Annotated in this window: 49 protein-coding genes (1 of these 49 only partly in view); 12 read left to right on the top strand and 37 right to left on the bottom strand. The window is 72.2% G+C overall.

The annotated features are described in order from the left end of the window. On the bottom strand, positions 1–5,608 hold the 5' portion of the coding sequence (locus AB0E07_RS07060; RefSeq protein WP_362247301.1) for a glutamate synthase-related protein. It extends 119 nt beyond the left edge of the window; the window shows 5,608 of its 5,727 coding nt (coding positions 1–5,608); its start codon is at positions 5,606–5,608; its stop codon lies off the left edge, out of view. A gap of 305 nt (positions 5,609–5,913) precedes the next feature. Between AB0E07_RS07060 and AB0E07_RS07055 the strand changes: the two genes are divergently transcribed. Continuing rightward, positions 5,914–6,135, top strand: a complete 222-nt coding sequence (locus AB0E07_RS07055) for a DUF4287 domain-containing protein (protein WP_362247300.1) — start codon at positions 5,914–5,916, stop codon at positions 6,133–6,135. Here AB0E07_RS07055 and AB0E07_RS07050 read toward each other — a convergent pair whose 3' ends face one another. Together AB0E07_RS07050 and AB0E07_RS07045 are read right to left on the bottom strand one after the other, a co-directional pair. Beyond that, positions 6,136–6,909 carry a TIGR03943 family protein gene (locus AB0E07_RS07050; protein ID WP_362247299.1) on the bottom strand — a complete coding sequence of 258 codons (774 nt, stop codon included), beginning with the start codon at positions 6,907–6,909 and terminating at the stop codon, positions 6,136–6,138. Next, positions 6,906–7,919 carry a permease gene (locus tag AB0E07_RS07045; RefSeq protein WP_362247298.1) on the bottom strand — a complete coding sequence of 338 codons (1,014 nt, stop codon included), beginning with the start codon at positions 7,917–7,919 and terminating at the stop codon, positions 6,906–6,908. Before AB0E07_RS07045 ends, AB0E07_RS07050 begins: the two co-directional genes overlap by 4 nt. Positions 7,920–8,091: 172 nt before the next feature. On the opposite strand from AB0E07_RS07045, the gene AB0E07_RS07040 reads away from it, so the two are divergent. After that, positions 8,092–9,966, top strand: a complete 1,875-nt coding sequence (locus AB0E07_RS07040; protein WP_362247393.1) for an NAD-binding protein — start codon at positions 8,092–8,094, stop codon at positions 9,964–9,966. 316 nt (positions 9,967–10,282) lie between these two features. Here the strand turns inward: AB0E07_RS07040 and AB0E07_RS07035 are convergent, their stop codons facing one another. Next, positions 10,283–12,109: a prolyl oligopeptidase family serine peptidase gene (locus tag AB0E07_RS07035; RefSeq protein ID WP_362247297.1), complete on the bottom strand. Its 1,827-nt coding sequence runs from the start codon at positions 12,107–12,109 to the stop codon at positions 10,283–10,285. A gap of 149 nt (positions 12,110–12,258) precedes the next feature. Between AB0E07_RS07035 and AB0E07_RS07030 the strand changes: the two genes are divergently transcribed. After that, complete coding sequence (locus tag AB0E07_RS07030) at positions 12,259–13,104, top strand: SURF1 family protein (protein ID WP_362247296.1); 846 nt, start codon at positions 12,259–12,261, stop codon at positions 13,102–13,104. 84 nt (positions 13,105–13,188) lie between these two features. On the opposite strand, the gene AB0E07_RS07025 is transcribed toward AB0E07_RS07030, so the two are convergent. The 11 genes from AB0E07_RS07025 to AB0E07_RS06975 all read right to left on the bottom strand — a co-directional run bounded on the left by AB0E07_RS07025 (position 13,189) and on the right by AB0E07_RS06975 (position 23,086). Then, complete coding sequence (locus tag AB0E07_RS07025; protein WP_362247295.1) at positions 13,189–14,682, bottom strand: hypothetical protein; 1,494 nt, start codon at positions 14,680–14,682, stop codon at positions 13,189–13,191. An 86-nt stretch (positions 14,683–14,768) separates the two neighbouring features. After that, a complete protein-coding gene (locus tag AB0E07_RS07020) occupies positions 14,769–15,374 on the bottom strand; it encodes a SigE family RNA polymerase sigma factor (protein ID WP_362247294.1) in 606 nt (201 codons plus the stop codon). Positions 15,375–15,898: 524 nt separating this feature from the next. After that, on the bottom strand, positions 15,899–16,957 hold the full coding sequence (locus AB0E07_RS07015) for an aspartate-semialdehyde dehydrogenase (protein WP_362247293.1): 1,059 nt from the start codon (positions 16,955–16,957) through the stop codon (positions 15,899–15,901). Beyond that, positions 16,957–18,234 (bottom strand): aspartate kinase, encoded by a 1,278-nt coding sequence (locus tag AB0E07_RS07010; RefSeq protein WP_269660691.1) that lies wholly within the window; start codon positions 18,232–18,234, stop codon positions 16,957–16,959. Before AB0E07_RS07010 ends, AB0E07_RS07015 begins: the two co-directional genes overlap by 1 nt. A 150-nt stretch (positions 18,235–18,384) precedes the next feature. Then, positions 18,385–18,963 carry a Uma2 family endonuclease gene (locus AB0E07_RS07005; RefSeq protein WP_362247292.1) on the bottom strand — a complete coding sequence of 193 codons (579 nt, stop codon included), beginning with the start codon at positions 18,961–18,963 and terminating at the stop codon, positions 18,385–18,387. A 50-nt stretch (positions 18,964–19,013) separates the two neighbouring features. After that, the gene (locus AB0E07_RS07000; RefSeq protein ID WP_362247291.1) at positions 19,014–19,970 is read right to left on the bottom strand and encodes a hypothetical protein; all 957 of its coding nucleotides are present in this window, start codon (positions 19,968–19,970) and stop codon (positions 19,014–19,016) included. Between the two features lie 286 nt (positions 19,971–20,256). Beyond that, a complete protein-coding gene (locus tag AB0E07_RS06995) occupies positions 20,257–20,499 on the bottom strand; it encodes a DUF397 domain-containing protein (protein ID WP_362247290.1) in 243 nt (80 codons plus the stop codon). Beyond that, positions 20,492–21,304: a helix-turn-helix transcriptional regulator gene (locus tag AB0E07_RS06990; protein WP_362247289.1), complete on the bottom strand. Its 813-nt coding sequence runs from the start codon at positions 21,302–21,304 to the stop codon at positions 20,492–20,494. The genes AB0E07_RS06995 and AB0E07_RS06990 overlap by 8 nt, the downstream gene beginning before the upstream one ends. 129 nt (positions 21,305–21,433) lie before the next feature. After that, positions 21,434–22,096, bottom strand: coding sequence for a DUF5063 domain-containing protein (locus AB0E07_RS06985; protein ID WP_362247288.1), 663 nt, complete (start codon positions 22,094–22,096; stop codon positions 21,434–21,436). Beyond that, entirely contained in the window at positions 22,089–22,688 is a 600-nt protein-coding gene (gene recR, locus AB0E07_RS06980; RefSeq protein WP_362247287.1) for a recombination mediator RecR, read from the bottom strand. Before recR ends, AB0E07_RS06985 begins: the two co-directional genes overlap by 8 nt. A gap of 59 nt (positions 22,689–22,747) precedes the next feature. Next, a complete protein-coding gene (locus tag AB0E07_RS06975) occupies positions 22,748–23,086 on the bottom strand; it encodes a YbaB/EbfC family nucleoid-associated protein (RefSeq protein WP_362247286.1) in 339 nt (112 codons plus the stop codon). Positions 23,087–23,352: 266 nt separating this feature from the next. Here AB0E07_RS06975 and AB0E07_RS06970 point away from each other — a divergent pair, with 266 nt between their 5' ends. Then, positions 23,353–24,111 (top strand): SLATT domain-containing protein, encoded by a 759-nt coding sequence (locus AB0E07_RS06970; protein WP_362247285.1) that lies wholly within the window; start codon positions 23,353–23,355, stop codon positions 24,109–24,111. A 262-nt stretch (positions 24,112–24,373) separates the two neighbouring features. Here AB0E07_RS06970 and AB0E07_RS06965 read toward each other — a convergent pair whose 3' ends face one another. The 3 genes from AB0E07_RS06965 to AB0E07_RS06955 form a co-directional block, all read right to left on the bottom strand. Then, the gene (locus AB0E07_RS06965) at positions 24,374–25,927 is read right to left on the bottom strand and encodes a substrate-binding domain-containing protein (RefSeq protein WP_362247283.1); all 1,554 of its coding nucleotides are present in this window, start codon (positions 25,925–25,927) and stop codon (positions 24,374–24,376) included. A gap of 182 nt (positions 25,928–26,109) precedes the next feature. Continuing rightward, entirely contained in the window at positions 26,110–26,568 is a 459-nt protein-coding gene (locus tag AB0E07_RS06960; RefSeq protein ID WP_362247281.1) for a helix-turn-helix domain-containing protein, read from the bottom strand. Then, entirely contained in the window at positions 26,565–27,164 is a 600-nt protein-coding gene (locus tag AB0E07_RS06955) for a type 1 glutamine amidotransferase family protein (protein ID WP_362247279.1), read from the bottom strand. Before AB0E07_RS06955 ends, AB0E07_RS06960 begins: the two co-directional genes overlap by 4 nt. A gap of 197 nt (positions 27,165–27,361) precedes the next feature. Here AB0E07_RS06955 and AB0E07_RS06950 point away from each other — a divergent pair, with 197 nt between their 5' ends. From AB0E07_RS06950 to AB0E07_RS06940, 3 genes are all read left to right on the top strand, one after another. Next, positions 27,362–28,717, top strand: a complete 1,356-nt coding sequence (locus AB0E07_RS06950; protein WP_362247277.1) for an aspartate aminotransferase family protein — start codon at positions 27,362–27,364, stop codon at positions 28,715–28,717. Between the two features lie 125 nt (positions 28,718–28,842). Beyond that, positions 28,843–29,553: a GntR family transcriptional regulator gene (locus tag AB0E07_RS06945; protein WP_362247275.1), complete on the top strand. Its 711-nt coding sequence runs from the start codon at positions 28,843–28,845 to the stop codon at positions 29,551–29,553. 114 nt (positions 29,554–29,667) lie between these two features. Beyond that, positions 29,668–30,318 (top strand): hypothetical protein, encoded by a 651-nt coding sequence (locus AB0E07_RS06940; protein ID WP_362247273.1) that lies wholly within the window; start codon positions 29,668–29,670, stop codon positions 30,316–30,318. A gap of 20 nt (positions 30,319–30,338) precedes the next feature. Here the strand turns inward: AB0E07_RS06940 and AB0E07_RS06935 are convergent, their stop codons facing one another. Together AB0E07_RS06935 and AB0E07_RS06930 are read right to left on the bottom strand one after the other, a co-directional pair. Then, a complete protein-coding gene (locus AB0E07_RS06935) occupies positions 30,339–30,635 on the bottom strand; it encodes a DUF3303 family protein (RefSeq protein WP_362247271.1) in 297 nt (98 codons plus the stop codon). A gap of 186 nt (positions 30,636–30,821) precedes the next feature. Beyond that, positions 30,822–32,105 carry an adenylosuccinate synthase gene (locus tag AB0E07_RS06930; protein WP_362247269.1) on the bottom strand — a complete coding sequence of 428 codons (1,284 nt, stop codon included), beginning with the start codon at positions 32,103–32,105 and terminating at the stop codon, positions 30,822–30,824. 186 nt (positions 32,106–32,291) lie between these two features. On the opposite strand from AB0E07_RS06930, the gene AB0E07_RS06925 reads away from it, so the two are divergent. After that, positions 32,292–33,137 (top strand): diacylglycerol kinase, encoded by an 846-nt coding sequence (locus tag AB0E07_RS06925; RefSeq protein WP_362247267.1) that lies wholly within the window; start codon positions 32,292–32,294, stop codon positions 33,135–33,137. 169 nt (positions 33,138–33,306) lie between these two features. Here AB0E07_RS06925 and AB0E07_RS06920 read toward each other — a convergent pair whose 3' ends face one another. Next, positions 33,307–33,801: a helix-turn-helix domain-containing protein gene (locus AB0E07_RS06920; protein WP_362247265.1), complete on the bottom strand. Its 495-nt coding sequence runs from the start codon at positions 33,799–33,801 to the stop codon at positions 33,307–33,309. A 73-nt stretch (positions 33,802–33,874) separates the two neighbouring features. On the opposite strand from AB0E07_RS06920, the gene AB0E07_RS06915 reads away from it, so the two are divergent. Together AB0E07_RS06915 and AB0E07_RS06910 are read left to right on the top strand one after the other, a co-directional pair. Continuing rightward, positions 33,875–34,771, top strand: a complete 897-nt coding sequence (locus tag AB0E07_RS06915) for an ABC transporter ATP-binding protein (RefSeq protein WP_362247263.1) — start codon at positions 33,875–33,877, stop codon at positions 34,769–34,771. Beyond that, positions 34,768–36,348, top strand: coding sequence for an ABC transporter permease (locus AB0E07_RS06910; protein ID WP_362247261.1), 1,581 nt, complete (start codon positions 34,768–34,770; stop codon positions 36,346–36,348). The genes AB0E07_RS06915 and AB0E07_RS06910 overlap by 4 nt, the downstream gene beginning before the upstream one ends. Positions 36,349–36,516: 168 nt before the next feature. Here the strand turns inward: AB0E07_RS06910 and AB0E07_RS06905 are convergent, their stop codons facing one another. From AB0E07_RS06905 to AB0E07_RS06840, 14 genes are all read right to left on the bottom strand, one after another. Next, a complete protein-coding gene (locus AB0E07_RS06905) occupies positions 36,517–37,719 on the bottom strand; it encodes a cytochrome P450 (protein WP_362247259.1) in 1,203 nt (400 codons plus the stop codon). Positions 37,720–37,783: 64 nt separating this feature from the next. Beyond that, positions 37,784–38,449: a response regulator transcription factor gene (locus AB0E07_RS06900; protein ID WP_362247257.1), complete on the bottom strand. Its 666-nt coding sequence runs from the start codon at positions 38,447–38,449 to the stop codon at positions 37,784–37,786. Further along, entirely contained in the window at positions 38,446–39,762 is a 1,317-nt protein-coding gene (locus AB0E07_RS06895; protein WP_362247255.1) for a histidine kinase, read from the bottom strand. The genes AB0E07_RS06900 and AB0E07_RS06895 overlap by 4 nt, the downstream gene beginning before the upstream one ends. Positions 39,763–39,848: 86 nt before the next feature. Then, a complete protein-coding gene (locus tag AB0E07_RS06890) occupies positions 39,849–40,718 on the bottom strand; it encodes an alpha/beta hydrolase (protein WP_362247253.1) in 870 nt (289 codons plus the stop codon). A gap of 257 nt (positions 40,719–40,975) precedes the next feature. Continuing rightward, a complete protein-coding gene (gene kynU, locus AB0E07_RS06885; RefSeq protein ID WP_362247251.1) occupies positions 40,976–42,172 on the bottom strand; it encodes a kynureninase in 1,197 nt (398 codons plus the stop codon). Then, positions 42,165–43,004, bottom strand: a complete 840-nt coding sequence (locus AB0E07_RS06880) for a tryptophan 2,3-dioxygenase family protein (protein ID WP_362247249.1) — start codon at positions 43,002–43,004, stop codon at positions 42,165–42,167. The genes kynU and AB0E07_RS06880 overlap by 8 nt, the downstream gene beginning before the upstream one ends. 150 nt (positions 43,005–43,154) lie before the next feature. Then, positions 43,155–43,568 (bottom strand): DUF3151 domain-containing protein, encoded by a 414-nt coding sequence (locus AB0E07_RS06875; protein WP_362247247.1) that lies wholly within the window; start codon positions 43,566–43,568, stop codon positions 43,155–43,157. Between the two features lie 21 nt (positions 43,569–43,589). Then, on the bottom strand, positions 43,590–45,038 hold the full coding sequence (locus AB0E07_RS06870; RefSeq protein WP_362247245.1) for an MFS transporter: 1,449 nt from the start codon (positions 45,036–45,038) through the stop codon (positions 43,590–43,592). Positions 45,039–45,102: 64 nt separating this feature from the next. After that, positions 45,103–46,125, bottom strand: coding sequence for a class II fructose-bisphosphate aldolase (gene fbaA / locus AB0E07_RS06865; protein WP_351925746.1), 1,023 nt, complete (start codon positions 46,123–46,125; stop codon positions 45,103–45,105). A 151-nt stretch (positions 46,126–46,276) separates the two neighbouring features. After that, entirely contained in the window at positions 46,277–46,825 is a 549-nt protein-coding gene (gene pyrE, locus AB0E07_RS06860) for an orotate phosphoribosyltransferase (RefSeq protein WP_362247242.1), read from the bottom strand. Positions 46,826–46,835: 10 nt separating this feature from the next. Continuing rightward, on the bottom strand, positions 46,836–47,624 hold the full coding sequence (locus AB0E07_RS06855) for an aldose 1-epimerase (protein ID WP_362247240.1): 789 nt from the start codon (positions 47,622–47,624) through the stop codon (positions 46,836–46,838). Positions 47,625–47,662: 38 nt separating this feature from the next. Further along, positions 47,663–48,541 (bottom strand): SRPBCC domain-containing protein, encoded by an 879-nt coding sequence (locus AB0E07_RS06850; RefSeq protein ID WP_362247238.1) that lies wholly within the window; start codon positions 48,539–48,541, stop codon positions 47,663–47,665. A gap of 90 nt (positions 48,542–48,631) precedes the next feature. After that, the gene (locus AB0E07_RS06845) at positions 48,632–50,269 is read right to left on the bottom strand and encodes a polyamine aminopropyltransferase (RefSeq protein ID WP_362247236.1); all 1,638 of its coding nucleotides are present in this window, start codon (positions 50,267–50,269) and stop codon (positions 48,632–48,634) included. 25 nt (positions 50,270–50,294) lie between these two features. Beyond that, complete coding sequence (locus tag AB0E07_RS06840; protein ID WP_362247234.1) at positions 50,295–50,888, bottom strand: DUF2617 family protein; 594 nt, start codon at positions 50,886–50,888, stop codon at positions 50,295–50,297. Between the two features lie 818 nt (positions 50,889–51,706). Here AB0E07_RS06840 and AB0E07_RS06835 point away from each other — a divergent pair. Beyond that, positions 51,707–52,897 (top strand): pyridoxal phosphate-dependent aminotransferase, encoded by a 1,191-nt coding sequence (locus tag AB0E07_RS06835; RefSeq protein ID WP_362247232.1) that lies wholly within the window; start codon positions 51,707–51,709, stop codon positions 52,895–52,897. 123 nt (positions 52,898–53,020) lie between these two features. Here AB0E07_RS06835 and AB0E07_RS06830 read toward each other — a convergent pair whose 3' ends face one another. Next, positions 53,021–53,551 (bottom strand): YbjN domain-containing protein, encoded by a 531-nt coding sequence (locus tag AB0E07_RS06830; RefSeq protein ID WP_362247230.1) that lies wholly within the window; start codon positions 53,549–53,551, stop codon positions 53,021–53,023. Between the two features lie 184 nt (positions 53,552–53,735). Continuing rightward, positions 53,736–56,333, bottom strand: a complete 2,598-nt coding sequence (gene clpB, locus AB0E07_RS06825) for an ATP-dependent chaperone ClpB (RefSeq protein WP_362247228.1) — start codon at positions 56,331–56,333, stop codon at positions 53,736–53,738. A 120-nt stretch (positions 56,334–56,453) separates the two neighbouring features. Between clpB and AB0E07_RS06820 the strand changes: the two genes are divergently transcribed. Next, a complete protein-coding gene (locus AB0E07_RS06820) occupies positions 56,454–56,864 on the top strand; it encodes a TIGR03618 family F420-dependent PPOX class oxidoreductase (protein WP_362247226.1) in 411 nt (136 codons plus the stop codon). Positions 56,865–56,995 lie beyond the last annotated feature (131 nt).

Below are 56,995 nucleotides of genomic sequence, written 5' to 3'. Positions count from 1 at the left end.
CGTTCTTGGTGGTCTGGTGGACGATCCAGCCGTAGGTGCCGGGGGCGTCCACGCTCAGGTTGTTGCGCTGCTTCAGGGCGCGCTTGTAGTCGTCGAGGCGCTTGATCGCGATGAGGGTGGCGAGTTCGCCGTCCTCGAAGCGCTCCAGCGTGCCGCGCAGGTACTTCACGACGCGCTGCTTGACGAAGAAGTCCTCGGTGAGGATCAGGTTGCGGACGGCCGCGGCGACCTTCGGGTCGTCCGGGCCGCTCGCACCGGGCACCCGCTGGAGGGCGAGGTCCTGCGCGACGCCGAGGACGGTGTACGAGGACAGCAGCGAGAACATGTCGTCGCTGCCCTGGTCGCCGAAGGCGGGGGCGCGGCCGTCGAGGACGGTGCGGTGGTCGCGGTAGTCGACCTTGAAGGCGCGCAGCTTGTCGGTGGCGATGGAGGTCGCCAGCTCGTCGAGGAGCGTGCCCCGGGTCGCCGCGGCGAGGATCTCCGTCGAGTCCTGGTAGAGCAGGAGCGCGCGGGGCATCCCGCAGTACATGTGGTGGCGGGCGGTGTCCCAGTCGTGGAGGAGCCGGGCCGCCAGTTCGGAGCCGGTGGCCTCGACGTGCCAGGCCAGCAGCAGCCGTACGGCCTCCTCGTGGAAGGCGCCGCGCGCGGTGTCGGTCACCGGGAAGACCAGCAGCGAGTCCGCGCTGACCCGGCCGGCCAGCTCGCCCGACGGGTCGTACTGGTAGAGGAAGCCGCCGCTCATGCCGTTGCCGAGGCCCTTGCCGAAGCCGCCGAGGTTGAGGACGGTGCCGCCGGTCATGTACTCGCAGCCGAAGTCGCCGACGCCCTCGACGACGGCGGTGGCGCCGGAGTTGCGCACCGCGAACCGGTCGCCGGCCTCGCCCTGCACGAAGGTCCGCCCGCCGGTCGCGCCGAACAGCGCGAAGTTGCCGATGAGGACGTTGCCGCCGCGTTCGGCGCTGCCGCCGCCCGGGGCGCGGACGACGATCCGGCCGCCGCTCTGGCTCTTGCCGACGCCGTCGTTGGCGGTGCCGGTGTGTTCGAGGGTGATGCCGTCGTTGCAGAAGACGCCGTAGGACTGGCCGGCGGAGCCGGTGGTGCGGATACGGACGGCTCCGTCGACGAGGCGGCGGCGGCCGCGGTCGTCGGTGGTGAGGGCGGGGACGTCCGGGACCTCGCCGGGCAGGTGGTTGAGGAGCCGCTCGATGTCGATGCTCAGCTGGCCGCCCACCGACTTGTCACTGTTGCCGAGGCGGACGCCGTCGACGAGCAGGGTCGGCTCGCGCCGGTCGAACAGGGCCGCGCGGACCCGCTCGATGAGGGCGTCGTCGGTGGTGAAGTCCTTCTCCAGGTACTCCGGGTTCTCGACCGTCTTCTCCGGCAGGCGGGCGAGCAGGCGGCGGACGTCCAGGCGTCCGACGCTCGCCGGGTGGTCGAGCAGCTGGAGCAGGTCGGTGCGGCCGCGGGCCTCGCGCAGGGAGCGCAGGCCGAGGCGGGCGAGGATGCCGCGGACGTCGTGCGCGATGTTGAGGAGGTACTGGGCCAGTGCGCGCGGGTCGCCCTCGAAGACCTCGGGGTTGGTGGTGAGCCCGGCGGGACACTTGACGTTGCAGTTCTTCGCCATGACGCAGCCGAGCATCATCAGCGCGGTGGTGCCGAACTCGAAGCTGTCGGCGCCGAGCAGCGCGGAGGTGACGACGTCGCCGCCGGTCTGGTGGGCGCCGGAGCAGCGCAGCACGACCTTCTGGCGCAGCCCGTTGGCGACGAGCGCCTGGTGGACCTCGGCGACGCCCAGTTCCGCCGAGCGTCCGGCGTACTTGAGGCTGGTGACGGCGGCGGCGCCGGTGCCGCCGGTGTTCCCGGCGACGTTGATGACGTCGGCGCCGGCCTTGGCGACGCCGACCGCGATGGTGCCGATGCCCTCGGAGGACACCAGCTTCACGATGACGCGGACACGGGCCGCCTTGCAGTCGTGGATGAGCTGCGCGAGGTCCTCGATGGAGTACGTGTCGTGGTGCGGGGGCGGGGAGATCAGCTCGATGCCGGGGGTGCCGCCGCGGGCGGCGGCGATGTCGACGGTCACCTTCGGGGCGGGCAGCTGGCCGCCCTCGCCGGGCTTGGCGCCCTGCCCGATCTTGATCTCCAGCTCCTCCAGCATCGGGTCGGCGAGGTAGCCCGCCCAGATGCCGAACCGGCCGGACGCGAACTGCTTGATCCGGGAGCCGCGGATGGTGCCGTAGCGGGTGTGGTGCTCGCCGCCCTCCCCGCTGTTGGACATCGCGCCGACCATGTTGGTGCCGTGCGCGACGGCCTCGTGCGCGGTGGCCACGAGCGCGCCGTGGCTCATCGCGCCGGAGGCGAGCGAGCGGGTGATCTCGTGCGCGGGCTGCACCTCGTCCAACGGGACGCTGTCGGGGGCCTGTTCGAGCAGGGCGAGCAGGCGGGCGGCCGCGCCGGTGGCGGTGACGCGCACGCCGTCGGCGTCCACGGCGAGGGTCTCGACCTCGGCCGGGCGGGTACGTCCCTCGGCTTGGGCACCGGTCCCACCGAGGGCGCCGGTCCCGCCAAGGGCGCCGGTCCCGCCGAGACGCGCGAGCCCTTCGGCGAGGGCCGCGTGACGCTCGGCGGCCTCGTCGCCGGGGGCGGTCAGGCGCAGGTGGTACGTGCCGGCCTCGCCCACCGCCGATGCCGCGTCCACCGCCGATGCCACGTCCACCGCCGATGCCGCGCCCTGCGTCGATGCCGCGCCCTGCGTCGATGCCGCATCCACCGCCGATGCCGCGCCCTCCGCCGGCTCGGCCACGGTGCGGGAGACGGTGACTCCGCGGACCGTGACGCTCGCGTTGCCGTCCGTCGAGAAGCGGCCCAGTTCGCGGGCGAAGTCCTCGGCGGTCCGCAGTCCGGTGACGTCGGCGGGCAGCGCGAGCACGTCCCGCAGGGCGGCGGGGCGGCGGGACCGCTCCTCGTGCGTGGTGCGCAGGAAGGAGCGGTAACCCGGGGTGATCCGGAAGGCGTCGATCTCGGCGTCGCTGAGCGCGTCGTAGCCGGTGTTGCGGTACGCGGAGTCGGTGATGCCGAAGGCGTCGTCGAGCTGGCCGAGGGTGAGCAGGCGCAGCGCGTCGGAGTCCTCGGGGCGGCCGAACTCCGGCCGCTCCTCGACCATTTCGCCGAAGCCGCGCACGGCGGTGACGCCGAAGGAGTGCCCGGCGCCGTCCGAGCGCTCCTTGAACAGGCCGAGCAGCGGGATCTGCTGCTCGGTGTCGACCGTACGGGCCCGCTCGTGCCAGTCGGTCGCGGCCTGCGCGATCCGGGCGAAGCCGACGCCGCCGACCGGGGCGTCCATGTGCGGGAAGGCGCGGGCGAAGACGTCGTCGCGGGTGTCGAGGTAGTTGGGTTCGAAGAACTCGCCGCCGATGTAGCTCTCGGCGGTGCAGAGTCCGACCCGGCCCATGGTCTTGGCGAGGGACTTCTCGGCGGCCTTGCGGAACTTCGCGAGCGCCCGGTCGGTGCCGGTGATCTCCCCGGCGGGGGCGGCGGCGCTCGGGTACTTCTCCTCGGCGCGCAGCCGTGCGCTGAGGCTGTACACGGCGGAGGCGCCGAAGCCCAGGGCGGTGGCGACGTGGTGCGAGGAGGCGAGCTGGCCGCTCTCCACGACGAGCGAGACGCGCAGGCGCCGCCCGGTCTCGATGAGCCGCTGGTTGACGGCGGCGACGGCGAGGATCACCGGCAGGGGCGCGCGGGTGGAGGAGACGGCGCGGTCGGTGAGGAGCGCGATGCCGCCCTGGTCCCCGGCGAAGCGTTCGACGTCGTCGCAGAGCCGGGTGAGTGCGGAGCGCAGCGCGTCGGCGTTGGCGCTCTCGTCGCCCGTCACCGGGTCGTAGAGCATCGCGAACCGTTCCAGCGGCACGATCCGCTGGTCCCGCAGCCGCACCATGTCGAGGTGCCCGAGGACGGGCGAGGAGACGACGAGCTGGCGGCCGTTGGTGTCGTGGGTGCCGTCGGGCTTCGGGCCGAGCGCGACCCGCATGCTCATGCCGTCGGCCTCGCGGATGCTGTCCAGCGGCGGGTTGGTGACCTGCGCGAACCGCTGCGAGAAGTACTTCGCCATGCCGCCCTCGGTGTCGCTGAGCGCGTTGATGGCGTTGCCGTAGCCCATCGCGGAGATCCGCTCCGACCCGTCGGCGAGCATCGGGTCGAGCATGAACCGGAAGCTCTCCTGGTTCAGCGAGTACGCGACGTAGCGGCCGGCCAGGCTCAGGTCGCCGTCGTAGCCGAGGGTCGTGGTGCCGCGGTAGTAGTCGGGGGCGGGGATGTCGTCGAGGTTGATCCGCGCCGAGGCGAGCAGCTCGGAGTACGGGCGGCGCGCGGCGAGCGCGTCGAGCACCTCGCGGGTGCGCATCCGGCGTCCGGTGCGGTGGTCGACGACGAGCATGCCGCCGGCCTCGATCCGGCCCCGGTGCACGACCTCGTCGTCCGGGAAGGCGACCTGGCCGGCCTCCGAGGCCACCATCAGGTACTCGGCGGTCTCGACGGTACGCAGCGGGCGCAGACCGAGCCGGTCGAGGCGGGCGCCGACGACGTCGCCGTCGCTGAAGACGAGGGCGGCCGGGCCGTCGTTCTTCTCCTCGTACAGGGAGAAGTACTCCAGCATGTCCCGCACGTCGTCGGGGAGGGTGCGGTCGTTCTCCCAGGCGGGCGGCATGAGGGAGACGACGGCCTCGACGAGGTCCAGGCCGTCGTCGAAGACGCGGCTCTGGAGGGTCTGGTCGAGCCGGCTGGAGTCGGACTGGCCGGGCGGGCGGACGATGGACCGGGTCCGGGCGCGGGCCAGGGCCTCGTCGCTGAGCCGGTTCTTGCGGTCGGTGTTCAGCTCGCCGTTGTGCGCCATGAGGCGGAACGGCTGGGCCATCGTGGGGTGCGGTTCGGTGTTGGTGGAGAACCGGGTGTGGAAGTACAGGGTGCGCACGGAGTGCCGGGGGTCGACCAGGTCGCGGAAGTACCCGATGACCTCGGCGGAGTTGAGGCGTCCCTTGAGCACCTGGGTCCGCGCGCTCAGCGAGAGCGGGTACAGACCGCCGTAGGTGTCGGTGTCGGCGTAGGCGACGGCCTCGACGGCGAGCAGGGCGCGGTTGGCGGCGGCGTCGACGTCGGCGCGCTCCCAGTCCTCGGGTGCGCGGAAGACCCACTGCACGATGGGCAGTTGGTACTGCTCGGCGGCGGGGCAGGCGACCTGGTGGTCGACGGGGACGTCCCGGACGACGAGGATCTCGAAGCCCTGCTCGGCGATGCTCCGGCCGACGAGGTCGGCGGCAGCGGTACGGCGGACCGGGTCGGTCGGCACGAAGCAGTTCGCGACGCCGAAGCGGCCGGGGGTCAGCTCCTCGCCGGTGAGCGCGGTGAAGAACTCCTGGGAGAGGTCGACGCTGACGCCGGCGCCGTCCCCGACACCCTCGGCGGACTTGCCGCCGCGGTGCGGGATGGCGCGGAGCGCTTCGTCGCCCTTGCGGATGACGTCGTGGCCGGGCGTCCCGTCGAGACGGGTGAGGAAGCCGACACCGCAGTCACTGTGGTCGAGGGCAGGGTCGTAGAGACCTGGAGAGGCATTCACGTGGCGGGTCCTGAGCAGCGAGTTCCGGCTGGGTTACCGCCCAGGCCCGTGGGGCGCTGGGGGAGGACGGCCAGGCTGCGTCGATGGAGCGCTCGCCGTGGGCGGTCCGGCGCGACGTCCGGGGCCCTGTGTGGTGCGACCTCTAAAGCTAAGGGTTACCTAACTTTAACCGCAAGGGTGCACTCAGCATGTATACGCTCCCGCGGCGCCGATGGACATGGCTGTCCGCGTACCGGACACCGATGAGTTTCGCGGCGCCCGTCGGTCTTCTTCGGCAAGAGCGTTCCCACCGACAGGAGCAGCACATGGCCACCGCCGCCGCCAAGGGTCCCGCCAGCTACTTCCCCTCCATCGAGAAGAAGTACGGCCGTCCGATCGCCGAGTGGAAGGAGATCATCCGCTCCTCCCCGCTGAGCAGGCACATGGAGCTGGTGAACTGGCTCAAGGCCGAGCACGGCCTCGGCCACGGCCACGCCAACGCGCTCGTCGCCCACACCCTGGCCGAGGCGGCCGAGGCGGGAAGCTAGTCAATTGTTCCAGGTCTCGTCGTACGGATCGCGCGGCGCCTGCACCGGGACGGCCTCCGTCACCTGAAGGTACGGGACGGGGGCGCCGTTCACCGGGTCCTTCACGGTGCGCGGGGTGTAGGTGCCCGTCACCCGCAGCCAGGTGTCCGGACGCAGCACCGGAGGCACCTCCCCGGTCAGGGCGATCTTCACCGGCTGGGCGTCCGCCGCGCAGCAGTTGAGGGTCATCCGGACCAGGTAGGGCGTGCCGGAGGGGCCCGGCGCGACGAAGCCCGTGATCCGGACCCGGCGCCCGTCCAGGGAGCGGCCGTGCCCGTACACCGCGCGGGCCGCGTAGTCGGAGAGGGCCAGCGGAACCGGGTCGGCCCGGGGCAGCTCGGCGTATCCGTACGGCTCCTGGAGGGCCGTGCCGGCGCGGACCGCGCTGTAGGAACCCAGGGCGGGCGGGGCCACCAGGATGAGGGCCAGCAGGGGAAGGGCGAGCAGCCAGCTGACGCGGGGCTCGCGGTGGTGGTCGGAGGCGGTTACGGGGGCCGGTGAGGAGGCGGGGGCCGGGGCGGAGGCGGAGCCGGGGGCCGGGGCGGAGCCGGAGGCGGGGGGCCTGCGCTCGTACCAGGCCGTGGCCAGGGCCGTCGCGATCAGGACGACCGCCGACAGCAGGAGCAGGGGGCGCAGGCCGGGCTTCACATAGCGGAGGTAGAGATCCGTGGTGCCCGCGTGCAGCAGGGACGCGCCCAGCAGGAACAGGACCGCCGCCTGCGCCTGGCGCCTCACAGCAGCACCGCCCCGGTCGCGGCCGAGACCAGCACCGCCACCACGAAGGTCGCCGGGGCGAAGCGCAGCGCGAAGGCGCGGCCGAAGGTGCCCGCCTGCATCGCGAACAGCTTCAGGTCGACCATCGGGCCCACGACGAGGAAGGTGAGCCGGGCCGTCAGGGAGAAGTGGGTCAGCGAGGCCGCCACGAACGCGTCCGCCTCCGAGCAGATCGACAGCACCACGGCCAGCAGCGCCAGGGCGAGGACCGCGGCCACCGGGCTCGCCGCCAGCTGGCTCAGCCAGCTCTCCGGGACCACCGCCTTCAGCGTCGCCGCCACCATCGCGCCCACCACCAGGAAGCCGCCCGCGTGCATCACGTCGTGCCGGACCGAACCCCAGAACGCGGCCCCCCGGCCCTGTCCCTCGTAGGACGGGCGGGACGGCTGACGCAGCCAGTCGGTACGGCCCACCCGCAGCCACAGCCAGCCCATCGCGCAGGCCACCAGCAGGCTCGCCACCAGCCTGGCCAGGACCATCTCCGGGTTGCCGGGGAAGGCCACCGCCGTCGAGGTCAGCACGATCGGGTTGATCGCCGGGGCGGACAGCAGGAAGGCCAGCGCCGCCGCCGGGGTCACCCCGCGGCGGACCAGCGCGCCCGCCACCGGCACCGAGGCGCACTCGCAGCCGGGCAGGACCGCGCCGGCCGCGCCCGCCACCGGCACCGCGAGGGCGGGACGGGCGGGCAGGGCACGGGCGAAGAACGACGGCGGGACGAACACCGCGATGGCCGCCGAGAGCAGCACGCCCAGCACCAGGAACGGCAGCGCCTGGATCACCACCGCCACGAACACCGTCGTCCAGCTCTGCATCACCGGCGCCGAGAGCGCGCCGCGCAGCGGGTTCTGGAGCAGCACGGCCAGCAGGAGCAGGGTGATGAAACCGAGGGGGGCGCCGGTCCGGGCCTCTTCCCGCGCGGGTTCCTTCTCGGGTTCTTTCTCGGGGGGCCGGGTTCTGGTGGTGGTCGCCACGGCGGTCGCGTCCCTCCGGTGGGCTCTCGCTGGTCTTCCTCCCCTTGCATACGGGGAGTTGGCACCCATTGTTCAGACGCGTGCTGGAACCACCCGTCCCGGTGAGGCAGTCTTTCCCCTCGTGGTGAGCGTTCCGAGTCAGGGTCAGCCGGGTGGTGCGCCCCCCGCGCACATGGTGGTCTGCGGCGACGACGGACTCGCGCACCGGCTCGCCGCCGAACTGCGCGGTGTCTACGGGGCACAGGTCACGCTCGTCGTACCGCCCTCCGAACGGGGGGTACGACAGCCGGTGGTGGGCCGGGCCCGAGCCGCCTCGGCGGCGCTGCTGGACCGGATGGTCAGCGCGGCGGTCAGCCGGGCCGCCGGCAACGGGGTGCCCCCTCCGCCCGTGGACGGCGACCGGGTCGTCGAGGCCGCCGAGCTGACCGAGGCGGTGCTGGCGGCCGTCGGCGTCGACCGGGCCGCAGCGCTCGCCCTCGTCCACGACGACGACGAGACCAACATCCGCGCCGCCCTCACCGCACGCCGGATCAACCCCCGGCTGCGGCTCGTCCTGCGCCTGTACAACCGGCGGTTGGGCCGGCACATCGAGGAACTCCTCGACCAGGCGGGCGCGTTGGCCACCGGTGACACGGTTCTGGACGCCGCCACCACCGTGCTCTCCGACGCCGACACCGCCGCGCCCGCGCTGGTCGCGACCGCGCTCGTCGGCACCAGCAAGGTCGTCCAGACGGACGGGCTACTGCTGCGGGCGGTGGAACGTCAGCCGGGCGGGCCCGGGGAGGTGCCGGCGCCCGGCCTGGCCACGCTGGCCCTGCTGTCCGCGGGCGGGAACGGCGACGGCGAGCAGGACCCGCAGTTGCTGCCCGACGAGGCCGCGGTGCGGCAGGCGCGGGGGCGTGGAGCGGTCGTCCTGGAGCAGGTCTCCTACTCCGGGCCCCCGATGGCGCCCGGCCGGGGCGTCGTACCGGCGTTCTCCTCGCTGTTCTCGCGGCGGCTGCGGTGGTCGCTGGCGGGGCTCGTCGGCTGTGTCCTCGCGCTGGCCGTGGCGTTGACGGTGGCCACCGGGGACCATCCGCTGCACGCCACGTACGAGACCCTGCTCGACCTCTTCGCCATCAACGAGCCCGCCCTGAACGAGTCCACCGGCCGTCAGGTGCTGCAACTCCTCACCGGGCTACTGGGGTTGCTGCTGCTGCCGGTGCTGCTGGCCGCGGTGCTGGAGGCGCTGGGGACGTTCCGCACGGCGTCCGCGCTGCGCAGACCGCCGCGGGGGCTCAGTGGACATGTGGTGCTGCTCGGGCTGGGGAAGATCGGCACGCGGGTGCTGACCCAGCTGCGGGAGCTGAACACCCCCGTGGTGTGCGTCGAGTCCGATCCGGAGGCACGGGGCATGGCCACGGCGCGGCGGCTGCGGGTGCCGGTGGTGCTGGGGGACGTGACGCAGGAGGGGGTGCTGGAGGCCGCGAAGGTTCACCGGGCGAACACCCTGCTCGCGGTGACCAGCGCGGACGCCACGAATCTGGAGGCGGTACTGGCGGCTCGGTCCGTACGGCCGGATCTGCCGGTGGTGCTGCGACTGTACGACGACGACTTCGCCACCGCCGTGTACCGCACGCTGCGGGCCGCGCATCCGCACGCCTCCACGCGGAGCCGGAGCGTGACGCATCTCGCCGCGCCCGCCTTCGCCGGGGCGATGATGGGGCGGCAGATCCTGGGGGCGATTCCCGTGGAGCGGCGAGTGCTGCTGTTCGCGTGCGTGGAGGTGGGCGGGCTTCCTCAGTTGGCGGGGCGGACGGTGGGTGAGGCGTTCCGGGCGGGGGCGTGGCGGGTGCTGGCGCTGGACACGGCGGTGAGGGACGCGGGGGTGGTCGGCGGGGCGCCGCATGCCGCCGAGCAGCCCGGTGGACCCGAGGGCTCGGGGCTGGTGTGGGACCTGCCGGACACGTATGTCCTGCGGGACGAGGACCGCGTGATCCTCGCCGCGACGCGACGGGGTCTGGCGGAGCTGCTCGGCCGCCGCCGGGGGCCGACGACGGGGGCGTAGGGGTGCGGGTGTGTTGAGCTGAGCCCGGGGTGCGGTGCGGGTGCGGTGGGTGGACGCGGCCCGGCGCCGTCGGGGTGCCTCCCTCAGAGGGGGTACCCCCAGCGCCCACCCGTGCCGCCCCAGCGGCACGACCGCCCGCGGCTGTGTCGGAGCGAGACGGCCCCCGACCCGGGCGGAACTGGGCGGGGCGGGTGGCTGCGGCTACGTCGGAGCGAGGCGGCGCCCGGGGCGGAGCCGGGGCCTCCGGGCACCGCGCGCCTGCCCGGGGCGGGTGGGAGTGGTGGGGCAGAGCGAGGCGGCGCCCGGCCTGGCGGGGTTAGTTGGTGAGGTGTTGGTTGGCGAAGGTTAGTTCCAGGCGGATTTGCTTGATGCGTTCGTCGACGACCAGGGAGCCGTGGCCGGCGTCGTAGCGGTAGACCTCGTGGGGGGCGCCGCGGGACTCCAGGCGCTTGACGTAGTTCTCGATCTGGCGGATCGGGCAGCGCGGGTCGTTCACGCCCGCGGAGATGTAGACCGGGGCCTTCACCTGATCCACGTACGTGATCGGGGAGGACGCCTCGAAGCGGTCCGGGACCTCCTCGGGGGTACCGCCGAGCAGCGTGCGGTCCATCGCCTTCAGGGCCTCCATCTCGTCGTGGTACGCGGTGACGTAGTCCGCCACCGGCACCGCCGCGATGCCCAGGGTCCAGGCGTCGGGCTGGGTGCCCAGGCCGAGGAGGGTGAGGTAGCCGCCCCAGGAGCCGCCGGTCAGGATCAGGCGGTCGGGATCGGCGAGACCCGAGGTCACCGCCCACTCGCGGACCGCCTCGATGTCCTCCAGCTCGATCAGGCCGACCCGGTGCTTCAGGGCGTCGGTCCAGGCCCGGCCGTACCCCGTGGAGCCGCGGTAGTTGACCCGGACGACCGCGTACCCGTGGTCCACCCAGGCCGCCGGGCCCGCCGCGAAGGCGTCGCTGTCGTGCCAGGTCGGGCCGCCGTGGATGTCGAACACCGTGGGCAGCGGGCCCTCGGCGCCGGCCGGCCGCTGGACCAGGGCGTGGATCCGGCCGCCGGGGCCCTCCACCCACACGTCCTCCACCGGGACCGAGCCGGGGGACTTCATCCCCGGCGGGTCCAGCACGACCGCGCCGGTCGTGGAGCGGACCGCCGACGGTTCGGCGGCCGAGGACCACAGGAACTCCACCGTGCCGTCCGGGCGGGCCGTCGCGCCGGACACCGTGCCCTTGGGAGTGTCGATCCGCGTCAGACCGTGGCTGCCCAGGTCGTAGCGGAAGAGTTCGCTGCGCGCCTCGAAGCTGTGCGCGACCAGCAGGCCCGAGCCGTCCGGGTACCACTCCGCGCTCACGTCGCCCGGCAGGTCCAGCGCGAGGTCGGTCTCGACGCCGGAGGCCACGTCCCACACCAGCGGCTCCCAGCGGCCCCGGCGCTGGTGCCCGACGAGCAGCCGGGTGTCGCCGTCGACCGGAGCGAAGCCCAGCACCTCAAGACCCAGCTCGACGGTGCCGCCCTCGGTGTCGTCCAGCTCGGCGACCGCCGTCCCGTCCGGGCGGATGACACGCAGCGCGGAGTGCATCGCGTCGCCGTGCTCGGTGTGCTCGATCGCGATCAGCGCACCGTCGTGGGAGAGATCGCCGACCCCGGCGGACTCCCGGTGGCGGTACAGCTCGGCCGGGGGTTCGCCGAGGCGCGCGAGGTGGATCGTGGTGCCCTCCTCGTCCGTGGAGCGGCCCACGACCGCCGTACGGCCGTCGCGGGCGAGGGCGAGGCCGGCCGGGTAGGAGGGGTCGAGACCGGGAGCGGCCAGTTCGTCCTCGCCGCCCGCGAAGGGCTGGCGCCGCCAGACGCCGAACTCGTCGCCGTCCTTGTCGTCGAACCACCAGATCCAGGCGCCGTCCGGGGAGAGCACACCGTCCGTGGTGCCGTTGGGCCGGTCCGTCACCTGCCGCTGCTCACCGGTGGCGCGGTCCCAGGCGTACAGCTCGTACGTCCCCGTCGCGTTCGACACGAACAGGGAGCGGTCCGGGGCGTCCTCCGCCCACTCCGGCAGTGACACCCGTGGCGCCCGGAAGCGCTTCTCCCAGTCCGGTACGGACCGGTCCTGCTCCTGCTGATCCGGCGCGGCGGACCCGTTGCTCTCAGTCATGACCCCATACTGCCCGGCCGGAGCGACAACGTGCCGACTCCGCCCTCAGCCTGTGGATAACTTCCGCCGCGGGCGGAACGGCCACTGTCGGTGGCGGGGTGCGGACCCCGCGAGAAGGGCGTTTCGGGACGGGCCGTACCGTGGGGAGGGTGTACCGGTTTCTGCTGACGCCCCGTTGGTGGGGGATCAACGTCTTCGTGCTGCTCGCCATCCCCTTCTGCGTGTTCATGGGGTCGTGGCAGCTGAGCCGGTTCGAGGATCGGCTGGACAGCCATCAGGGTGCCGAGGCGCAGGCCGCCTCGGACAAGAAGGAGGCGGCCCGGCCGCTCGCCGAGATGCTGCCGGTCGACAAGGCGACGGTCGGCAAGCAGGTCACGGCGACCGGACGGTACGGCGAGCAGCTGCTGGTGCCGGACCGCGAACTCGACGAGCGCCGCGGCTTCTACGTCCTGACCCTGCTGCGCACCGATGACGGACAGGCCCTGCCGGTCGTACGGGGCTGGCTGCCCGGCGACGCGGACACCGCCGAGGTGCCGGCCGCTCCCACCGGCGAGGTCACCGTCACCGGGGCCCTCCAGGCGTCCGAGCAGCCCGGGGAGAACGGCGTGCCCGGACAGGGCGGCCTGCCCGCGGGGCAGACCGGCGCGATCAGCGCCGCGTCCCTGGTGAACCTGGTCTCCGACGACGTCACCGACGCGTGGGTCACCCTGAACAAGGGCGATTCGGGGATGCGAGCCGTGCCGGTGAGCGCGGCCCAGGACTCCGGGCTGGACCTGAAGGCGTTCCAGAACCTCGGCTACACCGGCGAGTGGTTCGTCTTCGCCGGGTTCGTGGTCTTCATGTGGTTCCGGCTGCTCCGGCGCGAGGTGGAGTTCGCGCGCGACGCCGAACTCGGTCTGCTGCCGGAGGACGACCCGGAGCACGACCCGGAGGACGACTTGGGGGACAGCCCCTCGGAGAACCCCGAGGGGAACGAGGAGCGGGTCGCCGTCTGAGCGACGCCCCCACTCGCCTCTCGGCGGGTTCAGTCCGTCGCCTCCCGGCGGGTTCAGTCCGTCGCCTCCCGGCGGTTTCCTTCCCTACGCTCCCGCCAGGACCCCGGTCCAGTAGACCGTTCCCGCGCAGCCGGAGATCGTCGTCTGGGCCGCCGGACCGCCCGCCTCGGCCGTGTTGGTGACCGTCACCGAGCCGTCCAGCGTGCCCTCGGCGAGGAGCTGGGCCGAGGTGCCGGTGTCGGTGCCGGTCGTGGTGCCCTCCGCCGTACTCGAACCGTCCGTGGGGGTCGGGGCGGGCGTGGGGTCACCGCCGCCGGTCGTACCGCCGGAGTTGTCGCCCGTGGTGGGACAGGTCTCCGAGGGCACCCAGGCGAACTTGACCTCGTACGAGGAGCCCGGCTGGAGCAGCAGGGACGTCAGCTCCAGGGACGGGTCGGGCAGGGCCGTCGCCGCGTCGCCGGCGATGTGCCGGGCCGTGGAGATCTTCGTCGCGTCCGCGGCGCCGCCGGGCACCGCGCCCAGCGTGCCCGGACCGGAGACCGAACAGGCCGCCGTGGAGGAGTTGGTGAAGCGGAAGGTGCCGTAGACGGTGCCGACGCTGTCCGGGGCGTCCGCGCCCGCCGCGGCGACCGCCAGCTGGTCCGCCGTACAGACCGCGGCGTCCGCGGCGGTCGTCGCCGAGGGGTCGGTCGAGCCGCCGGATCCCGTGGCACCGTCGCCGCTGCCCTCGGTCTCCTTGGGCTGGTCGCCCTGGCCGGGCTTCTGGGCCTGGCCCGAGGAACCTCCGCTGGAGCCCTGGCCCGCGTCGGGGTCGATCCCCTGGCTGGCGCCGCCCTGCGCCTCGGTGCCGTGTCCGGCGACCGAGGGGTTGGCGCCGGGGCCGACCGCGCCGGAGACGTGCAGCAGCGCGGGGACGGCCGTACCGACGAAGAGCGCGGCCGCCGCCATGCCGACGAGCGCCTGCCGCTTGCGCGCCCGCCGTGCGGGCACCGCCCGCCGCAGGTGCTCCAGCGTGCCGTCGCGCGGCTCGATCTCCTGTACGGCGTCGTGCAGCAGCGCGCGCAGGTCCAGCTCGTCCGGTGCGGTCTCCGGGGCGCGCGAGGCGCGTCCGGCGGGGGCGTGGGCACCGCCCTTGCGGGCACCCCGCGCGCCGCGCGCGGCGGAGCCCAGCGCGGACAGACGCCCGGCCGGCCCGTCGGGACCGGTGGCTGCGGGCTCCGGAGCATCCCGGTCGCCGCCGGACAGCTCACGCATCAGCGCGTCCAGACCCGACACACCCGAGCCCGAGCCCCCGCCCGAAGCCGCGTCCGCGTCCACCGAGGCGTCCGAAACCGCGGAACCCGGCCCGTCGGGACCCGGCCCGTCAGGAGCAGGCCCGTCAGAACCCGGCCCGTCAGAACCCTGCGCGTCCGAGCCAGGTCCCGTGGCGTGCTGTCCAGCCCGGCCCTGCTGCCCGGCGACCTCGCGCCGGGTGCGGTCCGCGGCAGCGCTGTCCGTCGCGGCACCGCTGTCCGTCGCGGCACCGCTGTCCGTCGCGGTGCCGTCGGTCGGGGCCTGGCCCTCGGGGCCGTCGTTCAAAGTTCCGTTCCCAGCGTGCGATTGCTTCGGCGTCCGGTCGTCCGGGGAGAGACCCGGGGGACGCCGCCGTTCGTCGTGGTCGCCGCTCATGCCGGCGCCTCCATCGCGACCCGCAGCGCGGCGATGCCGCGCGAGCCGTATGCCTTCACCGAGCCCAGCGATATGCCGAGCGTCTCGGCGACCTGCGACTCGGTCATGTCGGCGAAGTAGCGCAGCACGAGGACCTCGCGCTGGCGGCGCTGGAGGCCCTTCATCGCCTTGATCAGGGAGTCCCGCTCCAGCTGGTCGTACGCCCCCTCCTCCGCGCTCGCCATGTCGGGCATCGGCTTGGAGAGCAGCTTGAGGCCGAGGATGCGGCGGCGCAGGGCCGAGCGGGAGAGGTTCACCACCGTCTGCCGCAGATAGGCGAGGGTCTTCTCGGGGTCCCGGACCCTCTTGCGCGCCGAGTGGACACGGATGAACGCCTCCTGGACGACGTCCTCGCAGGAGGCCGTGTCGTCGAGGAGGAGCGCCGCGAGTCCGAGCAGCGACCGGTAATGGGCCCGGTAGGTCTCGGTGAGGTGGTCGACCGTCGTACCGGCGGCCGCCGCCTCCTCGGTGATCTCGGAGCCGTCACGCTGACTGGGGATGCGGGCGGGCCGCGCTGCGGGCATGGGTGCGATCACCGGCATGCCGCCGGGCGCACCGGGCATGCGGGATCTGCGGGAAGGGCGCGGCGGCCGTAGGGCCGTGCCGCGCGTCGCCGCATGGAAGTCGAGTACCTCTGCCACGCCTGTTGGACACGCTTCCCCCCGAGAGGGTTGTACGTGCCGGACGTCACTTTTACGTCAGGCAGCACGACTGACGGTGACTCACATGCACTCATGCGTCCCGCTCTTCCCCTATGTCCCATATGGACGAGCGTCCCCACGCCCGCCTCACGGCGTCCCCACGCCGTGGATTCACGCCCGAACGTCCGCCGGAAGGCGACCGCAAAGACGCTCCCCGCCCTCCGCGCGGTTGCGGAGGGCGGGGAGGAAATCTTCGAACGCCGAAGAGGTCCTGATCAAGTGGTACGGACCATCTTCCGGCTCACATCTTCACGCAGATCCTACAAATGATTCCCGCCGGAGCCCCGAACTTTTCCGGCCGGGGAGCCCTGTCGCGGAAACTCCGCCGCCGTCACGGAAACCCCGCCGCTGCACGGACTCGGCCGCCGTCACGGACTCCGCCGCCGTCACGCGAACTCGGCGGCGACCAGCTCGGCGATCTGCGCGGTGTTCAGCGCCGCCCCCTTGCGCAGGTTGTCCCCGCACACGAAGAGTTCGAGCGCGGTCGGATCGTCCAGCGCCCGGCGCACCCGGCCGACCCAGGTCGGGTCGGTGCCGACCACGTCGGCGGGGGTGGGGAACTCGCCCGCCTCGGGGTTGTCGAAGAGGACGACACCGGGGGCGGTGGCGAGGATCTCGCGGGCCCGGGCGACGGTGACCTCGCCCTCGAAGCGGGCGTGCACGGTCAGGGAGTGCGTGGTGACCACGGGGACGCGGACGCAGGTGACCGCCACCGGCAGCTTGGGCAGCCCGAGGATCTTGCGGGACTCGTCCCGTACCTTCATCTCCTCCGAGGACCAGCCGTCCTCGCGCAGCGAACCTGCCCAGGGGACGACGTTCAGCGCGACCGGCTCCGGGAACGGACCGGTGTTGTCGCCGACGGCCCGCCGTACGTCACCGGGGTGGGTGCCCAGCTCGGTGCCGGCGACCAGGGAGAGCTGCTGGCGCAGGGTCTCCACGCCGGCCCGGCCCGCGCCGCTGACCGCCTGGTAGGAGGAGACCACCAGCTCCCGCAGCCCGAACTCGGCGTGCAGCGCGCCCAGGGCCACGATCATGGAGAGCGTGGTGCAGTTCGGGTTGGCGATGATGCCGCGCGGCCGCATCCGGGCCTTGTGGGCGTTGACCTCGGGGACGACGAGGGGCACCTCCGGGTCCATCCGGAAGGCGCCCGAGTTGTCCACCACGACGACACCGCGCGCGGCGGCGACCGGCGCCCAGTGCGCGGCGATGTCGTCGGGTACGTCGAACATGGCGATGTCGACCCCGTCGAAGGCGTCCTCCGACAGGGCCGTCACCTCGACCTCCTCGCCGCGCACGGCCAGCTTGCGGCCGGCCGAGCGCGGGGAGGCGATCAGTCGGATCTCACCCCAGATGTCCGCGTGCTGGGACAGGATCTGGAGCATGACCGTGCCGACGGCACCGGTCGCTCCCACGACCGCGAGCGTCGGCCGGCGGTTGACCGACATCAGCGACCGGTGCCTCCGTAGACGACGGCTTCGTCGCTGTCGGAGTCGAGACCGAAGGCGGTGTGCACGGCGCGCACGGCCTCGTTGACGTCGTCGGCGCGGGTGACCACCGAGATACGGATCTCGGAGGTCGAGATCAGCTCGATGTTCACGCCCGCGTCGGACAGGGCGGTGAAGAAGTCGGCGGTGACGCCGGGGTTGGTCTTCATGCCCGCACCGACCAGGGAGATCTTGCCGATCTGGTCGTCGTAGCGCAGCGAGTCGAAGCCGATGCCGTGCTTGTTCTTCTCCAGGGCGTCGATGGCCTTGCGGCCCTCGGCCTTGGGAAGGGTGAAGGAGATGTCCGTCAGGCCCGTGGAGGCGGCGGACACGTTCTGCACGATCATGTCGATGTTGATCTCGGCGTCCGAGATCGTGCGGAAGATCGCGGCGGCCTCGCCCGGCTTGTCCGGCACACCGACGACCGTGATCTTGGCCTCGGAGGTGTCGTGCGCGACACCGGAGATGATGGCCTGCTCCACCTTCTTGTCCCCTTGCTCGATCGGCTGGCTGCTGACCCACGTGCCCTGGAGTCCGCTGAAGCTGGACCGGACGTGGATCGGGATGTTGTAGCGACGGGCGTACTCCACACAGCGGTGGAGCAGCACCTTCGACCCGGAGCTGGCCAGTTCCAGCATGTCCTCGAAGGAGATCCAGTCGATCTTCTTCGCCTTCTTCACCACACGCGGGTCGGCGGTGAAGACTCCGTCGACGTCGGTGTAGATCTCGCAGACCTCGGCGTCGAGGGCGGCCGCGAGAGCGACGGCCGTCGTGTCGGAGCCACCGCGCCCGAGCGTGGTGATGTCCTTCTTGTCCTGGCTGACGCCCTGGAACCCGGCGACGATGGCGATGTTGCCCTTGTCCAGGGACTCCCGGATCCGGCCCGGCGTGACATCGATGATCCGGGCTTTGTTGTGGACCGAGTCGGTGATGACGCCGGCCTGGCTGCCGGTGAAGGACTGGGCCTCGTGGCCCAGGTTTTTGATCGCCATGGCCAGCAGCGCCATGGAGATACGCTCCCCGGCGGTCAGCAGCATGTCGAACTCACGCCCGGCAGGCATCGGAGATACCTGCTCGGCGAGATCGATCAGCTCGTCCGTCGTGTCGCCCATCGCGGAAACGACGACGACCACCTGGTGGCCGTTCTTCTTCGCTTCCACGATCCGCTTGGCGACGCGCTTGATGCCCTCGGCATCGGCTACGGAGGAGCCTCCGTACTTCTGCACGACAAGGCCCACGTGCGCTCCTCGCTCAGTCCGTGTGTGTCGGCTCATTTTACCGAGCGTCCGAATTCGACCCCGGGGTTCCCAGATGGTGAGATTCGGACGCCCAGGGTCGTGTCTGCCCGGTAGTGGGCCCCTCACTCGGAAAGTGGGCCAGCTCACTTCTCAGTCCGCCAGTTCCTTGAGCGGCTCGGTGTCCAGGGTGATGCTCACGGGTTCCGGAATCCGGACAGTGGCCCCGAAGGGCCGGTTCACCTGCTGGCGGTAGCGGCCGTCCTCGGGGTGGGTGAAGACGGTGACCGTGCAGTCGTCCCGGTCGATGAGGAGGTAGACGGGGATGCCCGCGGCGGCGTATCCGTCGGGCTTCTCGACCCGGTCGCGCCGATCCGCGTCGGAGTCGTACGACGTCACTTCCACAGCCATCAACGCGCTGTCCGGCACCGACCACTCGCCATGGCCCTTGAAGCTTCCGACCGGCACCAGCACGCCGTCCGGCTTGGCCCGCCCTTTGCGGTATCGCTCCGTCTGCAAGCCCCGTTCCGCGTGCAGCCACAATTCGGGGCGGTGCTGCATGCACAGCCTCTGCAGCCAGGCAACGATCTCGCTGTGGTTGCCATCAGGCACGGGCTTGAACACGACCCTTCCATTGACGAACTCCAAGCTCACCGTCTCCGGGGCATGGCGTTCGAGTTCCTCGAACTCCTCGACGGACATCTGCGGCCGGTCTTCGGTCCTGGGGGTCATGGCGTCGCCTCCTCGACACCATGGTGCCCCGGCCGGGGCCTCCCGCACGCTCACCTCAGCCCCGCCGCGCGACGCAGTGCCTCGACGCGCTCGGTGACATCGATGGCATCGTCGGCGCCGGGCGGTCCTCCGCCGTCGCGCGGAGCGGGCAGGAAGGTCGGCGGGACGTACCCGCGCAGCCCTCCCTCCGCCTCGACCTCCGCCAGGCAGTCGCGGCACAGGCCGTTCACGATCTCGGTGGTCCGCTCGTCCCTGTCGCACAGCGGGCAGTACAGGAGTACGCGGCTCACCCGGCCACGACGGGCGGGCTTCTGCCGGATCTTCGCCTTCTTCGGGGGCATCTTGTTCTCCAGTCGTCTGCGGGCGAGTCCGCCCGGGTTGGTGACGGCGGGCGGCAGCCCGTCGGTCAGTGCCTTGGTGAGGTCGTACGGCGACACGCCACGGGACAGCCACTCGGCCGCGAGCGGTTCGAGGGAACGGCAGTCGCGCTCGGACAGCGGCATACGGGGATCGGCGGCGCGGAGTTCGGCAAGCGCCTGGTACGCCGTGCTCGGCGGCTCGGATTCCCCTTCCTCCGGCGCCTGTTCCTCCGCGACCGGCTCCTCGGTCACGTCTTCGGCGCGTACCAGACCCGACGTGTAGTCCTCGGTCACGTCCTCGCCGTGCCGCGCCTCCGCGAACTCCGCCCACCACTGCGCTGACCTGCACGTTCGCTGCCAGTACGTGCGCGTGACCCATCGCATCGAGTCGTCCTCGACGGTGATGTGCTCCTTGATCCAGCGCAGATGGCCGGCCACGGTGATGCGGCTCAGCGACGTGCGCACGGCCTGCTGGCCGTAGCGGGGGTGGACGGCCGCGAGGGCCTTGTAGCCCATCGCGTGGCCCTCTTCGAGGTGGTCGACGAAGACGGCGATCTCGCGGTCCCGGGGGTTCAGATGTGCGAAGTCCGCGTCGGAGTGCGGGTCTTCGTCACCCGCGGAGCGTTTGCCGTAACCCGTTTTGGCCATCGGGTGGGACGGGGACGGCAGGGCGGGGCTAGGGTGGGTGCAAGCCACGATCGACCTCTAGACGATCCGTAGGGCCAGGCCCCGGAGCCGGTGTTCCAGCACCGACCGGGGCCGATCTATTTGCCGCGAACCTAGGGCGGCTTCACGTTCCGGCGCAAGCCGATCACGGAACGTCACTCTTTCGAGGTAGGCGGCCTGAACTCACCTAGCGGCTTGGTTAGTTGGGTTGGATTTCAACGAAACAAGAAACCCGGAAAACCCATGGGAAGGGCTCGAAGCCCGAGGCTCAAGCCCCGGGCTGAACTGCGGAAATGAACGCCGCCCAGGCAGGCGCGGCGAGATGGAGTTCGGGGCCCGAGGGGTTCTTGGAGTCGCGGACATGAATGCCTGCGGCGAGCGCGACCTCGACGCAGGCACCGCCCTCGTTGTCGCTGTAGCTGGACTTGAACCAATCGAGCGCGACCTCGACGCAGTTGCCGCCCTCGTTGTCGCTGTAGCTCGACTTGAACCACTTCCGCTGGTCAGTCATGACTGCCCACCATCCGCTCGATCAATCGGGCCGACTCGTCGGGTCCGAGAGCCTCTGTGCGGATCATGCTAAGCCGCTCGGTCACCCGGCTGACAACCCCCGGATCAGCCGAAAGCTCGCTGGCGAACGGGCCTTCGGAGAAGGCGAATCGCTCGTGTTCGCGAGTTTCCAACAGCACCAGGGGACCCATGAGTGCGTCGCTGGTGGCCCGTTCGAAGGGGAGCACCTGCACCACGACGTTCCGCAGCCGCCCCACCTCCACCAAGTGCCGCAGTTGTTCGGCATCCACCTGTGGTGCGCGCAGTACCGCCTCGTAGAGAACGAAGCTCAGACCGACCGGCGGTTTCCGTTCCGTGAGGATGGACTGCCGTTCCATCCGGCCCGCGACGCGCTCCTCCACCGTCTCCTCGTCCAGGGGCGGGATGCGGTTGTCGATGAGAGCGCGGGCGTACCCCCTCGTCTGCAACAGCCCCGGCACGAGCGAGACGTCGTACCACCAGATGCTGGTCGCCTCGCTCTCGCGCTCCATGAAGTCCTGCGCCCGGGGCGAGTACCGGTCCCGGTCCAGGAACTGTTTCGCGGCGCTCAACATGCCCTGCGCTCCGCACAGTTCGTCCGCCACGTCCAGCACGCGCGGCGTCGGCCGCCGTACCCCGCGCTCCATCGACATGATGGTGTCCGGGGAGTAGTTGGCGGCCGAGGCGAGCTGCTCCCGGCTGACGTCCGCCTTGGTGCGCCAGCGTTTCAGCTGGTCGCCGCTGTAGCACCAGGCGGCCGGCCGCTGGTAGTTGTTCTGACCCGTCACCGCGCCCACCTCCGGCCGACACGCCACAGCGAGTACCAACTCGGTCGCTACCGAGCGTAGCTTGAAGGGCACCCCAGCGTGACCGGTTTCACAGTGTCCGGCGCTCGCCCCGCACCGCGGGCCCGGAGGCTACTTCGTCGGCCTCAGCCCGAGCTGGTCGCCGATCTCCTGCTGCATGACCCGGCCGGCCTCGAACTCCAGCGTCTCGTCGCCCATCACACCCTGGTCCGTGTCCAGGCCGTCCAGTTCCTCCAGGGGCTGGTTCAGGCGGACGTGGGCGAGGACGGACTGGAGGGCCCGGAGGGTCGCCGAGGCCGTGGAGCCCCAGTTGGAGAAGTAGGAGAACTGCCACCACCACAGGGCCTCGGTGGTGCGGCCCGCGCGGTAGTGGGCCATGCCGTGGCGGAGGTCGGTGATGACGTCGGTGAGGTCGTCGGAGATCCGGGCGGGGACGGCCGCCTTGCGGGGCTCGTAGGGGTCGAAGACCTCCGAGTACACGTCCACCGGGTCCAGGATGCGGGCGAGGTTCTCGCGCAGCTCGTCCACGTCCGGCTCGGGGCCGAGGTCGGGCTCGTAGCGCTCGTCCGGGACGATGTCCTCGTGCGCGCCGAGCCGGCCGCCGGCGAGCAGCAGCTGGGAGACCTCCAGCAGCAGGAAGGGGATCGCCGATTCCGGCTCGTCGCCCTTGGCCACCTCGGTGACCGCTACGAGGAAGCTCTCGACCTGGTCCGCGATCTGGACGGCGAAGTCGTCCGGGTCCTGCGTGGTCGCGTGCAGCGTGGCGTCAGACATCTAGGAGTCGTCTCCCCTCGAAGGCGCGGCCGAGTGTGACCTCGTCCGCGTATTCCAGGTCGCCACCCACCGGGAGGCCGCTGGCCAGGCGGGTGACCTTGAGGCCCATAGGCTTGATCATGCGGGCGAGGTACGTGGCCGTGGCCTCGCCTTCCAGATTCGGGTCCGTGGCCAGGATCAGCTCCGTGACCGTACCGTCGGCCAACCGCGCGAGAAGTTCTCGTATACGCAGGTCGTCGGGGCCGACCCCCTCGATGGGGCTGATCGCGCCGCCCAGGACGTGGTAGCGGCCGCGGAACTCACGGGTGCGCTCGATGGCCACCACGTCCTTCGGCTCCTCCACCACACAGATGACCGAGGAGTCGCGGCGGGCGTCGCGGCAGATGTTGCACAGCTCTTCCTGCGCGACGTTTCCGCAGGTCGCGCAGAAGCGGACCTTCGCCTTGACCTCCATGAGGGCCTGCGCGAGACGCCGTACGTCGGTCGGTTCCGCCTGGAGGATGTGGAAGGCGATCCGCTGCGCGCTCTTGGGACCGACGCCGGGCAGCCGCCCCAGCTCGTCGATCAGGTCCTGGACCACGCCTTCGTACAACGGACTGCCGCCCTTCCTGGGGTTCCTTCACTACGTACGGTAGAGGCCCGGCGGCCGTCTTAGAAAGGCAGGCCGGGGATGGAGCCGCCGAGGCCCTGGGCGAGCGGGCCGAGCTTCTGCTGCTGGAGGGTCTGGGCGTTCTCGTTGGCCGCCTGGACGGCCGCGACGATCAGGTCGGCGAGGGTCTCGGTGTCCTCCGGGTCCACCGCCTTGGGGTCGATGCGCAGACCGCGCAGTTCGCCGGAGCCGGTGACGGTCGCCTTCACCAGACCACCGCCGGCCTGCCCCTCGACCTCGGTCCTCGCCAGTTCCTCCTGGGCGTTCGCCAGGTCCTGCTGCATCTTCTGGGCCTGCTGGAGCAGCTGCTGCATGTTGGGCTGGCCACCACCGGGGATCACGATCAGCTCCCGTTCCTCTGGTTCCCTTGTCCTTTTGCCGTTCGGCACGAGCCTACGTGCTCTGCCCGGCCGTCGCCCCGGCACTCTTTCGAGTGAGGCGAATGTGTGGCCTATACCTGATCAAGGGCCACTTCCGAGCGGAAAAGCCGCGAAAGACGCCCCTTCGCCACCCATTGGGCGGTAGGAAGGGTCCGGCGCATCAGGAACATGCGTCACAGTGTCACGCAAAGTGATCGGGACCAGCAGGGATCAGTAGGGAGTGCCGGGTGGGTCAGCCGGAGATGCAGCCCGAGGGCCCGCCGCACGACGGCCGGGGCGAGAGCCGCGAGGGGGCCGCCGGGCCCCGGACGGGCGACCTGACCGGGCGGGCGTTTCCGGGCGGCGACTGGGGCGAGCCCGCGGTGCGGCTGGACGAGCTGTACCGGTGGGTGGAGCAGGGCGCGCTGGACATCGCCGCCTGGTACCTGGCGGACCGGGTGTGGAAGCGCAGGGGCGCCCGGGTGCTGCGCGGGGGTGCCGCGGCGGGGGCGGTGTCGGGGGCCGCGCTGCCGCTGCTGGATCTGACCGGGGTGATCGGCGGGGTGGCGCCCTGGGGGTATCTGGCGCTGCTGCTTGCGGTCGCGTGTGTCGGCGTGGACCGGTTCTTCGGGGTCACCTCCGGCTGGATAAGGGACGTGGCCACGGCGCAGGCGGTGCAGCGGCGGCTCCAGGTGCTCCAGTTCGACTGGGCCTCGGAGAGCGTCCGGGAGGTGCTCGGGCCGGCGGAGGGCACGGCGAGCGAGGCCGCGGACCGGTGCCTGGGGGTCCTGCGGCGGTTCTCCGAGGACGTGACGGAGCTGGTCCGCACGGAGACGGCGGACTGGATGGTGGAGTTCCGCACGGGTACGGCACCCATGGGCATCCAGGGCGCGGTGGCGGGCGGGGGCCGGCAGGACGGGACGGTCGTCCACGGCCGGTTCCCGATGCCGCCCGGCGGTCCGGCCCGCCCGAACATGCCGCGCCAACGCCCCCCGGAGCCGCGCTGACCGGCCCGCGGGGCCGTCTCTCTCCGGTCGGGGGTACTTTCGGCCCCCGCCGGCCGGGCCGCCGGGCCGCCGGTCCCCGGCTTGCCGACCCGCCGCGCTCCGGCTTGCGCCCCCTTCGGGCTCCGGCGCGGGCGCCCCTTCGGTCTCCGGCGCGGGCGCCTCTTTGGTCTTCGCCCCGCCGGGCCGCCGGGCCGCTGGCGTGGGGCCCTCCGGACCGTCGGCCCCGAGGGGGCGGACGGGGCGGGAGGGCGTCCGGCCGGGGTCAGGCGGCGTCTCGGCAGAGGCGTTCGCCCTCCGGGGTGGAGCAGGGCACATGGTCGTGGGTGCGGATCAGGGTCTCGCCGTTGTTCCGGACGTAGTCCAGGAAGCTGCCGGCCAGGGAGCCGCCGGGCGGGTCGCCGTACGTGTAGGCGTACTCCACACCGAAGTACGGGTAGGGGCGCGCCGCCTGTTCCAGGGCCGCCACCGAGGGCTCGGCGCCGTCCAGGCGGACCCGGCTGACGTGGTCCCGGCCGGTGGCGATGTTGAGTTCGCTGTAGCCGATCGCTCCCCTGATCTGCGCGACCTTCTTCAGGACCTCCTCCGTGGAGTCCAGCTCGCAGCGGACGGGGGCGGCACGGTCGGTGCGGACGTCGCAGTCCAGGGAGGTGCTCGGCACGCCCTCCCAGGTGCCGTCCAGCACCCGGTCCTGGAAGACCTGCCGGGTGCCGGAGTCGGCGTCCCGGCTCACCAGGACCACCCGCCAGTGCGGCAGCTTCGGGTCCAGCTCGTCCCAGTACGTGATGTCACCGGCGTAGACCCGCTTCACGTCCGCCGTGGTCAGACCGCCGCCGGGCAGCCGCAGCGCGTCGTTGACCACCAGCGCGAAGACCGACAGGGCCATCGGCAGCCGGGTCAGTGAGCCGTCCGCCCGCTTGCTGGGTCCGTCGTGGAAGGCGATCATCGACGCCCGTTCAGCGGCCGACGTGCCCTCCAGCGCGGCGAGTTCGCCCACGCCGGCCGAACTGCCCCGCGCCTCCACGGAGATCTCGGCGCCCTCGCAGTCCTTCTCGTACTCCTTCGCGAGGTCCCTTACCACCGGGGCGAAGGCCGTGGAGCCGGTGATGGTCAGGGTGCCCTTCTCGCAGCCGAGCGGGGGCGGGGTGTCGTCGCGGACGACGACGATCGCGGAGAGGGTGAGGACCGAGACGGTGAGCATCAGGGTGATCAGACGGGCCGCCCGGCTGAACAGCGGCGGCTTGTCGTCCGGGGTGGCGCTGCGGTTGGGGTGCACCTCGCCGTCCCGGATACCGCCGACGAGCCGGATGTCCCGGCCCACGTCGCCGCCCGACAGCAGGACGAGCAGCTTGAAGTGCTCACCCCGGTTGAGCGGGACCCGCGGGATGCGCAGCGCGTTGCCGCCGGGGTCGTAGCCGAAGCCGGCGTGCGGGGTGAAGTGGCTCATCAGGTGGTCGGTGCCGGGCGGCTGGGTGACCGACACCCCGCGGATGCTGCGGTCGGTGAACACCGCGGTCAGGCCGTGCAGTTCGCGGCTGGTGTAGTCGTCGTGGCCGATGCCCTGCGAGCCGTCGTTCTCCACGCGCAGCAGGACCAGGGTCGCCTGGTGCATCCCCGGCGCCTCGTCGAAGAGGCCCAGGCGGACGTTGGCCCGGCCGGAGGTGACGTCGTCGCCGATCGGGTTGTCCATCTGGACGCGGTAGCCGATCCGTTTGCGCCGCGGCACCCGGCGCTCGTACCAGACCATGACGGCCGAGGCCACGATGCCGGCCACGGCCGTCGACACGGCCACGACGTTCTCCGCGCTCAGCAACTCCATCGGGTGCCCCCGCAACTCCCCGGAGCCGGACAAGTGTGCGGACACCCTACGTTCGACGAGGGGCGCATTCCGGACTGGTCGGCTGAAGTTCGCCGAGCATTCAACCGGGCCCGGAACGAGGGGTGTTGCTCACTCGCGGAGGTCAGCAGTGCGGGCTTCGCGGGAGGTGAGAGGCCCGGCGTCTACGGTTCCGTAACAGCCGGTGGTGTCTCCTCAAGGACCTTCGACAGCCGCTCCAGCACGCTTACCGCGTCCGCGAGTTCGCTCTCGCCGAAGGCCAGGGCCAGCCGGTCGGCGAAGGCCGCGTGGCCCGGATCGATCCGGCGGACGGCCGCGTACCCCTCCTCGGTCGGCGCGAGCAGCTTGGCCCGCCGGTGGGCGGGGTTGGGCCGGTACTCGGCGAGCCCCCGCTCCACCAGCAGATCGGCGATCCGCTGCACGCTCTGCCGGGTGATGCCCATCTCCCGGGCGATCCCGGAGACGGTGAGCGGCTCGCGCAGCACCGCCCCGAGCACCTGCCACCAGGCCGCGGTGAGTCCGGCGGGCCGCGCCAACTCCTCCGCCACGGCGAGGAACTGCCCGTTGAGCCGGAACACGGCGAGCGCCGCCCTGCTCAGCAGGTCCTGTCGCGCACCGCTCACCCGGCCGCCTCCAGTACGGCGTACGCCTCGGCGTCGGAGTCGTGGAACAGCCGGTACCAGGCGTCGAGCACCTCGCCCTGGTAGACGCCGAGCAGCGCGAAAATCTCGCGGGCGAAGGCGACCGGGTCGGTGGGGCCGGCGGTGATCAGGCCGCGGTCGGTGACGGCGTCGGTGTCGACGTAGCGTTCGCCGCCCTTGTACCCGGTGGCCGCGAGGTAGAAGGAGACCGCGCTCGTGTGGTCCCGGTCGTCGAGCAGCCCCTCGCGGGCGAGGCCGGCGGTGGCCCCGCAGATCGCGGCCACCGGCACCCCCGCGGCCAGGAACTCCGCCGCCTTGCGGGCGAAGGGCGCGAGGTCCTCGGAGGTGTCCCAGAGGTCGGCGCCCGGCAGGATCAGCAGCGAGCTGTCCTCGGGGCGCAGGCCGTCCAGCGCCAGGTCGGGCAGGACGGAGAGGCCGCCGATGCTGCGGACGGGCTCGGTGGCGGTGCCCGCGGTCCGGACCTCGTACCCGGAGCGGGCGAGGAAGGCGGTGGCGTATCCCGTCTCCCAGTCGGCGAAGGTGTGGTAGACGGCGAGGTGTACGGGCTTGCTGCTCATGACGTCCTCCTCGGCTTCACTGCTGATGAGCCTCACTCGATGAGCCTCACTGCTTATGACAGTATCCTGTCATTAACGCAGCATGCTGTCAATACTCCTCGGGGCGACCCGTGTGGACAACCTGTCGCATGGCCGTCCCGTCCCGCAGACAGGACGCCGATATCGCTTCCGCATCGCGGACATTTACCCTCGGCCGCATGACCCCTCAGCCAAACCCCGAGGCCGGCGCCGCCGTGAAGGCCGCGGACCGCGCGCACGTCTTCCACTCCTGGTCCGCGCAGGAGCTCATCGACCCGCTCGCCGTCGCCGGCGCCGAGGGGTCGCACTTCTGGGACTACGACGGCAACCGCTACCTCGACTTCACCAGCGGGCTCGTCTACACCAACATCGGCTACCAGCACCCGAAGGTCGTCGCCGCGATCCAGGAGCAGGCCGCCACCCTCGCCACGTTCGCGCCCGCGTTCGCCGTCGAGGCGCGGTCGGAGGCGGCCCGGCTGATCGCCGAGCGGACCCCCGGCGACCTGGACAAGATCTTCTTCACCAACGGCGGCGCCGACGCCGTCGAGCACGCCGTACGAATGGCCCGGCTGCACACCGGGCGCCCCAAGGTCCTCTCCGCGTACCGCTCGTACCACGGCGGCACCCAGCAGGCCGTGAACCTCACCGGCGACCCGCGCCGCTGGCCCTCCGACAGCGGCACGGCCGGCGTCGTGCACTTCTGGGCACCCTTCCTCTACCGCTCGCGCTTCTACGCCGAGACCGAGGAGCAGGAGTGCGCCCGCGCGCTGGAGCACCTGGAGACGACGATCGCCTTCGAGGGGCCCTCGACCGTCGCCGCGATCATCCTGGAGACCATCCCCGGCACCGCCGGGATCATGGTCCCGCCGCCCGGCTACCTCGCCGGCGTGCGTGAGATATGCGACAAGTACGGAATCGTCTTCATCCTGGACGAGGTCATGGCCGGCTTCGGCCGGACCGGCGAGTGGTTCGCCGCCGACCTCTCGGGCGTCGTGCCGGACCTGATGACCTTCGCCAAGGGCGTGAACTCCGGCTACGTCCCGCTGGGCGGTGTCGCGATCTCCGGCGCCGTCGCCGAGACCTTCGGCAAGCGGGCCTACCCCGGCGGCCTCACCTACTCCGGGCACCCGCTGGCCTGCGCGGCCGCCGTCGCCACGATCAACGTGATGGCGGAGGAGGGCGTCGTGGAGAACGCGGCCCGGCTCGGCGCCTCGGTGCTCGGTCCCGCGCTGGCGGAGCTGGCCGAGCGGCACCCCTCGGTCGGCGAGGTGCGCGGAGTCGGCATGTTCTGGGCGCTGGACCTGGTCAAGAACCGCGAGACACGCGAGCCGCTGGTGCCGTACAACGCCGCGGGCGAGGCCAACGCGCCGATGGCCGCCTTCGGCGCCGCCGCGAAGCAGCACGGCATCTGGCCCTTCGTGAACATGAACCGGACGCACGTCGTCCCGCCGTGCAACATCTCCGAGGCCGAACTGAAGGAGGGGCTGGCCGCGCTGGACGCCGCCCTCTCGGTCGCCGACACGTACACGGAGTAGCCGTCAAGAGGCCCTGATGTGGCGGGGATCACCCCCGAGTCACCCCGTGGGGCGAACGCGTAAGGTGGCGTGCTCGTAGACCAGGGCGAGCACGCCACCCAGCGCGACGAGGAGAACCCCCGACCATGCCCGGCTCCACCGGCACCGGTGCGGTGACCCGCAGCACCCTGCGCCAGCAGATAGCGGACGCGCTGCGCGACGAGGTGCTGGCCGGACGCCTCCAGCCGGGGCAGGAGTTCACGGTCAAGGAGATAGCCGAGCAGTACGGCGTCTCCGCCACCCCCGTCCGCGAGGCGCTCGTCGACCTCTCCGCGCAGGGCCTGCTGGAGGCCGACCAGCACCGCGGCTTCCGCGTCCACGAGTACACCGCCGAGGACTACCGCGGCATCATCGAGGCCCGCAGCCTCGTCACCGACGGGATGTTCCAGGCCCTCGACGAGGGCCGCGAGGGCTACCAGGAGTCCGGCGACCCCCGCACCGCCGCCGCCCTGACCGGCGTCCGCCGCCGCGGCGAGGAGGCCCAGCGCGCCGCCGCCGCCGGCGACCTCACCGTCCTCATCGGCTACGACCTGCGCTTCTGGCGCGAGCTGGCCGTCCTGTTCGGCAACCCCTACCTCGCCGACTTCCTGCACCGGCTGCGCGTGCAGTCCTGGGTCTGCGCCGTGCAGCACCTGCGGGCCCTGACCGACCTGCGGGGCGTCCTGTGGTCGGGCCACACCGAGCTGGTCGACGCGCTCTCCCGCCGCGACACCGGCGCCGCCCGCGCGATCGTCTCCGCGTACAACACCCACTCCCTGGCCCTGATCGAGCGACTCGCGTCCGGAGCGGCTGGGTAAGGGTCCTGCACGGCCCGTACCGGCGTCCGGTACTGGGGGGTTTCACCCCGGGCCCGACCGATTACTCTGCCCTGACCACCGCTCTACGGCGCGCTACCCGCGAGGAGTCCTCTTTTGGCCTGTGACCTGTGGCTGGTACCGCTCGTCGACGTGTTGTGCCACACCCCCGACAACCCGTTCGCCGAGGAACTCGCGCAATACAACAAGGTGCTGGCCGAGGCCGGGCTCCCGCCGGTGCCGGTCTACCAGTACATGCCGGGACTGTCCGGCGAGGTCGCCCCGGTGGCCGGATTCGACTACGACGCGCTGCACTTCCTGCGCCGCGCCCACCTCCTCCAGGTGTGCGGTCTGCCGGTGACCCCGGTGGACGAACTCGGCGGCGACTACGAGCAGCTCCTGGAGATGTTCGAGGCGACGGCCCAGCAGTCGCACCTGGTCTGGCACTACGACCACGCGGGGGCGTACGTCCCCGTGGACTTCCCGCACCCGCTCGCCAGCGACGAACTCCTCGCGGGCGGCGGCCCGCTGGGCTCGTCCCAGAGTCTGCTGAGGGAGCTGGAGTTCGTGGCTCCGTCGATCGGCATCGACCCGGCCAACCCGCCGACCGCGCCCCAGGCGCCCCTGGCTCCCACGGAGTTGGAGGAACCGGCCGTCCCCGCCCCCTACGACCCCAGTCCCTTCGCCCGCGAACGCCACGTCTGGCTGGGCCTGCACGCGGCGGCGACCCGGAGCCTGGCCCAGGGATCGATGATCATCTTCAGCTGAGCGCGACCCGGGCGGACCGGTCAGCCTCCGCCCAGCTGCGAGAGGCCCTTCTGAAGGTCCTCCGCGTTCATCACGGGGATGAACTCGACCTTGGCGTTCATCTCGGTGAAGAAGGGCTCGGCCGCGGGAGGCAGTTGGGAGCTGTCCTGGAGGTCGATCACCATCCAGCAGGTGCGGTGACCGCCCTCGGGGCCGAAGTAGGCGGCCTCCGGCCGCAGTTTCTCCATGGCCGCCTGCATGACCTTGGGCATCCGGCCGTCGCGGATGGCCTCGTTGCCCTTCTCCGTGTCCAGCGTCGCCTTGAGCATCACACGCATCGCGCACACCTTCCGCCGGTTCGCCCCCTAAATGATCCCTAAATCCCCTTCTCCCCTGATGTCACCCTTCAAGAATAGGCCCGCCCCTGGCCCCCCGCCCCGCACACCGAGTGCCCCCGGCTACGGGAAGGGGCGCCCCGTGACCGGGACGCCCCTTCTCGCGCCTGTGCCGTGACGGCCGGCGGATCAGATGAACGAGTTGATCTCGATCGTCTCGTCCCGGCCCGGACCCACGCCGATCGCGGAGATCGGGGCGCCGGACATCTCCTCCAGCGCCTTGACGTAGTTCTGGGCGTTCTTCGGCAGGTCGGAGAACGACTTCGCCTTGGTGATGTCCTCGGACCAGCCCGGCAGCGTCTCGTAGACCGGCTTCGCGTGGTGGAAGTCGGACTGCGAGTAGGGCAGCTCCTCGACGCGCTTGCCGTCGATCTCGTACGCCACGCAGACCGGGATCTGCTCCCAGCCGGTGAGGACGTCGAGCTTGGTGAGGAAGAAGTCCGTCAGACCGTTCACCCGGGTCGCGTACCGGGCGATCACCGCGTCGAACCAGCCGCAGCGGCGGTCACGGCCGGTGGTGACACCCCGCTCGCCGCCGATGCGGCGCAGCGCCTCGCCGTCCTCGTCGAACAGCTCCGTCGGGAACGGACCGGAGCCGACGCGGGTGGTGTACGCCTTCAGGATGCCGATGACCCGGCTGATCTTCGTCGGGCCCACGCCCGCACCCGTGCAGGCGCCGCCCGCGGTCGGGTTGCTGGAGGTGACGAAGGGGTACGTGCCGTGGTCGATGTCCAGGAGCGTGCCCTGGCCGCCCTCGAAGAGCACGACCTTGTCGTCCTCCAGGGCCTGGTTCAGCACCAGGACCGTGTCGGCGACGTACGGCTCCAGCTTCTCCGCGTAGCCCAGCAGCTCCTCGACCACCTGGTCCACGGCGATGGCACGGCGGTTGTAGAGCTTGGTCAGCAGCTGGTTCTTGGCGTCGAGCGCCGCCTCGACCTTCTGCTGGAGGATCGACTCGTCGTACAGGTCCTGGACCCGGATGCCGACGCGGTTGATCTTGTCGGCGTAGGTCGGGCCGATGCCGCGCCCGGTCGTGCCGATCTTCCGCTTTCCGAGGAAGCGTTCCGTCACCTTGTCGACCGTGACGTTGTACGGCGTGATGATGTGCGCGTTACCGCTGATGAGGAGCTTGGACGTGTCGACGCCTCGCTCGTTCAGCCCGCTCAGCTCGGAGAGCAGGACCGACGGGTCGACGACGACACCGTTTCCGATGACCGGGGTGCACCCCGGGGACAGGATTCCGGAAGGGAGGAGATGCAGGGCGTACTTCTGATCGCCCACTACCACCGTGTGGCCGGCGTTGTTGCCGCCCTGGTAGCGCACCACATAGTCCACGGATCCACCGAGCAGGTCGGTGGCCTTTCCCTTGCCTTCGTCACCCCACTGAGCACCGAGCAGCACAAGTGCGGGCACGCGCGTACACCCCTTCCGGGCGGGGCATGTCCAAGGTCAGGGGCGTACGCGAGACTGCTGTCCTCGTACACCGGCGACCATCGTCGGTCGCAACCCGTCGGACCCGGATGCCCCGGAATAGACGAAGCCCCTGGCGCAATAGCGCAAGGGGCTCTTGCACAAAGATGCTACCCGAGGAAGCGAGGCATGGCCGAGGTGGCGACTTTCGCGACGTCCGATCAGCTGCTGGTGGTGATCGACCCGGTGGCCCGGCATACGGACGGGGAGTCCGTCAGGATCGCGAAAGACGTGCTCAGCGCGGGTGCCGCGACGAAGGTCTGCCTGCCGGAGGGGCCCGAGGAATTCGCTCGCGCACTCCAGCGCCGCGGGTCGCGCCGCCCCGTGGTGGTGGGCGACGACCGGGCGCTGGTGCGGGCGGTGTCCCTGCTGCACCGGCAGCGGGAACTGGCCGGATGCGCGCTGTCCGTGGTCCCGGTGGGCGCCGCGCTGTCCCTGGCCGGGACGCTGGGGGTGCCCACGGGCGCGGTGGCCGCTGCGCGGGCGGTGCTGGAGGGGGTCGAGCGGCGCCGGGACGTCCTGGTCGACGACAGCGACGGGGTGGTGCTGGGCGCGCTGCGCATCCCTCCCCTGCCGCCCTCCGCGGACTCCGGGGAACTGGAGGAGCGCCCCTGGCGGCGGACCTACCACTCCCTCGTCCGCACACTGGTCCCTGCGCGTCCTGCCCCGGTCCCGCCCGGACTCGGTCCGACGCGGCTGCGGGTGGAGGTGGACGGGGTGACCCTGGTGGACCTGGACCAGCCGGTGGACGGCGTCTCGGTGACCCCGCACGGCTCCGGCACGGCCTCGGTGGAGGTGCGCCCGGTGGCGGTGGGCGCGGAGGCGGTCCCGCTGCTGGCGCGGGGCCGCCGGGTGACGGTCTCGGGAGCGGACTTCCGCTACCGGGCGGACGCGACGGACGCGGGCCCGGTCCGCCGCCGCACCTGGACGGTCTGGCAAAACGCCCTGTCCCTGGTACTCCCGGACCACCCATAGCCCCCGGGAGCACGCCCTGGGGGCACGCCTGGGGCGCGCTTGGGGGCGCGGGGAACTGCGCGACCAGCCACAGCGGCGCCGCAGCCGAACCACCACACCGGCCACCCCTCCAGGGGCGCGGGGAACTGCGCGACCAGCCACGACGGCGCCGCAGCCGACAACACCCCGCTCACCCCCCGAACCGCTCCTCCCGCTGCACCCGCCACCGCTCCATCATCAGCCCGATCTCCCCCTCGACGAACTCGAAGAACGCCAGCGTCTCCGCCATCCGCCGCCCCGCCCGCGTCTCGGGCCCCAGACTGCTCACCCCGTCCCGCAACGCCCCCTCCCACCGCTTGAGGACGGCCTCACGACTGGTCAGCGCCTCGTACCACTGATCCCCGTGCACCCGGTACCGCTCCCGCCGGGACCCCGGCTCCCGCTCCCGCGACACCATCCGCGTCTGCGCGAGATACCGCACCGCCCCGGAGACCGCAGCCGGACTGATCCGCAACTGCTCCCCCAGCTCGGCAGAGGTCAGCACCCCCTCCTCGGAGGCGAGCAGCGCGGCGAACACCCGCGCCGCCATCCGCTGCATGCCCGCCTCGACGAGCTGCGCCGCGAAGGACTCCACGAACCTCGACACCGCTTCGGGGTCCCGTCCCGCCTCCGCCTCTTCCGTCATACACCCACCCTAACGGGGATTCATACGCTTCCTTAACTTCACAAATTTCTGAAGTAAGCGTACGTTCGGCCTCATGACGAAGGCAATCACCGTCTCCGGCCTCCACAAGTCGTTCGGCCGTACGCACGCCCTCGACGGCCTGGACCTGGAGGTGACCACCGGCGAGGTGCACGGCTTCCTCGGCCCCAACGGCTCGGGCAAGTCCACCACCATCCGGGTCCTGCTCGGCCTGCTCCGCGCCGACTCCGGCGCCGCGCAGATCCTGGGCCGCGACCCCTGGGCGGACGCCGTGGAGGCGCACCGCCGGATCGCCTACGTCCCCGGCGACGTCACCCTGTGGCGCAACCTGTCCGGCGGCGAGGTCATCGACCTCTACGGCCGCCTCCGCGGCGGACTCGACCGGCGGCGCCGCGCGGAGCTGACCGAGCGCTTCGAGCTGGACCCCACCAAGAAGGGCCGCACCTACTCCAAGGGCAACCGGCAGAAGGTCGCCCTGGTCGCCGCGTTCGCCTCGGACGTGGACCTGCTCATCCTGGACGAGCCGACCTCGGGCCTGGACCCGCTGATGGAGGAGGTGTTCCAGAGCTGCGTACGGCAGGAACGGGACCGGGGCCGCACGGTCCTGCTCTCCTCGCACATCCTCAGCGAGGTCGAGGAGCTCTGCGACCGGGTCAGCATCATCCGCAACGGCCGCACCGTCGAGACCGGCACCCTGGCCGACCTGCGCCACCTGACCCGGACCAGCGTGAGCGCCGAACTCGCCGGACCCCCCGACGGGCTGGCGCACCTGCCCGGCGTCCACGACCTCGACGTACAGGGCCACCGGGTCCGGCTCCAGGTGGAGAGCGACAAGCTGGACGCCGTACTGAAGGCGCTCGCCGAGTCCGGGGTGCGCTCGCTGACCTCGACCCCGCCGACGCTGGAGGAGCTGTTCCTGCGCCACTACCAGGACCCGGCGGTGACCCGATGAGCACGGCCGCCGCCCAACTGACGGGCACCGGAACGCTGCTGCGGTTCGCCCTGCGCCGGGACCGGCTGATGATCCCGGTGTGGGTCGCGGTGAACACCCTGATGGTCCTGTCGATGCCGGGCACCCTGGAGAACCTCTACCCGACCCCGGCCGACCGCGCCGAACTGGTCGCGGACACCTCCGCCAACGCCTCCTTCCGCGCCCTGATCGGTCCCGTCTTCGACGACTCCGTCGGCGCGCTGACGGCGTGGCGGGTCGGCGTGTACGCGGGCGCCCTCGCGGCCGTGGTCAGCCTGCTGGTCGTCGTACGGCACACCCGGGACGAGGAGGAGAGCGGGCGTCAGGAACTGGTGGCGTCGGGGATGGTCGGCCGCAGGGCGTCCCTGACGGCGGCGCTGCTGGCCGCGGCCGTCGCCAACGCGGTGCTCGCCGCCCTGGTCGTCGTGGGACTCGCGGGCCGGGGCCTCGCCGGGGCGGTGGCCTTCGGTCTGGGCCTGGCGGGCGTGGGCATGGTGTTCGCGACGCTCGCGGCGATCGTCGCCCAGTTCACCGAGAGCGCGCGGCTGGCCCGGGGCCTGACGGCGGGACTGCTCGGCGTGGTGTTCGTGCTGCGCGCGGCGGGCGACTCCGCGGCGGACGACGGCTCCTCACCGCTGACCTGGGTCTCACCGCTGGGCTGGCTGTCCGAGCTGCGGTCCTACGCGGACGAACGCTGGTGGGTGCTGCTGCTGTTCGCGGCGGCGACGGCCGTACAGGCCCTGGTGGCGTACGCGCTGGCCGGCCGCAGGGACCTCGGCATGAGCTTCCTGCCCGCCCGGCCCGGCCCGGCCGAGGGCCGCCTCGGCACGGCGGCCGCGCTGGCCTGGCGGCTCCAGCGGGGCGGGGTGTTCGGCTGGAGCGTCGGCTTCTTCCTGGCCGGGGTGGTCTACGGCGGGCTGACGGACGGTGTGGCGGACCTGGTCGGCGACAACGAGCGGGCCAGGGAGATCTTCGAGCGGATGGGCGGGCAGAGCGGCATCACGGACGCGTTCCTGGCGTCCATGGTCGGCATGCTGGGACTGGTCGCCTCGCTGTTCGTGGTCTCCGCCGTGCTGCGGCTGCACGCCGAGGAGACCTCGATGCGGGCGGAACCGGTGCTGGCCAACGCGGTGGGCCGGCTCCGCTGGGCCGCGGGCCACCTGGTGATCGCCTTCGCCGGGTCCGCGCTGATCATGCTGACGGCCTGGCTGGGCCTCGCGCTCGGCCACGGCGAGGACCTCGGCGCGCTGCTGGCCGCCTGCCTCGTCCAGCTCCCGGCGGTCTGGCTCGTCGGCGGCCTCACCGTCCTGCTGTACGGGGCGCTGCCGCGGGCGGCGAAGGCGGCCTGGGCGGTGGCCGGAGCGGTCCTGCTGATCGGCTGGGTGGGCCCGGCGCTGGACGCCCCGCAGGCGGTGCTGGACCTCTCCCCGTTCGCCCACCTCCCCAAGCTCCCGGGCGGCGAGATGACATGGCCCCCGGTACTGCTCCTCCTGACCACGGCAACAGCCCTGACCACAGCAGGCCTCACCACCCTCCACCACCGAGACATCACCACCTGACCCCAGCCCCCACCCCGCGCCCCACCAGGGGCGCGGGGAACTGCGCGACCAGCCACAACGGCGCCGCAGCCAAACCACCACACCGCCCACCCCCACCAGGGGCGCGGGGAACTGCGCGACCGGCCACGACGGCGCCGCAGCCGGCCACGCACCGCTCACACCGACCCCTCACACCGAGACGCTGAGCCCCTCCATCCCCCGGATGACGAAGTTCGGCTTCAACCGCGGCTCCGCCGCGAGACCCAACGTCGGCGCCCGCTCCAGCAGCGCCGTCATCGAGGCCGCCAGCTCGATCCGGGCGAGCGGCGCCCCGATGCAGTAGTGGATACCCGCGCTGAAGGAGATGTGCGGGTTCTCCACCCGCCCGAGATCCAGCCGCTCGGGCTCCCGGAACACCTCGGGGTCATGGTTGGCGGAGCCGAAGAGCATGGCGATCTCGGCACCGCGCGGAATCACCGTGCCATCGATCTCGATCTCGTCCAGCACCCACCGCTCGAACAGCTGGAGCGGCGTGTCGTAGCGCATCAGCTCCTCCACCGCGCCCGGCACCAGCGAGTGGTCGGCCCGCAGGGCGGCCAGCTGCCCGGGGTTGCGGAACAGCGCCGCCCACCCGTTGACCGTGGCGTTGACGGTCGCCTCGTGGCCCGCGTTCAGCAGGAGCACACAGGTCGAGATCATCTCCTGCTCGGTGAGCCGGTCGCCCTCGTCGTGGGCGGCGATGAGCCCGGAGATCAGGTCCTCGCCGGGCTTCTCGCGCCGCTCGGCGATCAGCTCGCGCAGATACGCGGAGAACTCCACCGAGGCCCGCACCGCCCGGTCCGCGGTCTCCTCCGAGGGGCTCAGCTCGTACATCCCGCAGATGTCCGCCGACCAGGGCCTGAGCGGCGCCCGGTCCGCCTCCGGGATGCCCAGCATCTCGGCGATCACGGCGACCGGCAGCGGCTCGGCGACGTCGGCGAGCAGATCCCCGCCGCCGGACTCGACGAGCCGGTCCACCAGCTCTCCGGCGAGCCCGGCCACGTAGGGCTTGAGCCGCTCCACCGTGCGCGGGGTGAACGCCTTCGACACCAGGCGCCGGATCCGGGTGTGGTCCGGCGGCTCCAGATCGAGCATGCCGTGGTCGTTGAGGGTGTGGAAGGGCTCGTGCTCGGCCGGCGGCGCCGTCCGCCCGAAGTCCTCGTGGGTGAACCGGTGCTGGTAGGTCCGGCCAAGGCGGCGGTCGCGCAGCAGCGCCGAGACATCGGCGTGATGCGGTACCAGCCACTGGTCCGTGGGCTCGAAGTAGTGCACGCGCCCCTTGGCGCGCAGCTCGGCATAGGCGGGGTAGGGGTCGGCGAGGAACGCCGGGTCCCATGGATCGAAGGCTCCCATGAACGGACGCTAGCCCGGACCCACCCGGTCTGACCAGGGCCGACCCGCGAGGATCGGGAAACGGTCAGCCCGGTGTCACCAGCCGCGCCTCGTAGGCGAACACCGCAGCCTGGGTGCGGTCCCTCAGGCCCAGCTTCACCAGGATGCGGCTGACATGCGTCTTGATCGTCGACTCGGCGACCACCAGCCGTCCGGCGATCTCGGCGTTGGACAGGCCCTCGGCGATCAGCACCAGCACCTCCGTCTCGCGTTCCGTGAGGTCGCCGTAGGCGGCCCGCGCCGAGGACATCAGCTTGGGGGTGTGCGAGAGCCGCGAGAACTCGGTGATCAGCCGCCGCGTGACCGAGGGCGCCAGCAGCGCCTCGCCCGCGGCCACCAGCCGCACCCCGGCCGCGAGTTGGCGGGCCGAGGCGTCCTTGAGCAGGAAGCCCGAGGCCCCGGCCCGCAGCGCCTGGTACACGTACTCGTCCAGGTCGAAGGTGGTCAGCACCAGCACCTTCGCCGTACCGTCCGCCGCGACGATCTCCCGGGTCGCCTCGATGCCGTTGAGTTCGGGCATGCGGATGTCCATCAGGACGACGTCCGGGGCGAGTTCGCGGACCTTGGCGACCGCCTCGCGGCCGTTCACCGCCTCGCCGACGACCTCGATGTCCGGCATCGCGTTCAGCAGCACCGAGAAGCCCTCGCGCACCATCATCTGGTCGTCGGCGATCAGGACGCGGACGGTCATGCCTCGTCCCCCGCGATCCGCACCGGCAGGAACACGGCCACCTCGTAGCCTCCGTCGTCCGTCGCTCCGGCCGTCATCTCGCCGCCCAGCATCGACACCCGCTCGCGCATCCCCGTGATGCCGTGCCCGGCGCCCGGCGAGGGCTTGACCAGGGACGGGGCCGGCGGCGGTGTGTTGACCACGCGCAGGCCGAGACCGCCGAGGACATAGCCGATCTCGACCTCGGCGCTCGCGCCGGGCGCGTGCCGCAGGGTGTTGCTCAGGGCCTCCTGGACGATCCGGTACGCCGACAGCTCCACGCCCTGCGGCAGCTCGCGCACCGCCCCGGTCACCGTCTTCGCCACGGCCGGGCCCGCGTCCCGCACATTGGCGAGCAGCGCGTCGAGGTCGGCGAGGGTGGGCTGCGGGGCGTCCGGGGCCTCGTAGTCCTCGGCCCGTACGACTCCGAGGACGCGGCGCAGTTCGGTGAGGGCCGCGACCGCGTTCTCCCGGATGGTGGCGAAGGCCCGCTCCAGCTCCGGCGGCGGGTTCTGAACCCGGTAGGGGGCGGCCTCCGCCTGGATGGCGACGACCGACATGTGGTGGGCGACCACGTCGTGCAGCTCACGGGCGATGGTGGTGCGCTCCTCCAGCAGGGTGCGCCGGGAGCGCTCCTGCGCGGTCTCCGACTGCTGCGCGGTCACCTCCTGCTCGGCCGCGCGCCGGATGTGCCACACGGCGACGCAGAGCAGGACCAGCGCGGAGATCACCAGCACCGGGCCGGTGTTGCTGCCGTAGTAGTACGGTCCCCCGAAACCCGCGTCCGCGACCAGGCCGTACACGGCCGTCAGCAGCCACATCCAGGCCGCCGTGCGCGGCCGGGTGCGCACCGACACGATGGTCAGGACCGTCAGGTGGCAGACGAGGGCGCCGGCCGTCCACGGCCACTCGCTCCAGCTGCCGCCCAGCACCCCGGCGACCGGGGTGGCGGCCATCGACAGCCAGAACGCGCCGAGCGGCCGCACCATGGTCAGCAGCACGGGTATCGCGCAGACCAGGGCGGGCAGCAGGGGCAGGCTCCGGCCGTCGTGCGCGCCGGCGAAGGCCGCGAACAGGGCGACGCAGGTGATCGCGGCGTGCGGGGTCCAGCCGGCGTACTCGCGCAGCCGGCCGGGCAGCATCCGGGTCAGCGGGCCGTCGACGCGCATCCGGGGCAGCGGGCGGTAGGCGAACACGTCGTGGAACAGGTCCTGCCGCAGCCCGCGCAGGGCGTCCGCGGCCAGCCGGAACTCCGGGCTCTGGGCTTTGCTGGTCGTCTCGGTCACGCACAGCACGGTAGGCGCAGGCCCGGCTCGCCGTCGTCACCTGCGAGAAGGGTCCTCGCGGGTCCGTCTCAAGTACTACGGCGCCCGCCGCGCGCTCACCAGGCGAGCTGGGCGATCTCCTCGGCGACCACCGCGCACGCGTCCGCCGCCGGGTCGATCAGCGGGAAGTGGCCCACGTCCTCCAGCAGCGTCACCCCCACCACCTCGCCCGCCTTGGCCGCCGCGTCCGCGTACGACTCGGCGACGAGCTGCGGCACGTCCCGGTCGCCGCGGCCCTGGACGAGGGTGGTGGCGATGCCCGTGGGCAGCAGCAGCGCGGGGTCGGCGTACGGGCGGCGCTCGGCGAAGTGCTCGTCGCCGCCGAGGAACTGGCGGGCCGCGTCGCCGCAGACGTCGAGCTTGTCGGCGACCGCGAAGTCGGCGATCGGGGCGAGGGCGACGACTCCGCGCAGCGGGGCGGGCGCGTCGGTGCGCCAGGGGGCGTCGGGCGGGAGCAGGTGCCGGGCCGCCGCCCACAGGGCGAGATGGCCGCCGGCCGAGTGGCCGGTGACGACCGTGCGCCCGGGATCGGCCTGCGGGAGGGCCTCGGCGACCAGGGCCGGCAGCGCGTCGAGGGCGGCGGCCACGTCGTCGAGGGTGTCGGGCCAGCGGCCCGCGCGGTCGGGCGCGCCCTCGGCTCCCCTGCGGTACTCGACGACGGCCACGGCGAAGCCCCGGCCGGCCAGGAAGCCCGCGAACGGGGTGATGTGCCGGCGGTCGTAGGGGGACCGCCAGGCGCCGCCGTGCAGGACGGCCACCACGGGAGCGAGGGGCCCCGGAGCGGGCCGGACACGCGGGGCGTAGAAGTCGATCACCTGGTCCGGGTGGTCGCCGTAGGCGGCGGTGGCGTCGGGATCCACCGGCGGGTGCGCGAAGGCCGACTGCTCCTCGGCGGCGGACCGGTCCGCGGCGGCGTCTTCCGGCATGCTCCGACCTCTCAGCGACGAAGGGGACACCTCCCGGCGCCGAGCGGCACGGGGGAAGGAAGTGGCGGACCAGGTGCGCGACTTGGCCGTTGGCGGGGACGGTATCAGGCCAGTGACGTGCGCGGACACGCGGATGTGACGCCGGGTCAGGACAAAACGGTTCTCTCCCGGACCGGGAGAGTCGAGGTGGGGTTCCGCGCGTCGGAGGACGGGGCGCCACGCCCTGTCCGCCCGCGCGCGGCACCCCGCCCCCGCCGCTACGCCGTCAACAGCTCGCCGAGGACCCGCGCCGCCCGTTCGGCGTCGGCGAAACCCACGTACAACGGGGTGAAGCCGAAGCGCAGCACGTCCGGGGCCCGGAAGTCGCCCACCACGCCCCGCTCGATCAGCCGCCGCATCACCGCGCCCGCGTCCGCGCAGCGCAGCGCGACCTGGCTGCCCCGATCGGCGTGCCCGAGCGGCGTCAGGGACTCCACCCGCCCGTGCGGCACGTACTCCTCGACGCATTCCAGGAAGAAGTCCGTCAGGGCCAGCGACTTGGCGCGCACCGCGTCGACCGACACGTCCCGCCAGACGTCCAGCGCCGCCTCCAGGGCGAGCATGGACAGGATGTCCGGCGTGCCGACCCGGCCGCGCACGGCGCCCTCGGCGGGCTCGTACGCGGGACGCATCCCGAAGGGCTCGGCGTGCGAGTTCCAGCCCGGCAGGGGCGAGTCGAAGCGCGGCTGGAGATCCGCCCGGACGTACAGGTACGCCGGTGAACCCGGGCCCCCGTTCAGGTACTTGTAGGTGCAGCCGACCGCCAGGTCGACGCCGTGCTCGTCCAGGCCCACCGGCAGCGCGCCCGCGCTGTGGCACAGGTCCCACACGGCGAGCGCGCCCGCCTCGTGGACCGCCGCCGTCAGCGACGGCAGGTCGTGCAGGCGTCCGGTGCGGTAGTCGACGTGGTTCAGCAGGACCGCGGCCGTCCGGTCGCCGAGGACCCCGGGGACCTCGGAGGGGTGCACCGGGCGCAAGGTGCTGCCGGTGAGCCGGGCCGCCGAATCCGCGATGTAGCCGTCGGTGGGGAAGGTCGTCGCGTCCACGACGATCTCGTCCCGGCCCTCGCCCGCCATCCGCACGGCGCCCACAAGTGCCTTGAATACGTTGACACTTGTCGAGTCACCCACGACGATCCGGCCGGGCGCGGAACCCACCAGCGGGGCGATCAGGTCGCCGATCCGCTCGGGCGCGGTCCACCAGCCGCTCTCGTCCCAGGACCGGATGCGCAGCTCGCCCCACTGCCGCCGGACCACGTCCGCGACCCGGTCCGGCACCCCGGCGGGCAGCGCGCCCAGCGAGTTGCCGTCGAGGTAGACGCCCCCGGCCAGCTCGTCCAGGACGAACTCCGCCCGTTTGTGCGCGAGTACGTCCTCGGCGTCGAGCTTCTCCGCCCGTGCCCGCGGCTCAGACATGGGACCTCGCCGTCCACAGCTCCGGGAAGACGTTCTTCCGGGCGCGCTTCTCCAGCCAGGCCACCCCGGCCGAACCGCCCGTGCCGGCCTTGGCGCCCATCGCGCGGCGGGTGGCGACCAGATGGTCGTTGCGCCAGCGCCACACCAGCTCACCGACGTCCGTCAGCGCCTCGCCGAGCCGGGCGACCTCGTCGTTCGGGTCGCCGGAGTAGACGGCCGTCCAGGCGGCCTCCACCTGCTCCGAGGGCTCGTACCGCAGGGCCACGTCACGGGTGAGGACCTCGGCGGGGACGGCGTGCCCGCGCCGGGCGAGCAGCCGCAGCACCTCGTCGTACAGGCTCGGCTCGTGCAGCGCCTTCTCCAGTTCCGCGTGGACGCGGGGCGCGCCGCGGTGCGGGACGAGCATGGACGCGGACTTCTCGCCGAGCAGGAACTCCATCCGCCGGTACATCGCCGACTGGAAGCCGGAGCCCTCACCGAGGGCGCTGCGGTAGGAGTTGAACTGGGCCGGGGTCAGCTGGCCGAGCGGCCGCCAGGAGGCGTTCAGCGCCTCCAGCTCCCGCACCGAGCGCTTCAGCGCGTCGATCGCGACCGGCACCCGGTCCTCGCGCAGCGCGTGCGCGGCGGTCTCCCACTCGTGGACGATCACGGTGAACCACAGCTCCATGACCTGGGTGGTGACCAGGAAGACCATCTCTCCGGGGTCGTCGGAGAGGGTGTGCTGGAGGTGGGTGAGCACGTCCGCCTTGACGTAGTCCTCGTACGGCGTGGTGCCGGCGAAGTCGAGATGCGGGGTCTCGGGCTCCGTCACGTCCTGAGCCTCTTGGGACATCGCTGTCTCCTGTTGTTACTCCGGGTAGCGGTCCGCCCCTGCCGTTTTCGACACGGGGGCCCCGGTCCCCACCCGAATCCTCAGGGGTCGTCCCGGGAAAGTGCAAGGTCCGACCGCATCACAGCCGGACCCCGCACTGAGGGGTACCGGCTAGCCCAGCGTCTGGGCCGCGGTCGGGGAGGAGTCCTTCAGGAACTGCGTGCAGCGCTCGTACTCGTCCTGCTCGCCGATGGACCCGGCGGCGCGGGCGAGGGCGTGCAGGGCGCGCAGGAAGCCGCGGTTGGGTTCGTGCTCCCACGGCACCGGGCCGTGGCCCTTCCAGCCGCTGCGGCGCAGGGCGTCCAGACCGCGGTGGTAGCCCGTCCGGGCGTAGGCGTACGACTCCACGACGCCGCCCCGCTCGAAGGCCTCGTCGGCCAGCCGGGCCCAGGCCAGGGAGGACTTCGGGTACCGCGCGGCGACATCGGCGGGCGCCGTGCCGGATGCGAGGAGCTCACGGGGCTCCGGGTCGTCGGGGAGGTGGGTCGGGGGCGGGCCCCCGAGGAGGTTCTCGTGCATCGTCATGCCTCCAGTCTGGTGTATCGGCTAGCCGATGCGCCGCTTGGCCCGGCCCCCCTCCAGCGGGGGCGCGGTGACCGAGCCGTGGGTGAGGCACTCGGGGCGCCGGCAGTCCGGCGGCGGCCGCCGTACGGTCGCGAAGGCCAGGGCGGAACCGGCGACCAGGAGGCCGGCGCACCACAGCATGGCCTGCTGGAAGGCGTCGTCGAAGGCCGCCGGCGAGCGGTACGCCTCCTCGCCCATCCCGGTCAGCAGGGGCAGCGCCGCCACCGCGACGAGGCCCGCGGCACGGGCCGCCGCGTTGTTGATACCGCTGGCCAGGCCCGCCCGTGCGACGTTCACGGAGGCGAGCACGGTGGCCGTCAGCGGGGCCACCAGGGCGACCAGGCCGAACCCGAAGACCAGGACGGCGGGCAGCACGTCGGTGACATAGGAGGCGTCCGGGCCGACCCGCAGCATCAGCAGCAGCCCGGCCGCGCCCACCAGCGGACCCACGGTGAGCGGGATGCGCGGGCCGATCCTCTCCGCGAGGGCGCCGGACCTGGCCGACAGCAGCAGCATCAGCAGGGTCGTCGGCAGCAGGGCCACGCCGGCGCCCAGGGCCGAGTAGCCGGCGACGACCTGGAGCTGGATCACGGCGAGGAAGAAGAAGCCGCCGAGGGCCGCGTACACGCACAGGGTGACCAGGTTGACGGCCGTGAACTGGCGGGACGCGAAGATGTCCGGCGGCATCATCGGGTCGGGGCGCCGCTTCTCGACGTACACGAACGCGACCCCGAGAGCCACGCCCACGGCGGCGGTGATCCAGTCCGCCTCGATCAGCGCGTACGTCACCAGGGCCAGGGAGAGCGCCCCGAGAGCCGCGCCGAGCACGTCGAAGCGCCCGTGCTCCGCGTCGTCCCCGGACTCGGGCACATGACGCAGCGCGATCGGCACGCACACCAGCGCCAGCGGCACGTTCAGCAGGAACACCCAGCGCCAGCCGGGACCGTCCACCAGCCAGCCGCCGAGGAACGGCCCGACGGCCGCCCCGATGCCGCCGAAGCCGGACCACAGGCCCACCGCCCGGCTCCGGTCGTCGGGGTGGAAGGAGGCCTGGATCAGGGCGAGGGAGCCCGGGGTCAGCAGCGCGCCGCCGACCCCCTGCAGGGCGCGGGCGGCGATGAGGATCCCGGCGTTCGGGGCGAGCCCGCACAGCAGCGACGCCGCGGCGAACCACACCACCCCGACGACGAAGATCCGGCGGCGGCCGTAGCGGTCGCCGAGGGAGCCGCCGAGGAGGATCAGGCCGGCCAGGGTGAGCATGTAGGCGTTGACCGTCCACTGGAGCGCGGACAGGTTCGCGTCGAGGTCGCCGCCGATGCGGGGCAGGGCCACGTTGACGACGGTGGAGTCCAGCAGCGCCATGCTGGAGCCGAGGATGGTGGTGAGCAGGATCCACCGGCCCCGCGGGGAGCCGATCCGTACGTCGGGCATGCCTCCAGGTATACAGCGAGCCCGGCGCCGAGGAGAGGCGCCGGGCTCGTGGAGTACCGCGGGACTACTTGATGCGGGTGCCCGTGGAACGCAGGTTGCCGCAGGCCTCCAGGACCCGCGCGGCCATGCCGGCCTCGGCCAGCTTGCCCCAGGTGCGCGGGTCGTAGGTCTTCTTGTTGCCGACCTCGCCGTCGACCTTCAGGACGCCGTCGTAGTTCTGGAACATGTGGGCGGCGACCGGACGCGTGAAGGCGTACTGGGTGTCGGTGTCGAGGTTCATCTTCACGACGCCGTTCTCCAGCGCGGTGGCGATCTCCTCCGCGGTGGAGCCGGAGCCGCCGTGGAAGACGAAGTCGAACGGGCTGGATTTGCCGTACTTCTCGCCGACGCCCTGCTGGAGGTCCTTGAGCAGCTCGGGGCGGAGCACGACGTTGCCCGGCTTGTACACGCCGTGCACGTTGCCGAAGGAGGCGGCCAGCAGGTAGCGGCCCTTCTCGCCCAGGCCGAGGGCCTCGGCGGTGCGCAGCGCGTCGTCGACGGTGGTGTACAGCTCGTCGTTGATCTCGTGGGTGACGCCGTCCTCCTCGCCGCCGGTCGGGGTGATCTCGACCTCAAGGATGATCTTCGCGGCGGCGGCGCGGGGCAGCAGCTCCTGCGCGATGGCCAGGTTGTCGGCGAGGGTCTCGGCGGAGCCGTCCCACATGTGCGACTGGAACAGCGGGTTGCCGCCGGCCTTGACCCGCTCCTCGGACACGGCGATCAGCGGGCGCACGTAGGCGTCCAGCTTGTCCTTGGGACAGTGGTCGGTGTGCAGCGCGATGTTCACGTCGTACTTGGCGGCGACGATGTGCGCGAACTCGGCCAGGGCGACGGCGCCGGTGACCATGTCCTTGCTGTGCTGGCCGCCGAGGAACTCCGCACCACCGGTGGAGATCTGGACGATGCCGTCGCTCTCGGCCTCAGCGAAACCGCGCAGCGCGGCGTGCAGGGTCTGGGAGGAGGTCACGTTGATGGCCGGGTAGGCGAACTTGCCTGCCTTCGCCCGGTCGAGCATCTCGTTGTAGACCTCGGGGGTTGCGATGGGCATCTGTCCGCTCCTTGTGATGTGCGGGTGGCGTTCTGCGTGCTTACGGCCCTGACCTAGACCTGGGAGGCGACATCGTCGTCGTCGGGCCACATCCTTCCAGACGAACCGGGATGCTCCGAGAGCTGTCTCAGCCCCCGGCCGCGGCCCGAACTCAGTCCAGTCCGAGCTCGTCCTTGGAGAAGGCGAAGCGGTACGGCACACCGGCGCCCGCTTCGATCTTCTCCGCGGCGCCGGTAGCCCGGTCGACGATGGTCGCGACGGCCACGACCTCGGCACCGGCCTCGCGCACGGCCTCGACGGCGGCCAGCGGGGAACCGCCGGTGGTGGAGGTGTCCTCGACGACCAGGACCCGGCGGCCCGCGATGTCCGGGCCCTCCACGCGGCGCTGGAGGCCGTGCGCCTTGGCGGCCTTGCGGACGACGAAGGCGTCCACCCGGCGGCCGCGCGCGGCGGCGGCGTGCAGCATCGCCGCGGCGACCGGGTCGGCGCCCATGGTCAGCCCGCCGACCGCGTCGAACTCCAGGTCCTCGGTGAGGTCCAGGAGCACCTGACCGACCAGCGGGGCCGCCTCGCCGTCGAGCGTGATGCGGCGCAGGTCGACGTAGTAGTCGGCCTCAAGCCCCGAGGAGAGGGTCACCTTGCCGTGCACCACGGCCTTGTCCTTGATCTGCTGCAGCAGCGCGCCGCGAACGTCCGTCATGCCGAACAGCTTAGAGGCGGGTCCAGCTCCAGGTGGTCGTGGCCTCCAGCGGCTGAAGCGGGGTGACCAGGCGCGGATGGCTGTTCAGACCGTTCGGCGGGCCGGTCTGCGGCTCCACGCAGACGGCCTCCTCCTGCTCGTCGTAGACGACGACCCACTCCTCCGGGCTGGTCACCTTCAGGGCGAGGTGTCCCGGCCAGGTGAGGGTGACGTCCACCCCGCCGGGCATGCCGAAGCAGTCGTCCCAGGGGCCGGGCTTCGGGTCCACGCGGTTGCCGGTGGGCAGGTGGTCGGCGCCGCGCTCCTCCTGCCAGGCGGCGGTGAAGTCGAGCGTGACGTCCGTGCCGCCGAGGGTGCGGTGGAACCAGGGGTGCCAGCCGATCTGCGCCGGGAAGGAGTCCTGGTAGGTCTCCACCGACATGGTGAGCGTCAGCGAGTCCTCGGTGAGGGCCACGACCTGCGTGACCCGCGCCGGGTGCGGCCAGGGGTCCACCAGGTCGTACGTGATGACGGCCTCGCCCGTGTCGGCGCGGGCGGTGCGCCAGGCGCCGTCCCGGGCCGTGCCGTGGATCGCGTGCGGCGGGGCGTTCAGCGGCATCTGCCGGACGACGGCGCCGTCCAGGAAGCGGCCGTCCCTGATCCGCCCGCACCAGGGGACCATCGGGAAGCAGCCGAAGCGCTCGCCCTGGCGCAGGAGTTCGGTCCCGCCCACCCGCAGTCCGCCGATCCGGCCGCCGTTGCCCGGTTGTACGGTCACCTCCGCGTCGCCCGCGGTCAGCGTGATGTCTTCGTTACTCACGGGACGACCCTACTGGGGCGATCAAGAGGGCCGTGGCCTCAGCGGCGCTTCCTGAGCACCCGGCCGACGACGATCGCGGACGCCACGGCGAGGGCGGCGGGGGCCGCCCAGCGCAGGGCGGAGGCGGACGGGGCGGGCTGGGGGGCGGGGACGGGGGCGTAGCGGCCGCGGGGCGGGGCGTGGTCGACCTCCTCCGCGCTGCGGCCGATCATGGTGCGGCGGGCGTGCGCGGCTTCCGGGGCGGCGTCCTGCGTCGCGGGGGCGGGGGGTTCGGCCTCGGCTTCGCCTTCGGCCGGTTCCTCGTTCCCACCCGGACCACCCGTGCGGGATCCGTCGTCGGGCGCGGGTGGCCCCTGTGGGGCGGGATCGCCGTCGGCGGCTGCCGGTTCCGGTTCCTCTGCGGGTTCCGGTTCCTCTGCGGGTTCCGGATCCTCGGCGGGTTCCGGATCCTCGGCGGGTTCCGGATCCTGTGCGGGCTCCGGTTCCTCTGCGGGCTCCGTCGTCGCCAGGTTCTCCGTGAAGCGGGTCAGCAGGCGCTTCATCGCCGACTCGGTCTGGTCCGGCGGGAGTTGGGCGATGCGGCCGTCCGCGGTCGCGGTGCCCTCGGCGGTGAGCGTCGCGCCGTCCTCGGCCTCGTCCACCCGGAGCGTCAGGGCCAGCTTCACCGCGCCGGTACCCCTGGCCTCGGTCGCGTCGCCCTCCACGGCGTACGAGCCGTCCGGGCGCTCCACCACGCTCAGGGCGCCCCGGTAGGTGATCGTGTGGCCGCCCACCCGCACCTTCAGCCGGCCGCTCACCGGCGTCTCGGCCCCCGCGTCCTGCTGGAGCCCGGGAAGCGCCCGGGCCACCCGCGCGGGGTCGCGGAGCGCCTCCCTCAGACGAGCCGCGGCAACCGGAACGAACACCTCAAGCTCCATGTCTGCCGAGCCTACCCAGCAGACCCTCCCCCGCACCCCCCGTCGGCGTAATCCCCCGGCACGTCGGGGTGCCGGGACGGTCCGGCGGGGTCAGTAGCGGGGGTGCACCAAGGTGGACGGTGGTAGGCCCCGGACCCGGGAGTCCTGGGCCGCGCGGGCGTCCTCGCGCAGGCGGGCGTCGGTCAGTGTGCGCAGGTCCGGGCCCCGCGGGGGCAGGGCGAGCGCGGGCGGCGCGCCCTTGGCGGCCAGGACGAAGCCCCAGTCGTGCGGCGCGTCCGCCCGGCCCGAGGAACGGTCCGGGCCCGCCGCGAATCCCGGGGCCCGGCCCGCCACGCAGTACGGCGCCGTGCGCAGGCCGGCCGCCCGCAGCGTCGCCTCGACCGTCCAGAAGACCCGCGGTCGGGACACCACCGGACCCGCGTGCACCACCAGCCGCCCGCCGTCCGTCAGCGCCCGCGCGGCCAGGCCGTAGAACTCCTGCGAGTAGAGCTTGGTGCTCGCGGTGATGCCCGGGTCGGGGAGGTCGGAGACGACCACGTCGTAGCGGTCCGGCGGGGGTTCGCGCAGTTGGCGGAAGGCGTCCTCGGTGATGACGCGGACCCGCGGGTCGTCGAGGACGCGGCCGTTGAGGCGGGCCAGCGCGGGGTCCTCGCGGGCCAGCCGGATCACCTCCGCGTCCAGCTCCACCACGTCCACCCGCCGTACGCCCGGGTGGCGCAGCACCTCGCGGGCCGCGAGTCCGTCGCCGCCGCCGAGGATCAGCACCCGCGCGTGCGGGCCGTTCATCGCGGGGTGGACGAGGGCCTCGTGGTAGCGGTGCTCGTCGCGTCCGCTGACCCGCAGGCGGCCGTCGAGGAAGAGGTCGACCGGGCGGCCGTGGGTGCCGCCGGTGAGGACGACCTCCTGCACGTCGGTCTGGAGCGCCACCCGTACGTCGGCGCCGTACACAGCCCGCCGGGCGGCCCGCTCGAAGTCCTCGACGTGCAGGGCGGCCGCGGCGAGGACGCCGAGGACCGTGAGGTTGGCGGCGAGCAGCAGCAGGCAGGTGCGCCGGGTCAGATCGCGGCGGAACAGACCGAGCACGAGCGCGCCGCCCGCCAGCGCGTTCACCGCGCCGGTGATCAGCGAGCCGGTCAACTGGCCGAGCAGCGGCAGCAGAAGGAAGGGGAAGGCGAGCCCGCCGACGAGCGCTCCGACGTAGTCGGCGGCGAACAGATCGGCGACCGCGCCGCCCGCGTCCTGCCGCCGGATCCGCTGGATCAGCTCCATCAGCAGCGGAACCTCGGCCCCGATCAGCAGACCGATGGCGAGGGAGAACGCCACCAGCAGGACCCGGGGCCCCTCGCTCCACGGTCCGCCCCAGTCGCCGGTCCAGGCGAACACCGCGTACAGCGCGGGCGCGCTGCATCCGCCGACCAGGGCGAGGACGGTCTCGATGGCGCCGAATCCGGCGGCGGCGTGCCAGCGCAGACGTTTGGCGACCAGAGAGCCGAGGCCCATCGCGAAGACCATGACGGACAGCACCACGGACGCCTGGGTGACCGAGTCGCCGATCAAGTAGGAGGCGAGGGCGACCAGTTCGAGTTCGTACACGAGTCCGCAGGCGGCGCAGACGAAGACGCAGGCGAGAACGAGGAACCGTCCCGTCGCCGGCCGGACGGGCAGCCGTGCCGGACCGTCCCGGGGCGGCGGGACGCCCGGTGGGGCGGGCGGGTGCGGTTCGATCACGCTGCGACGTTACGTTACGCGAGAGTCACGCTTTGTCACCCACACGTGTGGAACTGGGCCGCTGGGGCGTGTTCCAGGTTTCCTGGACGCCCGACGGGCTCAGCGCGCCCGCCGGAACCCGGATGCCGGCCCTGGTCCGGGTCGCCACCAACTGGCCGTCCTGCGGGTAGGCGTGCCAGGTCCGCCAGTGCACCTGGCCCTCGTGCCGGTGCGCGAGCATCGCGGTGAAGGCGTGCGGGCTGCCGGGGAAGACACCGGCCAGCCCGTTGGGGTGGTCGGCGACGAGCGCCAGCAACTCCTGCGCGCGGCCCGCGAACTGGCCCGGGGCGAGCACCTCGACGCGGGCGGCGAACTCGTACTCCCAGTCGCCGATCCGCTTGGCGACACCGAGCGGGAGGGGGGTGCTGCTGCCGGGGATGCAGGCCACCGTCTCCGAACAACTGCCCCGCTCCTCCTCCAGGAGCACCTGGTGGGACGCGCCGAGGAGCCGCAACTGGAGCTTCGCCCCGGACAGTTCGAGGTCGAGCGCGGCCAGCGCGGGAAGCGGTTCGCGCCCCAGGGCCCAGGCGAGATCGGCCGCGCGCGTGTCGGTGTAGGAGGTGTTCAGGGTCGTGAGCATGGATCGGCTCCGCAAGCGCACAAAGAAGAGGGGGAGGGAGGTACGGGTCCGGCGCGACGCCGGCCGACACCGGGAGATCGACCCGGTCGACCCGGCCGGCGAGGGAGTGGGGATGGCCGTGGGACGCCCGAGGGCCCGCGTTGGTGATTTAGAGGGAATCATGAACAGTGGCGCCGCCACAGCGTTTTTACCCAAGTTCGTGGGGTTTCCATCCCTCAGAGGGCCCCACAGCTCAACTGTTCAACCAACGCCGTGCGCCGTGTCGGCCGGTGCGCGCGCCGGAGCGCACGCGCGGGTGTACCGATGCGCACACACGAACGGGGCCCACCCCCCGTGGGTGGGCCCCGCCGTCCGGACGCGGTACGGGTACGAGCTCAGCTGCCCCGTGTCAGCTGCCTCCCCCGCATCCGCCTCCGCCGCCACCTCCGCAGGACGATCCGCCCCCGCAGGAGCTCGACGAGGAACCGCACGACGATCCCCCGGAGTCCCCGCCCCCGACCCACCAGCTGCCGGAGCCGCCGTCGGTCGAGGAGGACGTCGAGGTCGCGGAGGACGAGTACGAGGCACGACCGCGCCGCCGGCCGCGCGAGGGCCGCACCCCCACCCTTCGTCCGCCGCGCACGCCGGCCAGCACGAGCAGACCGAGGAAAAGAACCAGCAGGATGATGCCAATGGTCATGACAACACCCTCCTTCCGTTGCCGGGCAGCTCCCCCGAAGCGGCCCCCCGTGGGCGCCTCGCCAGCTGCGTGCACGGGAAATGCCCTCCCCGATCGGGACCCAAAGCAGAGTTGAGGAACTCCAGAGCTTCGGCGCAGGATGACCGGCATGACCTCTAGCGCGCGTCCCCTCCTCAACCGCAGCCTCGCCGAGTTCGGAACGACGATCTTCGCCGAGATGTCGGCGCTGGCCCTGCGGACCGGAGCCATCAACCTGGGCCAGGGATTCCCCGACACGGACGGGCCCGAGGAGATCCGGGAGGCGGCGGTGCGCGCGCTGCGCGACGGACGCGGCAACCAGTACCCGCCGGGTCCTGGCGTGCCCGAGCTGCGGCAGGCGGTGGCCGCGCACCAGCTGCGCCACTACGGGCTGACCTACGACCCGGACACCGAGGTGCTGGTGACCGCGGGCGCCACGGAGGCGATCGCGGCGACGCTGCTGGCCCTGCTGGAGCCGGGCGACGAGGTGGTGGCCCTGGAGCCGTACTACGACTCCTACGCGGCCTGCATCGCGATGGCCGGCGCCCGCCGGGTCCCGGTCACCCTGCGCCCGTCCCAGGGACGCTTCACCCTGGACCTCGACGAACTGCGCGCCGCGGTCACCGACCGCACCCGGCTGCTGCTGATCAACACCCCGCACAACCCGACCGGCACCGTCCTGACCCGCGAGGAGCTGACCGCGGTCGCCGAGCTGGCGGTGGAACGGGACCTCCTGGTCGTCACGGACGAGGTGTACGAGCACCTGGTCTTCGACGGCGTCGAACATCTGCCGCCGGCCACGTTCCCGGGGATGCGGGAGCGGACGGTCACCATCGGCTCGGCGGGCAAGACGTACTCGTTCACCGGCTGGAAGGTCGGCTGGGTTACCGGAACCGCAGAACTGGTGACCGCCGTCCGTTCCGCCAAGCAATACCTGACGTACGTCGCCTCCGGGCCCTTCCAGTACGCCGTCGCCGAGGCACTGGCGCTGCCCGACGCATACTTCGAGGGGTTCCGCGCGGACATGCAGGCCAAGCGGGACCTGCTCAGCGCCGGCCTCACCGACGCCGGCCTCACCGTCTTCCGGCCGACCGGCACCTACTTCGTCACCACCGACATCCGCCCCCTCGGCGAGACCGACGGCTTCGCCTTCTGCCGCGCCCTCCCGGAACGCGCGGGCGTCGTCGCCATCCCGAACGCCGTCTTCTACGACCACCGCGACGCGGGCGCCCCCTTCGTCCGCTTCGCCTTCTGCAAGCGCACCGAGGTGCTCCAGGAGGCGGCCCAGCGCCTCAAGCGCCTCGCGGGCTGACGCGCCCGCGTACGGCAAGAGCCCGCGTACGGCTAGAGCCCGCACACGGCAAGAGCCCGCCCCGGGCGCGCGGCCTGGGTGGCCGGTGCCCCGGTCGGGCTCTCGGGCGGGGTGGAGTGCCGGTTACTCCTCGTCGCCCTCGGGCTTCTCGGCGTCGTTGATCTCCTGCTCCAGGCCGAGCTGCTCCACGAGCCACTTGTCGAACTCGATCGCGGCCCGCACCCAGCTGACCGTGGAGGAGACGAAGTGCTCCAGGCTCACCCCGGTGCCGATCAGCATCTGCGCCTCACCGATGAGGCGGACGGTGCCGTCGTCGTGGGTGTGGGTGTAGAGCTTGGGCCACAGGGTGCGCCGGTTCCAGTCGTCGATGGACTCCAGGAGCTGCGGCTTCTCGTCGATCTTGTGCGGACGGTCGTAGAAGGTCCGCACGGAGAAGACCTGCTGGTCTCCCTCTCCGCGGAACATGAAGTACGTGCGGAACTGCTCCCACGGCGCGACGAGGTCTCCCTCTTCGTCGACGAGGTGCTTCAGCTCCATCTGGTCGAGGAGCTGCTTTACGAGGTCCTGATCCGGGACGACGGGGCCCGCCGGTCCTTGGGGCTGCGGCTCGGGCTGGCCCCCGAAGTTCGGAATCGAGGACGGGTCGATGCTCACCGTGTTTTTCCCTTCGTACGGATTCCGCCATCCTCCCCCATGCGGGGAGGGGGGTGGCAAGCCCCGGCCGGGCCTGTCAGCCGTCGGCTGACTTGATCCGGCCGGACGGCGGGGCGCGCACCCCTGCGACGCCGACGGCCCGCCCCGCGCGGCAGCGGGACGGGCCGTCGTACGGAACGCGGGGCTACAGGGTCTTACCGGTCGCGGAGCCGACGATCAGGCCGTCCCCGAAGACGTCGACCCGGACCGTGTCGCCGTCCTTGACCTCGCCGGAGAGGATCTCCTTGGCCAGCCGGTCGCCGATGGCCGTCTGGACCAGCCGGCGCAGCGGCCGGGCGCCGTAGGCCGGATCGTTGCCCTCGTCGGCCAGCCAGGCCAGGGCGGCGTCGGTGACCTCCAGGGTGAGGCGCCGCTCGGCGAGCCGCTTGGCCAGCCGGTCGATCTGGAGGCGGGCGATTCGGCTCAGCTCGTCCTTGGACAGCGCCGAGAAGACCACCAGGTCGTCGAGCCGGTTGAGGAACTCCGGCTTGAAGGCGGTGCGGACCACCTCCAGGACCCGCTCCTTCTTCTCCGCCTCGGTGGTGACCGGGTCGACCAGGTACTGGCTGCCCAGGTTCGAGGTCAGCACCAGGATCGTGTTGCGGAAGTCGACCGTGCGGCCCTGGCCGTCGGTGAGCCGTCCGTCGTCCAGCACCTGGAGCAGGACGTCGAAGACCTCCGGGTGCGCCTTCTCCACCTCGTCCAGCAGCACCACGGAGTACGGCCGCCTGCGCACCGCCTCGGTGAGCTGGCCGCCCTCCTCGTAGCCGACGTAGCCGGGGGGCGCGCCCACCAGGCGGGCCACGCTGTGCTTCTCGCCGTACTCCGACATGTCGATGCGGATCATGGCTCGCTCGTCGTCGAAGAGGAAGTCGGCGAGCGCCTTGGCCAGCTCCGTCTTGCCCACGCCGGTCGGGCCGAGGAAGAGGAAGGAGCCGGTGGGCCGGTCGGGGTCGGCGATGCCCGCGCGGGTGCGCCGCACCGCGTCCGAGACCGCCTGCACCGCCTCGGCCTGGCCGATCAGCCGGCGCCCCAGCTCGTCCTCCATGCGCAGCAGCTTCTGCGTCTCGCCCTCCAGCAGACGTCCGGCGGGGATACCGGTCCAGGCGGCGACGGTGTCGGCGATGTCGTCGGAGCCGACCTCCTCCTTGACCATGGTGTCCACGGCGGCCTCCTCCTCGGCGCGGGAGGCTTCCTCCAGATCCCGCTCCATGCCCGGGATCTCGCCGTACAGCAGCTTGCTCGCGGTGTCGAAGTCGCCGTCGCGCTGGGCCCGTTCGGCCTGGCCGCGCAGTTCGTCGAGCTTCTCCTTCAGCTCGCCGACCCGGTTGAGGGACTGCTTCTCCTTCTCCCAGCGGGCGTTGAGGCCCCGCAGCTCCTCCTCCTTGTCGGCGAGGTCGCGGCGCAGCCGCTCCAGGCGCTCCCGGGAGGCCGCGTCGGTCTCCCTGCTGAGCGCCAGCTCCTCCATCTTCAACCGGTCGACGGAACGCTGGAGTTCGTCGATCTCGACGGGCGAGGAGTCGATCTCCATGCGGAGCCGGGAGGCCGCCTCGTCGACCAGGTCGATGGCCTTGTCGGGGAGGAAGCGGGAGGTGATGTACCGGTCGGAGAGGGTGGCGGCGGCGACCAGCGCGCTGTCCGCGATCTGCACCTTGTGGTGGGCCTCGTAGCGGCCCTTGAGTCCGCGCAGGATCGCGATGGTGTCCTCGACCGTCGGCTCGGCCACCAGCACCTGCTGGAAGCGCCGCTCCAGGGCGGGGTCCTTCTCGATCCGCTCGCGGTACTCGTCGAGGGTGGTGGCGCCGACCATGCGCAGCTCACCGCGGGCCAGCATGGGCTTGAGCATGTTGCCCGCGTCCATCGAGGAGTCCCCGCCGGCGCCCGCGCCGACGACGGTGTGCAGCTCGTCGATGAAGGTGATGATCTGCCCGTCGGAGTCCTTGATCTCCGCGAGGACCGTCTTCAGCCGCTCCTCGAACTCACCGCGGTACTTGGCCCCGGCGACCATCGCGCCGAGGTCCAGCGCCACCAGCCGCTTGTCCTTCAGCGACTCGGGCACGTCCCCCTTCACGATCCGCTGGGCGAGCCCCTCGACGACGGCGGTCTTGCCGACGCCGGGCTCCCCGATCAGGACCGGGTTGTTCTTCGTACGGCGGGACAGCACCTGGACGACCCGGCGGATCTCCTGGTCCCGGCCGATGACCGGGTCGAGCTTGCCCTCGCGTGCGGCGGCCGTGAAGTCGGTGCCGAACTTCTCCAGGGCCTTGTACTGGCCCTCCGGGTCGGCTGTGGTCACCCGGCGTCCTCCCCTTGCCTCGCGGAACGCCTCCAGCAGCTTCTTCGCGGTGGCGCCCTGCTGGGAGAGTACGTCGCCGGCCTGGCCGCCCTTCGCCGCGATGCCGATCAGCAGGTGCTCGGTGGAGAGGTACTCGTCGCCGAGCTCCCGGGCCTTCGCCTGCGCCTCGGCGATCACCGCGAGGAGTTCCCGGCTGGGCTGCGGCGGCGCGACCGTGGACCCGGTCACGCTGGGCAGCGCGGCCAGCACCTTCTCGGCGCCCGCGCGGACGGCGGCCTGATCGGCCTCGACGCCCGTCAGCAGGTCGGTGATGTTCTCGTTCTCGCGCCCCTGGAGCAGGGCCAGCAGCAGGTGCGCGGGGGTGAGGTCCGGGTGGCCCTCGGTCACGGCCCGGTTGCTCGCCGCGTTGATGGCGTCCCGGCTCCGGTTGGTCAGCTCTGCGTCCACTGGTGCGTTCTCCTCCTGTCGGCAGCCCTCATCCACGCTGACTCAAGCAACGTACACAAAGTTGAGTCTATTCCACTCAAGTAGGTGCTGTGGCGGTTCCGGGGGCTAAGTTCCGGCGTCATGAGCTACTCCGTGGACCCCGGCGCCCCCGACGAGCCCTTTCTCGCCTTCTGGCGGGAACGGCATGTGTGCACCCTCACCACCCCGCGCCCGGACGGCAGCCCGCACGTGGTGCCGGTGGGCGTGACCTACGACCCCGAGGCGCGGCTGGCGCGGGTGATCACGAACGGGGGGAGCCGGAAGGTGCGCAACATCCTGGCCGCCGGGCCGGAGGGCGCCCGGGTCGCGGTGTGCCAGATGGCCGGGAAGCGCTGGGCGACGCTGGAGGGGGTGGCGCGGGTGCGCACCGAACCGGAGCGGGTCGCCGAGGCGGTGCGGCGGTACGCCGAGCGCTACGAGCGGCAGCCGGCGCCGAACCCCGCGCGCGTGGTGATCGAGATCGAACTGACCCGGGCCATGGGGCGCGGCTGAACCGCCGAGGCGGAACCGGCACGGCGCGACAGGCACGGTGAACCGGCACGACCGAACCTGCGCGACTGATGGTTTTCGGCCAGCGGGCGGGCCGGCGGATACCCGGAGATATCCGGGAAAACTGCAGCGGC

It is taken from the genome of Streptomyces sp. NPDC048002 (assembly GCF_040653275.1).
Lineage (GTDB): Bacteria > Actinomycetota > Actinomycetes > Streptomycetales > Streptomycetaceae > Streptomyces.
Note: the sequence above shows the minus strand (reverse complement) of the source record. Positions and strands in the feature narration are given on the sequence as shown.

Excerpts from the sequence above, each read along its gene's own strand:
- AB0E07_RS07055 (WP_362247300.1), top strand. The coding sequence starts at position 5,914 with ATGGCCACCGCCGCCGCCAAGGGTCCCGCCAGCTACTTCCCCTCCATC.
- AB0E07_RS07040 (WP_362247393.1), top strand. The coding sequence starts at position 8,092 with ATGGTGGTCTGCGGCGACGACGGACTCGCGCACCGGCTCGCCGCCGAA.
- AB0E07_RS07035 (WP_362247297.1), bottom strand. The coding sequence starts at position 12,109 with ATGACTGAGAGCAACGGGTCCGCCGCGCCGGATCAGCAGGAGCAGGAC.
- AB0E07_RS07020 (WP_362247294.1), bottom strand. The coding sequence starts at position 15,374 with ATGCCCGGTGCGCCCGGCGGCATGCCGGTGATCGCACCCATGCCCGCA.
- AB0E07_RS07015 (WP_362247293.1), bottom strand. The coding sequence starts at position 16,957 with ATGTCGGTCAACCGCCGGCCGACGCTCGCGGTCGTGGGAGCGACCGGT.
- AB0E07_RS07005 (WP_362247292.1), bottom strand. The coding sequence starts at position 18,963 with ATGACCCCCAGGACCGAAGACCGGCCGCAGATGTCCGTCGAGGAGTTC.
- AB0E07_RS07000 (WP_362247291.1), bottom strand. The coding sequence starts at position 19,970 with ATGGCCAAAACGGGTTACGGCAAACGCTCCGCGGGTGACGAAGACCCG.
- AB0E07_RS06995 (WP_362247290.1), bottom strand. The coding sequence starts at position 20,499 with ATGACTGACCAGCGGAAGTGGTTCAAGTCGAGCTACAGCGACAACGAG.
- AB0E07_RS06985 (WP_362247288.1), bottom strand. The coding sequence starts at position 22,096 with ATGTCTGACGCCACGCTGCACGCGACCACGCAGGACCCGGACGACTTC.
- AB0E07_RS06965 (WP_362247283.1), bottom strand. The coding sequence starts at position 25,927 with ATGGAGTTGCTGAGCGCGGAGAACGTCGTGGCCGTGTCGACGGCCGTG.
- AB0E07_RS06955 (WP_362247279.1), bottom strand. The coding sequence starts at position 27,164 with ATGAGCAGCAAGCCCGTACACCTCGCCGTCTACCACACCTTCGCCGAC.
- AB0E07_RS06950 (WP_362247277.1), top strand. The coding sequence starts at position 27,362 with ATGACCCCTCAGCCAAACCCCGAGGCCGGCGCCGCCGTGAAGGCCGCG.
- AB0E07_RS06945 (WP_362247275.1), top strand. The coding sequence starts at position 28,843 with ATGCCCGGCTCCACCGGCACCGGTGCGGTGACCCGCAGCACCCTGCGC.
- AB0E07_RS06935 (WP_362247271.1), bottom strand. The coding sequence starts at position 30,635 with ATGCGTGTGATGCTCAAGGCGACGCTGGACACGGAGAAGGGCAACGAG.
- AB0E07_RS06925 (WP_362247267.1), top strand. The coding sequence starts at position 32,292 with ATGGCCGAGGTGGCGACTTTCGCGACGTCCGATCAGCTGCTGGTGGTG.
- AB0E07_RS06920 (WP_362247265.1), bottom strand. The coding sequence starts at position 33,801 with ATGACGGAAGAGGCGGAGGCGGGACGGGACCCCGAAGCGGTGTCGAGG.
- AB0E07_RS06915 (WP_362247263.1), top strand. The coding sequence starts at position 33,875 with ATGACGAAGGCAATCACCGTCTCCGGCCTCCACAAGTCGTTCGGCCGT.
- AB0E07_RS06910 (WP_362247261.1), top strand. The coding sequence starts at position 34,768 with ATGAGCACGGCCGCCGCCCAACTGACGGGCACCGGAACGCTGCTGCGG.
- AB0E07_RS06905 (WP_362247259.1), bottom strand. The coding sequence starts at position 37,719 with ATGGGAGCCTTCGATCCATGGGACCCGGCGTTCCTCGCCGACCCCTAC.
- AB0E07_RS06900 (WP_362247257.1), bottom strand. The coding sequence starts at position 38,449 with ATGACCGTCCGCGTCCTGATCGCCGACGACCAGATGATGGTGCGCGAG.
- AB0E07_RS06890 (WP_362247253.1), bottom strand. The coding sequence starts at position 40,718 with ATGCCGGAAGACGCCGCCGCGGACCGGTCCGCCGCCGAGGAGCAGTCG.
- kynU (WP_362247251.1), bottom strand. The coding sequence starts at position 42,172 with ATGTCTGAGCCGCGGGCACGGGCGGAGAAGCTCGACGCCGAGGACGTA.
- AB0E07_RS06880 (WP_362247249.1), bottom strand. The coding sequence starts at position 43,004 with ATGTCCCAAGAGGCTCAGGACGTGACGGAGCCCGAGACCCCGCATCTC.
- AB0E07_RS06875 (WP_362247247.1), bottom strand. The coding sequence starts at position 43,568 with ATGACGATGCACGAGAACCTCCTCGGGGGCCCGCCCCCGACCCACCTC.
- AB0E07_RS06870 (WP_362247245.1), bottom strand. The coding sequence starts at position 45,038 with ATGCCCGACGTACGGATCGGCTCCCCGCGGGGCCGGTGGATCCTGCTC.
- fbaA (WP_351925746.1), bottom strand. The coding sequence starts at position 46,125 with ATGCCCATCGCAACCCCCGAGGTCTACAACGAGATGCTCGACCGGGCG.
- pyrE (WP_362247242.1), bottom strand. The coding sequence starts at position 46,825 with ATGACGGACGTTCGCGGCGCGCTGCTGCAGCAGATCAAGGACAAGGCC.
- AB0E07_RS06850 (WP_362247238.1), bottom strand. The coding sequence starts at position 48,541 with ATGGAGCTTGAGGTGTTCGTTCCGGTTGCCGCGGCTCGTCTGAGGGAG.
- AB0E07_RS06840 (WP_362247234.1), bottom strand. The coding sequence starts at position 50,888 with ATGCTCACGACCCTGAACACCTCCTACACCGACACGCGCGCGGCCGAT.
- AB0E07_RS06835 (WP_362247232.1), top strand. The coding sequence starts at position 51,707 with ATGACCGGCATGACCTCTAGCGCGCGTCCCCTCCTCAACCGCAGCCTC.
- AB0E07_RS06820 (WP_362247226.1), top strand. The coding sequence starts at position 56,454 with ATGAGCTACTCCGTGGACCCCGGCGCCCCCGACGAGCCCTTTCTCGCC.